This is a genomic window from Pseudoalteromonas sp. C8 (genome assembly GCF_011378685.1).
In the GTDB taxonomy this organism is placed as follows: Bacteria; Pseudomonadota; Gammaproteobacteria; order Enterobacterales; family Alteromonadaceae; genus Pseudoalteromonas; species Pseudoalteromonas arctica.
Window position 1 is genome coordinate 1 of the sequence record NZ_WTKT01000022.1, and the last position, 57671, is coordinate 57671.

Sequence of the window (57671 nt, forward strand, 5' to 3'; positions counted from 1 at the left end):
TGAAAGTAGGACATTACCAGGATCTAATTAAGAGAAACCCGTTACAGTAATGTAACGGGTTTTTTGCTTTTTGAAATTAGTAAAACTCTGCATACTAAGAGACGATACTATTAATAATAGTGTAGTATTTCACTGTGACTCTCTACCGCTGTGGGCACTACGACATCCTACTGCGTAGCGCACCGACTTCACATTGTAGAGCGCTCGAATTTAAGATTCGGGCTTTTTTATGTCTGCAGAAAAGTGAAAAACACGCAATTAACACACACTCACATCAACACCTATCACGTAGGTCGGGCGAGCGTAGCGACTCCCGACGCTAAAATCATAAAAATCTCCGCTCGACAATGAGTTCGTAGCATTTGCACTACAACTCTTCACCGCAGTGGGCATCATGACATTACCAGGATTTAATTAAGAGAAACCAGATACAGTAATGTGACGTTTTTTTCTATTTAAATTTAGTAAAATCTCACCGTTAAATTCGACAACAAAACTAGGTGCACTTAATAGCGCGTGTTAAAATCCAATTTTTATGAATGACGATATAGAGGTCTAGATTGCCTACAGCTGATTACCAAAAGGTGCTTGATGAAATAGCACATGAAGTACGTCCTTTATTATCACAAGGGAAAGTAGCTGATTATATACCGGCGCTTGCCGAGGTTGATCCGGAACAATTTTCTATCGCTATTTATACAACTGATGGTGAAACTGTGTGCGCAGGGGATTGTTCTCAACGCTTCACTATTCAATCAGTTTCTAAAGTTATGACACTTACTATGGCACTACAGCGTTATGGTGATGAACTTTGGCATAGAGTCGGAAAGGAACCCTCAGGTACAGCCTTTAACTCGCTTACACAGCTTGAGTTTGAAAAGGGGATACCTCGTAACCCATTCATCAATGCAGGCGCAATTGTAACGTGTGATGCATTATACAGCCGCTTATCTGCGCCAATGCATTCTATGCTCGAAACCTTCAGGTTATTAGCTGGTAATAGAGGCGTAGTAATTGATAAAAAAGTCGCTAATTCAGAGTATGAGTTCAGGCACCGAAATGCTGCTATGGCACATTTAATGAAGTCGTTTGGTAATTTTGAAAACGAAGTTGATGATGTTTTGTGGGCTTACTTTAACTTTTGTTCTATTGAGCTCAACTGTATTGAATTAGCAAAAGCTTATAATTTTTTAGCTAATAAAGGTGTTGATAATCGATCGGGCAATCGTGTTTTAAGTAGTCGTCAGAATAAACAGCTTAATTCGCTTTTATTCACGAGTGGTTTATATGATGCTGCGGGTGATTTTGGTTACAGAGTGGGCATGCCAGGTAAGTCGGGAGTGTCAGGAACTATTTTAGCTGTGTTACCAAATAAGTTTACTGTAGCTGTTTATTCTCCGGGGCTTAATTCGTTTGGTAACTCCGTTGCAGGAATAGCAGCGCTCGAGCTGTTATCTAAAAAGCTCGATATTTCTATTTTTTAGGAAATCGATAGGGAGCAATAATTGCTCCCACCGTTATTTATTGTTCCCAATAAACTTGTTCTAAACAATCTTCACGTTCAGGTAAACCACGAGATAAACGCGGAGAGTGCTGAACTAATACTTCATAGCTCGCTCGGTTAGCATATTTACTAATTTGCGATAGTGACGAGTAAGTAATAGCTTGTTGCTGATGTTTAGCTGAGTTTGCCACATTAAGCTTATGGTAAACATTCGCTGATAAATCATGTAGTACAGCCGCAAGTGCGCAGTCACCTGCACCATTGGTGTTTTTGATTGAATCAGGTCCCCCCATAAATGGGGCCGTATGACTATATGCTCTGATAGGTTCATCACACTCATCTTTACGCATAGCTCGTGAGAATTCGTAACGGTTAAAATCAGGTATGGCGCCTGGTAGTAACGGGTATTCGGTTTCACGCTTTAAGCTTTCGTCTACGTAGCCGGCCATAAATAAGCCTTTTTCGCCAGCGGTACAAATAACTAAGTCTACCCAATCAAGTGCTTTATCAGCAGCTAGAAGAGGATCTTCAAAACCTGTAATAGCTAAACCTTCTTCTTCGTTCATAGCAAGAATATCAACATGCTTTTCAACAAAGTTTGCCCACCAAGTAGGGTCTTGTTCAATTAAGAACTTAGTACCGAGTGTAAGCACAACTGGCACACCTGCGTCATTAGCGTATTTTACCGCTTGCATAGTGGCTTCAGTCATTGTTTCGCTACCTTGAGTACGCATAAGATAGGCACTAATCACTAACGCTGATGAATTCTCAATAAGGTCTTTATCGATAGATTCAGGACGTAAGTGATTCATTAGGCCTGCACTTATTGCAAAAGTACGCTCACCGGTTTCATCAATTAATGTAAAACAACGACCTACAGGCCCATCAACTGGTTGAAGGTAGTTTAAGTCTACACGGCTTGAGGTATTACATAAAAAACGGTAAGCGTAGCTACCTATTTTTATATTTTCGCTCATTACGCCTAATAAAACTGAGCGATCATCTGCAAGTACAGAGTAGTTGTGCATAGTGTTACCAATGGTTCCACCGGCAAACTCAAAATCAACCATATTGTTTAATTTTAAACGATCGTATAAGGCGTTTGTTGTATCGCTATCAATAACTTGCGACATCCCTCTACGTAGTTGAAATTCGTCAAGGAAAGCTTGATCAACTTTTGCCTCTATATCAACAACGATCTGATCGATACCCGTAATATAACTACGTTGTAATCGCTCTGTTGCGTTAAGTTGATTGGTAAGTGGATCTTTGGCTTCCACTGGAAAATAATGTTTATGCCTGCGGCGTCCAGGAAATTTCATTTGCTACCCGTGTTGTGAGCTAAATAAAAAAAGCGTGAGATTATAGCGTAAATCAGCACTAGTGAGCCATTACAAACGGGTAAATATTGTTTTATTTTTGCAATAAAGTAATGAATGGCGCACTTTAGAGTGCTAACTAGGTATAATTACAGCATAAAAGGTTATTTAAGTAGAAATAATGAACGAACCATTTGATGATTCCTACTGGATGGAACAAGCGCTTTTGTATGCAAAGCAAGCAGAGCTGCTTGATGAAATTCCGGTTGGAGCAATTGTAGTCAAAGATAACCAGCTAGTTTCAGTTGGGTATAACCGCTCAATAACGGATAATGACCCATCTGCCCATGCCGAAATGATTGCAGTGCGAGAAGCTGGAAAAGTACTTAACAACTATCGCTTAATTGATTGCACCCTATACGTAACGTTAGAGCCTTGTTCTATGTGTGCGGGATTGTTAGTGCATAGCAGAATAAAGCGTTTAGTATTTGGAGCAGTCGATGCTAAAACAGGGTCTGCGGGTTCAATTATGAATTTATTACAAGAGCCTAAGTTAAATCATCAAGTTGAGGTGTGCGGTGGTGTTTTGGCACAGCAGTGCGGGGATACTATTTCGAATTTTTTTAAACGTAGAAGAGCGCAAATTAAAGCAGCTAAGAAAGCTGCTCGTGATGATCAAATAAATAAGCCTAACTAAAGTTAACTAGCGATTGGCTCTATTTCTGATTCAGCCATTTGCTGCATAGCAAACATTCGGCGACGCCAGATGATTTTTTTGTGTAGTTTTCGCAACATAACACGACGACGTGTGGCCGTTGAATAAATGACATTGCGTTTTAATCTTTGTGTGCGTCTACGTTTTAGCATGTTTTCTCCTAATGCAAGAGTGAGAAAGGCACGGGTATATCTTATAAAATAATGATATACAATTAACACACATTAGTGATCATTTGGTGACAAGTAAACAGATATTTAATTTACTTAAATTTTGCTTACTGACATGTTCAATAAACGGGTACTTATATTAATCTTAGCCATTGTTTTCACTCGACTGTTCGGGTTCGATTATAGGTTGTTGTTTTTCTGTTTGAGCTTCATCTGCCTTACTTTTTACTTCACTTTTTTCGTTTAGCTTTAGCTCAGTATCAGTGCTCAACTCTGTAATTGGTTCTGGCTCAGGCTCTGCAGCAATAGCATCATTTTCATCTAGCCAAACAAGTGCATCGTAATAGCGACGAATATTATCGACATATTTAACAGCTACATCGCCTCGGGCATAACCGTAGCGAGTTTTACGGTAATAGCGCTTTTTAATTAATAGCGGTAGGCGTTTTTTTACATCAGCCCATTTGTCAGGACTTGCGCCTTGCTGTTCGGTAATTATACGTGCGTCGTTAACGTGCCCCCAACCTACATTGTATCCGGCCAAAGCAAGCCATGTGCGGTCGGGTTGCGGGATACGGTCAGGAATACGTTTAATAAGCTTGCTTAAGTATTTAGCGCCACCACGAATGTTTTGCTCTGGTTCTAACCGGTTAGTAACACCTACTTGTTTGGCTGTACTGCGAGTTAGCATCATGATGCCGCGCACACCTGTTGGTGATTTAGCGCGGGGATTCCACATAGATTCTTGATAGCTTAGTGCCGCTAATAACCGCCAGTCAAGGCTACCTGCATATTGTTCAAACCATGGCTGGTATGTTGGTAAGGTTTCTTTAATTGCTTCGATATAAGCAAGGGTATTTACATAGTTAAATTGGCGTACGTGACCAAAGTATTTTTCTTCAAGTACATAGAGCTGGTTACTTTGCTTAACGTCACCAAAAAATGGCACCAACAACGCATATAAAGAGTCGTCTTTAGATTTATTAAGTATCCATGCAATCGGGTCGTTATGGCTAACTGAAAAACCAATGCTTAAATTTGGGTGATAACGGCGAAACAGCGATAGCGTATGCGTATCAGCGAGTGTGTAATCTATCTCGCCATCAATAACTGCTTGAAGTAGTTCTTCTTCATCAAACTCTTCGCTTTCTATCCAAGTGAGATCTGGATTGTTCTTCTTCATTTTTTGTAGAGTAAGCGAGTGGCTACTTTTAGCTATAACCGTAAAGTTACCATCTAAATCGTCAAACTCTCGAGGACGAACGCGCCCTTGTTTATAAACTAACTTTTGGCTGATTGTTCTGTAAGTTGGTCCGTAACGGTATTGCTCTGCACGGGTTTTATTATAGGTAAGTCCTGACGCTATTAAGTCTAAATCACCGCTTTCAAGGCGTTCAAACATGTCAGATAAGTTAAAGAAAGGGACTATTTCAAGCTCTACACCTAAATATTCAGCGAAGGCTTGAGATAACTCATATTCAAAGCCTTGCTCACCTTGAACGGCTTGATAATAATTACTAGCACTGGCAAGGGTACCCACACGTATTTTATTGTGTTCTTTTATTTGGGCGAGTTGAGTTGGCTGCTCTTGCATATCGCATGCACATAACAGCATAACTAAAGTAATGATTATTATTAGTTTTTCTTTGAACATTGAGTGCCCCTTAAGCTCGCCAGCCACCGTTATAGCAAAACTAAGCCATCGCGTCACTTTACGTTTTATTTTATTAACCAAAAGAGGCTATAAATAAAGCTAAAAAGTTAATTTTATGAAAAGCGTAATTTTGAGTTAAATCTGAATGCTAATTGGACTATAATGCGTGCCTAAAATATCGTTCAATCCCTAACCCCGGATGAAATTACCTATGTTGATCCTTCGTGGTGCACCAGCACTGTCAGAGTTCAGAGTTAATAAAATTTTAGCGCGTTGCCAACAATCGCAACTTCCAGTCACTAACGTATACGCCGAGTATGCTCACTTTGCCGATTTAACATCGCCGTTGAGTAGCTCCGAGCAAACCAAGCTTGAAAAACTATTAACTTACGGTCCAACTATTGCTGAGCATACCCCAGCTGGCAAACTTGTACTTGTTACACCTCGCCCAGGTACCATTTCACCTTGGGCATCTAAAGCAACCGATATTGCCCATAACTGTGGTTTAAAACAGGTTCACCGTGTTGAACGCGGTATTGCTTATTATGTTGAAGGTGACTTAAACGCAGAACAACTTGCACAAGTAATTGCGTTATTACACGACCGTATGACCGAAGCCACGCATAGTGAGCTTGAAGATGCTGCACAACTGTTTCGCAGTGATGCACCGCGCCAAATGTCGTCTGTTGATATTTTAGGTGGCGGACGCGAAGCATTAGCAATAGCCAATGTTGAGCAAGGTTTTGCCCTTGCTGATGACGAAATAGATTACTTGGTAGAAAACTTTATAAAGTTAGGACGTAACCCTAACGACATCGAATTGTTTATGTTTGCACAAGCAAACTCAGAGCATTGTCGCCATAAAATATTTAATGCTGACTGGACGATCGATGGAAAAGAGCAGCCAAAATCGCTGTTTAAAATGATTAAAAATACGTTTGAGTTAAATCCTGAAAATGTATTGTCGGCGTATAAAGATAACGCGGCAGTAATGAAAGGCTCAAAAGCGGGTCGCTTCTTCCCAAATGCGCAAGGTGAATATGCGTATCATCAAGAAGACATTGAAATACTAATGAAAGTTGAAACGCATAACCACCCAACAGCTATCGCGCCATTCTCTGGTGCGGCTACAGGCTCTGGTGGTGAGATTCGCGATGAAGGCGCAACTGGTCGTGGCTCTAAGCCAAAAGCAGGTTTAGTTGGCTTTACTGTATCAAACTTACGTATTCCAGGTTACGAGCAACCATGGGAAAGCGATTTTGGTAAGCCAAGTCGTATTGTTAACGCGCTTGATATAATGACAGAAGGTCCACTAGGTGGCGCTGCATTTAATAATGAGTTTGGTCGTCCTAACTTATTAGGCTACTTTCGTACTTACGAAGAAAAAGTAACAAGCCATAATGGCGAAGAAGTACGTGGTTACCATAAACCCATTATGCTTGCCGGTGGTTTAGGTAATATTCGCTCTGATCATGTTCAAAAAGGCGATATTCCTGTTGGCGCTAAATTAATTGCGCTAGGTGGACCTGCAATGAACATTGGTTTAGGCGGTGGTGCTGCATCAAGCATGGCCTCAGGTCAATCAAACGAAGATTTAGATTTTGCTTCAGTACAACGCGAAAACCCAGAAATGGAACGTCGTTGCCAAGAAGTTATCGATAAATGTTGGCAGCTAGGTGATGAAAACCCAATTGCATTCATCCACGATGTAGGTGCCGGCGGTTTATCTAACGCGTTTCCTGAGCTTGTTAACGATGGCGGACGTGGTGGTAAGTTTCAATTACGTAGCATCCCTAACGATGAACCAGGCATGGCACCACACGAAATTTGGTGTAATGAATCACAAGAACGTTATGTACTCGCTGTTGGCGTAGAGGACTTTGATCGCTTTGAAGCAATTTGTAAGCGTGAACGTGCCCAGTACGCTGTTATTGGTGAAGCAACCGCTGAACCTCACTTAACAGTGTCAGACAGCCATTTTGAAAATAACCCTGTTGATTTACCGCTGGACGTATTATTAGGTAAAGCACCTAAAATGCACCGCGATGTAACGTCAAAGCACGTTGTTGGTAAAGCGCTTGATACTACATTAATAAATGCAGCAGATGCAGCGCAGCGCTTAATGCGTTTACCAGCCATTGCTGAAAAAACATTCCTAATAACAATCGGCGATCGCTCAGTTACGGGTTTAGTAGCGCGCGATCAAATGGTCGGTCCTTGGCAAGTACCTGTTGCTAACTGTGCAGTAACTGCGGCAACGTATGATACTTACCACGGTGAAGCTATGTCACTTGGTGAGCGTACTCCTGCAGCATTACTTAATTACGGTGCATCTGCTCGTTTAGCTGTAGCTGAGTCGTTAACTAATATTGCCTGTGCAAACATCGGTAGCCTTGAAAATATTAAGTTATCGGCAAACTGGATGGCAGCAGCGGGTCACCCAGGTGAAGATGCTGGTTTATATGAAGCTGTTAAAGCAGTAGGCGAAGAGCTTTGTCCTGCGCTTGGTTTAACGATTCCAGTAGGTAAAGATTCTATGTCAATGAAAACGACATGGAAAGATGAAGGTGACTCACAAGAGAAGTCAGTAACGTCGCCGCTTTCACTGGTTATAACTGCGTTTGGTCGTGTTGACGACGTACGTAAAACAGTAACGCCACAACTACGCACAGATAAAGGCGACACATCGCTTATATTAGTTGATTTAGGTGCTGGTAAAAACCGCATGGGTGCATCAAGCCTTGCACAAGTTTATAAGCAATTGGGTGATGTAACACCTGATGTTGATAGCCCTGAGTTATTAAAAGGCTTTTATAACGCAATGCAAGCGCTTGTAGCTGATAATAAGTTACTTGCTTATCATGACCGCTCAGACGGTGGTTTATTTACCACGGTTGCTGAAATGGCGTTTACGGGTCATACCGGTGTAACGGTTGATTTAGCTGGTTTAACAGGTTCAGATATTGAAGCACTTTATAACGAAGAGCTAGGTGCCGTAATCCAAGTAGCAAATGCTGATTTAGATGCAGTAAATGCGGTGTTTGAACAACATGGTATAGCAGCAATTAGCCACAACATTGGCACGCTTAACAGTGACGATACGATTATATTTAACCGTGGCGAAAATACGGTACTTAATCATACGCGTACTGAGCTTCGTACTATTTGGGCTGAAACAACGTATCAAATGCAAGCACGCCGTGATAACCCTGAATGTGCTAAGCAAGAGTTTGATGCTAAATTTGATGCAAAAGATCCAGGCTTAAACGTAAAACTTAACTTTAATTTAAACGAAGATATAGCTGCACCATACATTGCAACAGGTGCTAAACCGCAAATGGCTATTTTACGTGAGCAGGGTGTTAACTCTCATTTAGAAATGGCGGCAGCGTTTAATCGCGCAGGTTTTGCAGCCGTTGATGTACACATGAGCGACATTTTAGAAGGTCGTTTAACACTAGAGCAATTTAAAGGTTTAGTGGCATGTGGTGGTTTCTCATACGGTGACGTACTTGGTGCGGGTGAAGGTTGGGCTAAGTCTATTTTGTTTAACGACATGGCACGCGATCAGTTCCAAAACTTCTTCCACCGTGAAGATACCTTTAGCTTAGGTGTATGTAACGGTTGCCAAATGTTATCAACGTTAAAAGAGTTGATCCCTGGTACTGAACATTGGCCGCGCTTTGTAACTAATAAATCAGAGCGTTTTGAAGCACGCTTTAGTTTAGTAGAAATACAAGAAAACCCGTCTGTGTTCTTTAACGGAATGGCTGGCTCGCGAATGCCTATAGCGGTTTCTCATGGTGAAGGTCATGCTGAGTTTGCAAACGATGCAGCCACTAAAGCGGCGCTTAATAGCGGCACTGTAGCGGTTAAGTTTGTAGATAACTACGGTAACCCTACAACGCAGTACCCAGCTAACCCTAATGGATCTCCAGAAGGTATTACAGGTATTACGTCAACTGATGGTCGCGCCACTGTAATGATGCCGCATCCAGAACGTGTATTCAGAAGCGTTGCCAACTCTTGGCATCCTGATGAGTGGGTCGAGGATAGCCCGTGGATGCGTATGTTCCGTAACGCACGTAAAAACGTAGGTTAATTACATTTGCGTTTATACAAGTTAGATTCATAATCTTACTGTAAAATAAAAAAGGCTGCATTGTGCAGCCTTTTTTGATTAGTATAGTTTTAGCTAAAAGCTAAAAGCACAAAGCATTTAAGGATAGTATGTTTAAGCGAGTTGGTTTAATTGTTGGGGCTGTATTGCTAAGTACCTTACTGCTTGGTTATGTATTTCGCTTGCCTTTATTACAGTGGGCTATTGCGCCTGAGCTCAAAAAAGCAGGCATTACGTTAAGTTGTCTCGATTTTTCAATTACGTCTGAACTAAATATTCATGCTGATAAAGTGTGTGTAAATTATCAAAATCAACAGTTACAACTCACTGGTATTACTGCAAATACAAAGAGTGTAGATATTAAAAATGCAGTGCTAACTGTTAATTCACTCCCTAAAAGTGATAATGCTAATCAAGGTGCTAAAAATCTCGATTTAGCGCTTCCCTTAAATCGCCCATTAATCAGCATTAAACAGCTTATAGTAAAAAGTGATGAGCTCAATAAGCCACTTAAAATAAGCATATTAGAACCAGAACTAAATAAATTTAATGTCACGGGTGATATAAACGCGAGCGCAATTTTGACTGCTAATAAAGTAAGTGGTCAGTTTGAAATTAATGACACTTTTTTAAAGCAAGTTATAAACACTAAAAATACATTAATCGCAGATTTTAACTTTAATACTCAGCAAGCGTTTAGCTTTGATGGTATAGAACTTGAGTTAAATGGTGATATTAGTTCCCAGCTTGCTCACACTTATGAGCAGTGCAAAGTTAACGTATTAACCACTGGTAAATTGACGACTCATTTTAATTTAAATAGCCAAGCGTTAATGTTTAATACCGATTTGCTTAATAACAAAATTAATTTAACACCAAGCTGTACTGAGTTAATACCACCGAGTGAATATGCAGGCTTTATTAGCAAACAAGTTCCTTTAAATTGGCAACTTAAACTCCCTCAATCAATTAGCTTAGAGGCTAGTAAGTTGAGTGTACCTGTAATTAATTTGATGAGTGAAAGCGATAAGCAATTTGATATTTTAATAACAGATACAACACTAAATATTACATCTCCACTTGAGTACTTACAGACAAATTTATCAGCTCAAATAAATACACCCGATATAAATAATATTAGCGTTAATGCTCAGTTATCTGGCGCTGTGATTAAAGGCGATTACGCCGTTATACTTGAAAGTTTGCCTGAGTTTGTCCCTGCAACAGCGAATGGGCTTAGCCTCAGTGGTCACTTTAATATAAGTGAGTTTATAGACTCAAAACCAATTGGGCTTATAAATGCTAAATTAACGCTTAATAGTGTAGATGCGTTTGATATGAGTGCAGTGCAATATCAAGGTGATTTAACTGCAAAAATGGATAAACAGTTAAACGCAGAGGTAGTGTTAACGCAGCAATTAAAAAGTGCGGAATATAAAGAATTTAAAGTCACAGATATAAGTAACACATTAACAGCAAATGCTAATTTAGGCGTAGGTGAGTTATTTGCTGATCTAACAGCAAAAACGAATATAAAGGCTGTTAATAGCCCCGACATAAAACTTAATAATATAAAAGTAGAGTCTACGGGGCTACAAAGCCGTGCACTAAAAGCTACGCATCACGCATTTATAAACGATGTTGAGTTAGTTGTAAATCATCATATGTCGTCGCAAGCTCATCCGTTTGAAGTCATTATTCCTGAACAAAGTACGCTGCTGTTAAATGCGCTTATTAGGCAATTTGAGCCACTTGCACAACTAACAGAGGGCGAATTTAATGGCTATATTAGTGGCGATATAAACTTACAAAATGCACTGTTCAATATGGGGATTAGTCATACAAGTGCACTGTATAACGATTACCTTGCGAGTGATTTAAACAGTGTATTTAGCGGGGAATATAATTCAGGTAAGCTTAATGTAAAACCAACTACCTTTAATTTAAATGAGTTTAGAGCGGGTGCTGTAGTTAAAGCGATTGAAGGGCAATGGCAAGTTAATAACAATACCGCGCTTATAAATGATTTAAAAGGAAGTGTGTTTGGTGGCGAGTTCTCGCTAGATAGCTACACAGTAGGGAAGCCAAACCAAGTTGCTAATGTTAAGTTTGAAAATATTGATGCAAGTAAACTTGTTACACTCGACGATAAGTCGGGCATTGTATTAACGGGACGCTTGGCGGGGTCTTTACCTGTTCACTTTGATAGTGGAAAAATTGAGATAATTGACGGTAGCTTATTTAGCCAAGGAACAGGTAATTTAAAAATTACCAATAATGCCGCTTTTGATTCAGTAATGCAGCAACAGCAAGAGTTACAACCTGTGTTAGGGCTATTAACTAATTTAGATATTCAAAAACTTAATAGCAGTGTGGCACTAAAAAATGATGGTTGGTTAAAACTAGGGGTTAATTTGCAAGGCTATAATAAAGCAGAGCAGCAGCAGGTTAACTTTAATTATAACCACGAAGAAAACGTATTTACACTTTTACGCGCACTACGTTTAAGTGACGAAATTACACAAAAAGTTGAGCAACAATACTCACAAAAAGGAAACTAATAATGAGACAGTCGTTATTGATAAAAGTACTGCTCGCGCTGAGTGCTATTAGTGCACTAAGTGCTTGCACGCACCGTGTTGAGGTGTCTGCTAAAGAGCCCATTACTATAAATTTAAATGTGAAGGTCGATCACGAAATTCGCGTAAAAGTAGATAAAGAACTCGACAGTTTGTTTAGTGACGACAGTGAGTTATTTTAAGGAGCTAAAACATGAATACGAAGAAAAAATTAAATATTATTACCTTAGTTAGTGCAGTATGTATGTCGTTCTCTGTGTGGGCTATTAGCCTTGATGATGCTAAAAACCAAGGTTTTGTAGGTGAAGATAGCTCTGGTTATTTAGGGCTTGTTGTACAAAACGCAGAAGCAAAAGCCGTTGTTGATGACATAAATGCAAAGCGTAAAGCGCAGTACTTAAAGCTGGCTAAAAAGAATAACTTGTCACTTTCACAAGTAGAAGCGCTTGCTGCCGCTAAAACAATTGAAAAAACCCAAAGTGGTCATTACGTTGAAGTAAATGGTAACTGGGTTAAAAAATAAGCGTTAGTTATTGCCTTGTTTTGTAAAAAGTTTTGCACAAAGTTTTGCACGAACCAAAATAAAACCGAGCGTTTAAGCGCTCGGTTTTTTACAGCCTTCGAGTAACTGCTGCCAAAAATCAATACCCTTACGCCTTGCTAGGTTTATATTATGCTCAGGAATAGATTCAGGCTCGTTATAACTATCAAGTGCTTCGCTCATGCTTGCTTCGCGAATTAAATGCAGAGTAGGAAAAGGCGCTCTATTTGTGTAGTTTGCAGCATCAGTTTCATCACTGTCGGCAAATACGTAGTCAGGATGAAAATTAGCGATTTGATACTTACCTTCAAAGCCTTGCGCGACTAAAAGTGCATTAGCTAAATCGACCAAGTCTAAAAAGTCTTCAAAGTCACTAAAGCCGTTGTCAAACATGATAAGGGTTGTTTCGCGCTTTGGTTCACGGTCAAGCTCAACACATTGCTCAAGCATATCCATTACAGCATCATCCATACTTGCTGCTGGACTTACGATGTAATGAATACAGTTATTTTCTACTTCTTTGCGTGCAAACGGGCAAAAGTTATATTTAACAATAACAGATGACACCCATTCGCGGGTTTGGCTTATAGCTATGTTGGTCACGGTTTTGGCTCTAAATATTGATTAATAATGGTAAGTGTTTTTTGTATTGCACCTTGGTTTTTAGCTACGCATTGCGCAGCTTTAATACCTAAGGTTTGGCACGCTTTTGTGTTTTGGCTAAACGTTATGAGCTGCTTTGCTAGTTCGTTGTTGCTATCAACCACTACAGCGCCTTTAAGCTTTATTAGCTCGGGATAAACATGATCAAAATTGTATGTGTGTGGACCTGTTATTACACCTACTGAAAACGCAGCTGATTCTAATGGGTTATGCCCACCTCTACGTATTAAGCTGCCACCAATAAAGCTCACATTTGCAGCGCCATATAAACACTGTAATTCACCAAGCGTATCAGCAAGGAGTACTTGTTCATTGTTGTAGTTATTTTGGCTACGACGGCTAAAACTAAGTGGGCTTTGTGTTAAAAGCTCAGCTACTTTATCAAATTGCTCTGGATGGCGCGGGGCAATTATAAGTAATGCATTAGGTTGCTTTTTTAGTAACTGTTGGTGAGCTGCCAATACTAATTCATGTTCTACAGGATGTGTTGAGCCTGCCACCCATACAAAGCGTTCATCGTTATTGTCTTCATTACTGTTATAAAGCTGTTTAAGGTTGAGTGCTTCAGCTAATTGCTCGTCACTTGGTGTTATATCAAATTTTATAGAGCCTGTTACATGGCTTTTTGAAGTTTCGAGACCAAGCTCTATAAAACGCTCCGCATCTGCCTTGTTATGACTCGCAAGTACTGTAATTGAGCGCATAATAATATGCGTTAATTTAGCGACCTTTTGATAGCCTTGCTGTGACTTTTCAGAGAGTCTTGCATTGATAACAAGTACCGGTATATTTTTTTTGTGACTTATCGCCATTAAATTTGGCCATAGCTCTGTTTCTAAAATACATAATGCTTGTGGCTTTATACGCTTTAAAAATCGGGCTGTCGCAAACGGAAAATCGATTGGTAAGTAGCTACACGCCACAGTATTTTTAAACTGGTTAAGTATTTGCTCTCTGCCTGTTGGAGTATTACAGGTTATAAGTATATTTAAATTTGGATGCGCTTTTTGAAGAGCTTTAATAAGCGGCGTTGCGGCAAGTACCTCACCAACAGAAGCACAATGAAAAACTAAAGGTTTGGTTTTAGTCGTAAATAAAGACTTACTGACAAACCCAAAGCGCTCTTTAAAGTGTGCACGATAACCTTGGTTTTTTTTACCTCGTAAAATATAGAGATAAAATACAATCAGTGGGCTAATAAAAATTAATGCTAGAGAGTAAAAAATGCGTGCCATACTGATCTTTCTTAAAGGGAGGTGGCGTTAGTTTACCGTGAAATAGCCGTTTTCTAAACATACTCACAATAAAATATGGTCTGGGTTCAGTTATAACCCGATAAAATGCACACAATTAAATAAAATTATGGAATAATGGATTTAATTTTTCCCTGCTATTTCAGTTCCTAGAGGAATTTTTCATGTCAATTATCGATTCAGTGGCAACTAGCTACGTTGAAACATTAAACCGTCATCAAGCATTATTTGAAACGATGGAAGCTTATCATCAAGAATCTATGCAACTGTTAGAAGCATGCCACAGTGCATTACAAGCTGGTGGCAAGATTGTTTGGTTTGGTAACGGCGGTAGTGCAGCCGATGCGCAGCATTTAGCAGCAGAATTTGTAGTGCGTTACAAATTAGAACGTGGTCCGCTTGCCTCTATGGCATTGACTACAGATACATCAATTTTAACAGCACACAGCAACGATTATCACTTTGATACGGTGTTTGAACGCCAAGTTCAAGCGCTATGTAAGCCAGAAGATTTAGTAATAGGTTTAACCACATCAGGTACTAGTAATAATATTAACTTAGCATTAGAAGCTGCAAATAAACTAGGCGCTTTTACAGTGGCATTAACAGGGCGTGATGGCGGTAAAGTAAAAGATATTGCTAAGTTACCTATCATTATAAAAAACGACGAAACAGCACGTATCCAAGAAGCTCACATGTTTATAGGTCACTGGTTATGTGAAGCCATGGATATGGTTGTTGCGGAGCAGCAGTAATGGATTTATCGTTATTAAAAAACTTATCAGCGGCACGAATATTAGTTGTTGGCGACGTAATGCTAGACCGTTATTGGTATGGTGATACAGGTCGAATTTCGCCTGAAGCGCCAGTACCTGTTGTTAAAGTAAGTAAATTTGAAGACAAAGCGGGCGGCGCAGCTAACGTTGCAAAAAATATAGCGCGGTTAGATGCAAAAGTTGGCTTACTGGGCTTAATTGGTGAAGATGAAAGCGGGCAGATTTTAGAGACTATTCTAAAAGGCGAAAAAATAAGTTCACAATTAGTCAGTGTATGTGATTTACCGACTATTTCAAAAATGCGTGTTATTAGCCGCCACCAACAACTCGTTCGTCTTGATTTAGAAGAAACATTTACCGAGCAACACAGCCAACTTTTATTAAACCGTTTAGAGCTTGTACTTGATGAATACGATTTTATAGTGTTCTCTGATTACAGCAAAGGATCTTTAAGCTTAATTAAAGAGATGGTAAGCCTTGCTAAGGGCGCCGGAAAAACGGTTTTAATCGACCCTAAATCGCCAGATTTACATTTATATGAAGGTGCTGATTACATTACGCCTAATTTACATGAGTTTAAGTTAGCGGGTGGTCAAACCGATTCAGAAGAAGCTTTAGCTGCAAGTGCACGTGATTTAATTAGCAAAAATGGCATTAAAGCCATGTTGCTTACGCGTTCTGAGCAAGGTATGTCGTTAATTAATGCAGATGAAAAATTTGATTTTGCAGCACAAGAACTTGAAGTAAGTGATGTGACTGGGGCTGGTGATACGGTTATAGCTACATTGGCCGTTATGCTTGGTGCGGGCATGGAACCCAAAGATGCTGTCGAAATTGCTAATTTAGCGGCAGGTATAGCGGTTAGTAAATTTGGTGCAGCTACAGTTTCGCCAGAAGAGTTAAGTCGTAAGCTTGGTCAGTATTTACATACTACTGGTGAGCATTACCAAACACCATTTGATGATGTACTTCAGCATATTGAATTTGCAAAACAAAACGGTGAAACCATTGTATTTACTAATGGCTGCTTTGATATTTTACATGCTGGGCATGTGCGTTATTTAGCACAAGCTAAAGCGCGAGGCGATAGACTCGTTGTTGGATTAAATAATGACGAATCTATTACGCGTTTAAAAGGGGCAGATCGTCCTATTAACCCATTAGATGAACGTGCAATGGTACTTAGCGCACTTTCATCAGTTGATTGGGTTATTCCGTTTGGCAGTTTAGATGAAAACGATACTCCCGCTAAATTAATTGAGCAAATAAGCCCTGATATTTTAGTTAAGGGTGGCGACTACACCGTAGAGCAAATAGCGGGTGCTGAGCATGTACTTCGCCATGGCGGAAAAGTTGAAGTGCTTGAATTTTTAGATGGGTGCTCAACATCAAAAGTAATAAGTAAAATTAAACAGTAATACCAATTTTATTAAAAACATGATCATTCTAGCGTATTAAATAACTAACTAACTACGTTAAAAATTATTTATATAGAACAACTATGTATCATAATTTTAGCCTTATTATTGAGCTATTTTCTTATCGCTATAATAGAACACTAATTTAATGCAATTGGTATAATTACTGATTTAAGTTACTAAAAATACAAAAAAGGGATGAAAACAGTGTTTTCATCCCTTTTTATTTTTAATAAAGTAACTTACTAAAAATTTAATTCATACTTGGCAAATGCTGATGTATCGTTTTCAGCGCCGTCATTGTTAGATGCAAAAGCACCTAAAGTGACTCGCCCTCCCATCGAAAGCATTCTATAACGAAGCTCTAATTGCTTACTATTAAAGCCTGTTTTAGTAATAGTGTTACCTAAGTCTGGATTGTTTCCATAGCGGTCAGTATTATCACTGTTATAATCAACACTCCGTAGTTTCACTTGCCAATCATCGCCGTTAGAAAGCTGACCTAAAATCGTGAACACTAACGATTGCGTATCGTTATCAAAGGTTGAGCCAATATTGCGACCGTGGTAGCGATATCCTGATTTGTAGTCTATGTGCTCGTAGTAACAGTTTTGACGAGTTAAAAGTTCAGTGCATGTGACACCTGTGTCAATATACTCTGCGTTGATTAAAATGTTTAGATCATATAGGCGTTGGTTTGTTTGAATACCAAAAAGGTATGCTCTGTCGGAGGGCTTAAATTGAGAACTTGCGTCTTCGCCTATTGTGCTGCCGTAAATAGCATAGGGCTGGTTAAATAAAGTACCTGACCAGCGAATATCAATCCCCGCTAACTGATTACCTATTTTTGACTCAAATTGACTGTCACAGCTGTCATTTCCATTAGTGCAAGTTGTTTGGCCAGTTATAACATCAATAAAATCACCTGCAGAACCCGGTTGACCGTCACCAGCCCACTGTGCAGACCAACTAAGTGCAATTTCTAGCTGCTGAATAGGGCGAAAATTAACACGAGTACTCCAAAGTAAAGCATCAGGAATTACACGTGTAGATTCAAGTTTAGCCATTTGTGCGGTAAAGCCCCATTGACCAATCCAGCTTAACCATGGTGTTTCAAAAGCAGTACTTTTTTCTCTGGTTACACTTAGTGCAGGTAAAGGTTTCGCATTACCAGACATAATTAAGCTGTTATCAACACCAGGTCCCCAAAATTGTTCAACAGCACCGGCTCTAAAAATCCAGTTGCCTAAACGGTAAGCTAAGTAACTATCGTCAAGTGAGGTATCGTTACAATCGGTTAAAGCTTGCTCATCGGTAGCTATATCGTCAGTCGTTTTTCCATCAACTAAACATTTTTTACCATCTTTTCTATAATTTACGGCTACTTTAGCTGCAAAGTTATCGCCTAAATAAGCGTAAGCTGCTGAGAGCTCTGTTTCTTGAGTATTTGTTGCACCAAAGCTTGTTGCTATGATTGGATCTGTGGCTGCAAAAGCTGATAATTGAAGACTATGTGAGCTACTATTTTCTGATTTATATCGATGTTTAACGCGAAGTAAAGCATCTTGTAAGCTTGGAGATAATTGCTCCAGCGGCATGCTTTCCACATCGCTTATAAAACTTTTCCACATAAGCGGATAGGTAGTTACAGGAGCTAAAATAACACCGGCATCAGCTAATTGTTGAATATCAGCTCTTAGACCATAATCATCGGGTTTTACCCATGGTTCAGCATTAACTGATGCGCTCATAGCGCAAAAAAGAGTAGAAAGTAGAAAAATTCTGTTTCGCAAAGTTCAGATCCTTGTGATTAAGATTGCGGCTAAGTTTATCAATCCAAGTCTGCTATTGCAGTAAATAATCAAATTTATAGAGTTAATTTAATATATTAAAATGTAACCTAGCTATCGTAATAAGTATCTGATTGATATACTGGAGCTCAAATAGGGCATTGAGAATGCAATGAGCAACAAACGACTTTTATTTATTCCAGTATCATCACCAGAAGGCATTGGTGAATATATGCGCTCGTTGTTGTTGGCTCAAAGTTTAAAGGCAGAACTTGCAGATTCTCTCGATATTCACTTTATATTAAATAAGCATACAAGCTACGCAAAAGATTGTCCTTTTGAAGCCACACTACTCGAACACTCAGCGACTAAAGAGCTTGATTCTGTTTGCGACTTTATAGAGCAATTTAAACCTGATGTCGTTGTTTTTGATTGTGCAGGACGTGCAGGGCATATGAAGGCGGCTAAAAAGGTAGGCGCTAAAGTTATATTCATTTCTCAGCATGCAAAAAAACGTGCTAAAGGCTTAAAACTTAACAGAATTAATTTAATTGATACACATTGGGTTGTACAGCCTGATTATTGTATTGAGCCACTTACATGGTCTGAAAGTACGAAGTTAGACATGTTTCCCTTGGCACATCCTCGCAATGTAGGTCCTTTTGTTACATTTGCCTCTTGCGCGCAAAAACGTGATGTTTTAAATCGCTATAACTTAGTACCTGAAGGCTATTTTATTGTTAATGCTGGCTCAGGCGGACATGTATTAAATAACCTTAATTGCGCTGATGTTTACTTTAAAGCCGCGCTTAAAATTACTAAGCACACTGGTTTAAAAGCAGTTGTTGTGTTTGGTCCCAATTATAAGAAAGCCATTCCTGAGAGTGATGAGGTTACTTGTTTAGCAAGTCTGCAAAGTACTGATTTTTTGGCATTAATGAGCCAAGCTAAAATCGCATTACTTAGCGGTGGAGATACCTTACTGCAAGCAATTGCAGTTCAAACCCCCGTTGTGGCATGTGCTATCTCAAAAGATCAAAATACACGTTTGGATCATTGTGTTAATGCAGGTGTTGTCATAAAAGCAAATCTTGATATTGATGAAATCACTACGAAAATAGCTCAGGTTATTAGCGAGCCTTTCTATAATGAATTCGTTGCTAAATATAGCCAACTTGATAATACACATAGCTTCGATGTGATCACTAATGGCATAAAAAATATGCTTATAGGGGATCGCTAATGAATATAGTGATTGTAATTGATTCCCTAGTGGGTGGTGGTGCTGAAAAAGTAATGCTTACCCTTGCTGAGGAAATGGCCAAGTTACAGCACAGAATCACTATTCTGTCTCTTGCTAATTCTATCGAATACAGCATACCTAAAGTACTTAACGTTGAGAGCTTATTCGCACATAGAGCATCAAAAGTTGATCGGTTTTGGCAACGTAAAAATAGTGTATTGAAACTAGAAGCGTGGTTTGAAAAAAAACAGAGCGAGATAGGTGATATTGATTTAGTACTTTCTAATCTTGATAGAAGTAATAATTTACTCTCAAAAAGTAATATCAAAAATGTTCACTTTGTTATTCATAACTCCGTTAACGCAGAACTTGCACGTCAAAAAAAGTTAGGTCCATTTTCATACTTATATCTTAAAAAGAGTAAGCAAAATTTAAATGGTAAATCACTTATTTGCGTATCAAAGGGTGTTGAAAAAGAAATAACACAAGGGGATTTAATTAACCCAAGTGCAATTGCGACTATTTATAACCCGTTCGATTTTGAAAAAATAAACCAACAAGCAAATGAGCAAAATAACAATATCCCAAATGAGCCCTACTTAATTCATGTAGGAAGACTCGCCAAACAAAAACGCCACGATATATTGTTTGCAGCATTTGCAAAGCTTGATAAAAAATACAAGCTAGTCCTTTTATGTAATAAACCTGCAAAAGCGTTAAAGCTTGCACGGCAATATGGCATAGAAAAACAGTTAGTAGTGCCTGGATTTCAACAAAACCCGTACAACTGGATTAAGCAGGCTGAGGCTTTAGTGTTGAGTTCTGATTTTGAAGGGCTTCCAACGGTATTAATAGAGGCTTTAGCGGTGGGTACTCCGGTAATTAGCACTAATTGTACATTTGGTCCAAGCGAGATATTAACAGGCGAGCTGAGTAAATATTTAGTACCCGCTGGACAAAGTGTAGCATTAGCCAATGCCGTTAAGCAGGTATTAGCAGATAAACCAAATGTAGAAAACGCAGATATTCTAAAACAAGTACAGGCAGAGAAGGTTGCTCAGCAGTATTTAGCATTGGCTAACTAAGTTAATTTATATAAGTTAACTTATATTAGGTTAACTTATAATAGCGAGCGCTTTGAGGTAGTTGCTATGCAGAGTTTGCCAGTCACTCGCTTGCCAATTGAATGGCTTGTTTCGACCTTGCTCTTTTAAAAATGAGCGCTCAAGACGTGCCAGATTACTTTGTTGCCACTGCAGATTAGGTGTTTTTATTTCACCTCTATCAAAGTCGATAATATACACATCACTAATATCATTAAATAAAATGTTATTAATGTTTAAATCGGCGTGATACACACCTTTTGAATGAAATAGCGCGATTGTTTTCGCAATGCGTTCTAACTCATCTTCAGTCAATGAGCGTTCAATTAATATGTCGAGTACACTTTTAGCGCCTTTAACAGCTTCTGTAATAATATCACCACGATAAATTAATCCGCTGCGGGTTACTTTAGCTGCAATAGGGGTTGGTACGTTTAAACCAAGCTCTATAAGTTTACTCATTAAGCTAAACTCTTTATACACACGGGTTTGTTCAAGCCCAGGGTATAAATACTGATCGCTTAGCAATTTACCCACTAAGCCACCGCGCCAATAATGCCTAAGTACGGCTGTTAATTCGTCTTGCTTAAAAAACCACGCAGTTGCTCGACCTTTTTTAGCGCCCACAATTTTATTTTGTTGTTGCCAATAATTTGCATCAAACCAATCGAGGGTAATTTGGCTTGTGTATTTAGGGTGGCTTAATACAGTGTGGTTGCCTTGCACGTGTTGTTTAAACATAGCTCTGTGTAATTACTAAATAATGTGTCTATATTAGCGCGTTTTAAAGCGCAGGATAAGTGCTTGCAATAGCGTGATTATAATTTAAGATCGGCTTTTGTATTTAATGCCTAAGGGAATGCGTGACTCAAGCTCCTAATTATTCATCTATTTGTATATTAAGACTCTCAGCCATTGGTGACATATGTCATGGTGTGAGTGCTGTACAAGCTATTCAAAAAGCACACCCTAATGCAAAAATTACGTGGGTTATTGGCAAAATAGAAGCCATGCTACTTGCCGATTTACCGGGTGTTGAGCTGGTGGTATTTGATAAAAAACAAGGCAAAGCAGCGCTTAAAAGCTTAAAGCAACGCTTTAAAGGTCAAAAATTTGATGTGCTACTTAATATGCAAGTCGCATTAAGGGCCGGATTTGTTGCTCGTTGCATTCCGGCAAAAGTAAAAATAGGCTTTGATTGGGCGCGTTCAAAAGAATTGCACAGCTTATTTATTAATAAACGAATAGCCCCACAAGCTCAGGCGCATGTGCTTGAGGGCTTTAAAGGTTTTGCAAAAGCCATTGGTGTAGCTGATTATAAACCAAAGTGGAACATGCCATATACAGAGCAAGACCAAGCGGTTGCCGATGAACTACTAACACCAGAATACCTAACTAATAAACTATTAGTAATATCGCCAGCAGCAAGTAAAGCACAGCGTAATTGGCTCGCTGATCGTTATGCAGCATTGGCTGATTATGCAAGCGAGCAAGGCTTTAAAGTTGTATTGACGGGAGGTCCAACAGAACTTGAAATTAACCTAGCAAATAGCATTGTTGAGTATAGCAAAACACCTATTTTAAATTTAGTGGGCAAAACTAAGCTCAAAGAGTTGTTGTGCGTGTTAAAGCGTGGCAGTTTAGTGCTTGCGCCCGATACAGGCCCTGCACATATGGCGGTAACTGTTGGTACGCCGGTTATTGGTTTATATGCACATTCAAACCCAGCACGAACAGGCCCTTACTTATATCAAGATTACGTGGTTGAGGTTTATCACCAAAATTTGCTTAAGCAAACAGGTAAAACGGCTGATCAAGTCTCGTGGGGTACGCGTGTAAAAGGCGATGATTTAATGAGCCAAATTACAGTTGATGATGTAAAAGCGATGTTTGACCATGTTGTACAAAAAGAGTCTTTGTAATGAATGCACAACAAAAAAATAAAGCGCTTTTTTTAGACCGAGATGGCGTGGTAAACGTTGATCATGGTTATGTGTATCAAAGCGATAAATTTGAATTTATTGAAGGTGTTTTTAGTACTTGTAAAGCATTTTATGATGCGGGCTATAAAATCATAATCGTCACTAATCAATCTGGAATTGGTCGAGGTTATTACACCGAAGCTGATTTTTTAGCACTGACCGACTGGATGAAAGGCCAATTTAGTGCCCGCAGCATTGAAGTTACCGATGTGTACTTTTGCCCTCATCACCCTAAAAAAGCGCACCCTGAATATTTGAAAGAGTGCAGTTGCAGAAAGCCTGCGCCAGGTATGTTATTACAAGGCATACAAAAGCATAACATCGACCCTGCTTGCAGCATTATGGTGGGCGACAAACTCAGTGATATGCAGGCTGCGAAAAAAGCGGGCATTACGACCCGCGTTTTAGTGCGTTCGGGTCAAAGCTTTGATGAAAGTGCTAAGCAAGAGGCTGATTTAATTATCGATTCTATAAACAGTTTACCTGCACTTTTAAAGACATAAATAAACTAAACAGATTAGCCTGTAAACTGGCAGGAATTACTTCCAGTCTAGGGTGTTTACGACGAACTGCAAACCGTGCATTTTTCCCATTAAACTTTTACAATACCCCCCATAATAAACAGTCGCTTAAATGTGGTTGTTTACCCGTTCAAATAAATGGAGAACCTAGATGAGAGCATCTGCTTTTTTTAGCCAGCTACAACAGCAAATTGAAGACGTAAAAACCGAAGGTTTGTATAAAAGCGAACGTATTATTAAATCTCAGCAGCAAGCTCAAATCGAAGTTGCGTCAGGTAAAGTAATCAACTTTTGTGCTAATAACTACTTAGGTTTAGCTAATAGCCCAGAGCTAATTGAAGCTGCGCAAAACGGTTTAAATAATCATGGTTTTGGTGTTGCGTCTGTTCGTTTTATTTGTGGTACGCAAGATATTCATAAAACACTAGAGAAAAAAATCAGTGAGTTTTTAGAAACAGAAGATACGATTTTATATTCTTCATGTTTTGATGCAAACACAGGCTTGTTTGAAACCATTTTAGGCGCAGAAGACGCTATTATTTCTGATTCATTAAACCATGCATCAATTATTGATGGTGTACGTTTGTGTAAAGCTAAGCGTTTTCGTTATGCAAATAACGACATGGCTGATCTTGAAAAGCAGCTTATTGCTGCCGATGAAGCCGGCGTTAAAACGAAACTAATAGCTACTGATGGCGTGTTTTCTATGGACGGCGTTATTTGTAATTTAGAAGCTGTGTGCGACCTAGCTGATAAATACGATGCACTTGTAATGGTTGATGACTCTCATGCTGTTGGCTTTGTTGGCGAAAACGGTAAAGGTACACCTGAGTACTGTAATGTATTAGACCGTGTAGATATTATTACCGGCACATTAGGCAAAGCGCTAGGCGGCGCTTCAGGTGGTTATACTTCAGGTAAAAAAGAAATTGTTGAATGGTTACGCCAACGTTCGCGCCCATACTTGTTCTCAAACTCATTAGCGCCTTCAATTGTTACTGCATCAATTAAAGTACTTGAAATGCTAGAAAATGGCGGTGAGCTTCGCGCTAAACTTTGGTCAAATGCTAAATATTTCCGTGAGCAAATGGAAGCTGCTGGTTTTACGTGTGCAGGTAAAGATCATGCAATTATTCCAGTAATGCTGGGAGATGCAAAAGTAGCCTCGTTAATGGCTGATAAGTTACTTGTTGAAGGTATTTACGTAACCGGTTTTTCATTCCCAGTAGTACCAAAAGGGCAAGCCCGCATTCGTACACAAATTTCAGCGGCGCATAGCATTGAGCAACTCGATATTGCTATTGATGCATTTACCCGTATTGGTAAAGAAATGGGCGTTATTTAATTTTATTTTAAACCGAAGCCTTGCTTCGGTTTTTTAGTTGAGTGTGAATTATGAAAGCATTATCTAAATTAAAAGCAGAACCGGGCATTTGGATGACAGATGCACCAAAGCCAGAAGTGGGTCATAACGACTTACTAATTAAAATTCGTAAAACAGCTATTTGTGGTACCGACGTACATATTTACAAATGGGATGAATGGGCAAGTAAAACGATTCCTACTCCTATGGTTGTTGGTCACGAATATGTTGGTGAAGTCGTTGATATGGGCCAGGAAGTTCGTGGCTTTAAAGTAGGCGATCGCGTATCGGGTGAAGGTCATATTACATGTGGGCATTGTCGTAACTGTCGTGCTGGGCGTGTACATTTATGCCGAAATACAACAGGCGTAGGTGTAAACCGTGAAGGTGCATTTGCAGAGTATTTAGTTATTCCTGCATTTAATGCATTTAAAATTCCAGATAACATTTCTGACGAACTGGCTTCTATTTTTGACCCGTTTGGCAATGCAGTTCATACCGCATTATCGTTCGACTTAGTTGGCGAAGATGTGCTTATTACTGGTGCAGGCCCAATTGGTATTATGGCAGCAGCTGTAGCAAAACATGTTGGAGCTCGTCACGTTGTAATTACCGACGTAAACGAATATCGTCTAGACTTAGCCCGCAAAATGGGTGCATCTCGCGCGGTAAACGTGGCAAGCGAAAAGCTTGAAGATGTAATAAAAGACTTAGGTATGACAGAGGGCTTTGATATTGGTCTTGAGATGTCAGGTGTGCCAAGCGCTTTTAATTCAATGCTTAATAACATGAACCACGGCGGTAAAATTGCCATGCTAGGTATTCCACCATCTGATATGGCGGTTGATTGGAACCAAGTTATTTTTAAAGGTTTAGTGATTAAAGGTATTTACGGTCGCGAAATGTTCGAAACGTGGTACAAAATGGCAAGCTTGATTCAATCTGGTCTTGATTTGAACCCAATCATTACACATCAGTATTCTGTGGATGACTTCCAAGCTGGCTTTGATATGATGATTTCAGGTCAGTCAGGTAAAGTAATTTTAAACTGGGATTAGTTCCTAACTAAATTACAAGAAGGGCGGCTTTAGCCGCCTTTTTTATACTATTAATTAAAGAGACTTCAATGGCATTTAAACACATTTCTATAGCGCAAACGTTAGAACTTCTAGATAAAGAAGACGTTGTAATTGCAGATATTCGCGATCCAAATTCGTATCAAGCTGGTCGTATTCCAGGCTCAGAAGCACTTTCTAACGGTAATATTGCACAATTTATGATGGAAAAAGAATTCGATCAACCAATTATTATTGTGTGTTATCACGGTATGAGCTCTCAAGGCGCTGCTAGTTATTTAGTTGAGCAAGGTTTTGAAGATGTTTACAGCATGGATGGGGGCTTTACTGCTTGGGAAGCGGCTTACAGCGAGAAAGTAGAGCGATGATAGAGCTTGGTAGTTTAAATAACCCGCGCGCAGCACAGGGCTTTATAGACTATTTAAAAAGCCAAGGCCTAGATGCAAAGGTACACTCAGCAGATGGTAGTAATGTCGTCATTAGTGTGGCTGAGGAGGACTTTCATCAAGTTCAGCCTTTATGGGTTGAGTTTACACAAAATCCTAATCATGAAAAATACCAGCAAGCATCTTGGGATGTAGGCAGCACACAGTCGCCGCTTAAATATCAAGGGCAATCACTTAATCTTATGGCGCGATTTAAAGCGCTCAGCTGGTTAAATCAAACTGTAAGTATTGTAAGCGTTATAATTTATTTTGCTTTTTTACTAGGTGGTTTTGAGACCATTTACACCATGATGCAGTTTAAACCTACGCAGCCTTTAAGTTGGTTAACGCCCGCCCTCGTACATTTTAGCGCGATGCATATAGTGTTTAATTTAATTTGGTGGATGTCGCTTGGTGACAATATCGAAAAACAATGCGGAAAACTAAGCTTAATAGGCTTGTTTTTAGTGACTGCACTTATTAGTAATTGGGCACAATATTTAATGGTTGGCCCGAATTTTGGCGGCCTAAGCGGTGTGGTGTATGGGTTACTAGGTTTTTGTTGGATTCATAGTTTTTTAAACCCTAATAAACCTGCGCTAGTTAGTACGGCTATTGTTGGTTTTATGTTGATTTGGCTGGTGCTAGGTTTTGCAGATGTATTATTTGTTGGCATGGCTAATTGGGCGCACTTAGGTGGATTAGTTAGCGGTATGGCTTTTGCCTATACCGCCAAAATATTTAACGCAAATCGTTAACCGTTAAATACTAATGATATAAATATTTAGTGAACAAGACTTCACGGATGATCTCTTGTCCTGTTTCTTCTTTTAACAGGCTTTTTAGTTTTTCGGCGCACTTTGCACGTATTTCTTCTCGACCAGTAAGTGATTTTATTTTCTCTTCAGACTCTTTTGAAAATATTTCTACTAAGGCATCGCGCAGTAAAGGGGTGTGGTGCTCTACTATTGCAATATCTGAAGTGTCATTAAGCATTAAATCTATAGTTACGCGCACATAGCCCATTTTTTTACTTGATGGACCAATATAGTTAGTAATTATATCTGGCTCAAAACCAAAATAACCCACTGTGGATTCAGCTCGAGCTGTAAAGCTTATAACGCTTACAAAGAATGTAAAAAGACCTGCGTATACTATTTTTTTCATATTTAAAGCGTTTCTAAAAACCTGTTGTAAATAGTTTATACCCAATGGTGTGTAATAAACAGCGCCAAGCAGTTATTTATCTTAGTTATTTATGGCAGTAAATCATCACTTTTTCAAATGCATTGGCAATGTTATTATTGCTCCGGTTTTTATTTAATTGAGCAATTGTGACTACTTTCCCTATTTCTTTGTCTGCCAACTGGCAACATACTTCACAAGTAAGCGGCTTAACAGCGACTGAGCGTGATTGGCTATTTGAGCCTCATTCATTAACGGCTAAATTAAAAAGTCGATCGCAAAACTTCTCTGTAAAAGTACTTAGTGAGCAAACGTTTGATTTATCGATTGAGCAACAAAAATTACTTAGTTGCACAGCAGTATCGGCACTAAATAGAGAAGTGATTTTGTTATGTGATGATAAGCCAATGGTCTACGCACAAAGTTGGCTACCCGACAATAAACGACAAAATAAATCGCATAATCCTCTGCTTAACATGGGAAATCGACCTCTTGGTGATGTTATTTTTCAAGACTCTCAATTAGTGCGTACTGATATAGAAATAGCATGTTTTAACAGCGAGCATTCATTGCAGCAGTTGGTGTCTCAATTAAATTTATCTAAACAAAACTTACTCGGTCGTCGAAGTGTGTTTTCGCTACGAGAATATAAATTTTTAGTGTGTGAAGTGTTTTTACCAGGAGCATATTTATACTCATGAAATTAGCCGCTTTAAAGCCAAAACATATTTCTTACTATATACAGCTAATGCGTATAGATAAGCCCATTGGTACCTTGTTATTACTTTGGCCAACATACTGGGCTTTATGGCTTGCTAATAGTGGGATGCCGAGCTTACTTAACTTTATTATATTTACGCTGGGCGTTGTTGTTATGCGAAGTGCAGGGTGTGTAATTAATGATTTTGCAGATAGGAAAATAGACGGCTCTGTAAAACGCACAGCTCAGCGGCCGCTAGCTTCAGGGCGGGTTAGTAGTGGTGAGGCACTTAGCCTATTTTTACTACTCATAGTTATTGCGTTTATTTTAGTATTAATGCTTAGCGTTAATACTATTTTGCTTTCTTTTGGTGCTTTGGCTTTAGCCTTTTGCTACCCTTTTATGAAACGCTATACACAATTACCACAAGTTGTTTTAGGGGCTGCATTTGGTTGGTCTATTCCAATGGCCTATATGGCTTCAATAAATGCATTACCGCAGCAGGCATGGTTATTATTTATAGCCAACACTTGCTGGACAGTCGCTTATGACACTATGTATGCGATGGTTGATAGAGATGACGATTTAAAAATAGGGGTAAAATCAACCGCTATTTTATTTGGTAAATTCGACCGCCACATAATCTTTTTACTTAATGCTGTATTTATAGCGCTGGTTGCGTTTATTGGTATAAGTAATCATTTAAGTGTCGCGTTTGGCGTTGGTTTGAGTGTAGCAGCTGGTTTATTGGCATATCAACAAACGCTTATTCATAAACGTGAAAGAGATGCCTGCTTTAAAGCATTTTTAAATAATCATTATGTGGGCTTGGCTATCTTTATAGGGTTATTACTTTCATACCCAATAGCATTTTAAAGCCTTAATAAAGGCTGTTAAAATTCTCTATTTAGAGCTATCGGGGTGGATCAATAATGCCGCTAATAGAGGCATTTTTTCTAAACCATCCAGCAATAGAATAGCGTTCGTCAACTGCAGGAAGCACTTCATGAGCAAAACGTTCGCTTTCAAACATAACCAATGTGCCAGCAGTTGGTTTAATGGTTATTTCTACTTCTTTACTTTTAGGTTTATATATAACAAGTTCGCCACCTTGCTCTGGCGTATTTAAATAAAGCACCGTTGTAAATACACGATTAGATCGACCTTTAAATGCATCTAAGTGTTTTTTGTAAAAATCACCCTGTGTATATTTTGCATAATGGCATTCGTAATCAAATAGCCCCATAAAAAAGCTACGATTTAACGTGGTTTTTATACTTTGCATTATTGCTTGATACGTAAGCTGTGCTTGAGAGCTGCCGTCAAACCAATAGGTTTTGTCAGTGCGAATAGTTTTATCTATTTGTAAGTTATTTAATCGACCAATACCGGCAAGGCTAAAGTGGGGGTTTATACGGTGACAATCTGCAACTAAATCGTTAACTAAATCGGCAATAAGCGCGTTATGAATTACGGTGTATCCTTGACGTTCTATATCATCTAAATAGACATCAGGACCAAAAAGTGTGTTCATCCACATCAGCTGTTTAAAAAAGGTGCGACAGTGTAGCCGAAAAGCGATTTAAAGCTACTGTTTATTACGCCGCACTTTTTAAAATATTGGATTAGCTAAATGTAGCTCCCGCTTTCTTTATAAGCGATAGTAAATGCTCTACATGTTCAGTAATAGAGGTTTGCTGGCTTGTTTGTACAACGAGTTGTTCGTGGTTTAAATCTTTATTTGTTTTCAGTTGCACGAGTTCAGGGTTTTCTGCGATTGTGTTTGCATGTTCAATGCTTGCAATAGCAAAGTGATCTGATTTAACTACGCCAGCCATTACTTGATCAATACTGCCCACTTTAATACTTGATGATTTATTTAAAGAATCAATTGCTTCATTAAGCATGGTTTGCACTTGTTTCGATTGAGAGAAGCAGCCAAACATAGGATAGCTATCAAGGTTTTGCTTACTTATATCGTTTTTATGTGCAAGAGGGTGATTTTTTGAAACAAATAATACAAGCTGATCAGGTAGGTGAATATCACTGCCAATACTATTAATCGCTTGAGAGTATACACTTATGTCTATTTCTCCTTGTTGGAGTTTACGTGTTAGCTCTTGCTGATCTTGTAATTGCATTTCAATTTTTATATGTGGATATTGAGCTAAAAACTGCCCACAAGAAATAGGTACTATGCTGCTTGCCTTATTGGTATAGCCAATAACCAGCTTTTCGTTAGCATTACCGTTTACTGATTGAAAAATCCGTTTTTTCGTTAGCTCAAGTTCCGATAGAGTCGTTTTAGCATATTCAAGAAAAAGTTCGCCTTCTGGCGTTAATTTAACTGAACGTGTTGAGCGTTTTACTAACTCATATCCCATTTCATTTTCAAGTGTTTGAATGCTGCGCGTTAGCGCTGAAGTACTGATTTGGGTTTGTTCAGCTGCTTGTCTAAAGTGACGTAACACTCCAAGTGCTACAAATTGCTCTAATTGTTCAAATCTCACTTTATAGTCCCTTTTTATAAGTAAGTCGCAGATACAGCGGACATCAAATATATTAATTTTTATTCTAAAGTTTAGTAAAATTTTATATTGAAATATATTTGCAAGTTCATACATGTTTCCAGCAGGATACCCCCCTTTTAGTATTAATTAAAGAGGAAAGCGACCAAATAGTATTACTTTTTTAATTGATAACTAGTTGTTTATTGTGTTTTGTCTATATTTTTGCAATTTACTATCTAGGCAAAGTTATTTTAACTCAGTGGGTTAGTTAGGAGATTGGAATTTAATTGTTCTAATTAATAAAAAAGTACGCCCCAAAATAGGGCGCACATATAACATGATTATGACAAATAATAGGGTGTTTTATCTATAAGAGTTTATTTTACAAAATTTCTATTTATTCGGCTGCTTAATGGTTTATTTTCAATGCTTTGTAGTTCTATTTCAATCGCATCACAGGAAATATGTATTTCGAATAAAGACGTTAATAACGATAAACTTAAGCAAGCTAAGCTAATGCCAAATAAAATAATCCCTGTGGTATTAAATTCAATAAATAAAGCAAACATCGAAAATGTACACAGTAAAAAAGAGGCTACGCCGTATACCTGCATTGTTCTTATTAAGTTTATTCGTTTACGTAAGTTAGTGATTTGAGCGACTACAACAGGTCGGATAGATTCACCTTCGCGCGCATTTAACTCCCTAATTAATTGCGCTAAAACTAAAAATCGGTTTGTATAGGCTAATAATAGCAGCGATATGGCCGGAAAAAGTAAGCCCGGGGTTGTAAGTGTCATGTTTATTCCTTAAAAGTGCAGCATGCTAATAATTTAGCGTAGGATATTGTTAACACAAAATAAATGAGGTGAATATTGCAAAATATTAATAATAAAAATTCAACTGATAGCTCTTTTCAATGGGTTACAATTTATAAAGCCGAAAATACCCTTGAAGCTAATATTATTAAAGGTTTAATACAAACCAGTGGGATTGAATGCAAAATAAAAGGTGAGATGCTCCAAGGCGCATTGGGAGAAATTCCATTTGATCAAGCACAAGTTAGTGTGCAGGTTTATGCGATAAAAGAGCGCCATGCGCGCCAAATATTGTTAAACTATCAACAAGTAAAACAATCCGCTCCAGATTGGGTATGCCCTAACTGTAATGAGCATAATGGATCAACATTTGATTTTTGTTGGTCGTGTGAGACGTTAAAGAATGACTAAAGCAAATAATTTTCAGCGTATTAGAGAGCTTAACTATTTACAAAAAGCTGTTTTAGCAAGTGCTTTAATAGAGCGAATGCTGCCAAATTACGGTTTATTTAGCGAAGCAACGGGGTTTGGTGATGAAACCTTACTTCGTAATTCGCTTAATGTTTGTTGGGAAAAAATATTACTGCCTAAAAGTAAAATAGATCTCGAAAAACAAGTTGAAAAAATAGAACCGAATGTTCCTGAACTTGCTGATTTTGATATGTTTGGTACTTACCCTGCTATTGATGCTGCAACGTCTTTACTTAGCTTAATGCATGGTTTAATGGCGCAAGATGAGCAAGAGTTCATTAGTGTCAGTAAAATATCTCAAGCAACAGTGGCCCGCTTTATTGAATATCAAATGACGGTTGAAGGTGAGATTGCAGATAACACAGCAGTTAGAGAACATCCATTAATGCAATACGAAATTGAAGTATTAGGTGAGCTAATTGATTTTGTAGAAAATATGGGGCGTATTACCTCTGATAGCGTGAAGGCACTTAAAAAGTTTGCCCTAGAAGATGGCCAAACAAATATTGGCCTTACGTTATAAAAACAGCGAAGTGAAATTTTAAAGGCAGGAGAAGTACAGTGCGAATTTTAGGCATTGAATCGTCATGTGATGAAACAGGTATTGCAATATACGATGACGAAAAAGGCTTGTTAGCTCATCAATTATACAGCCAGGTAAAAGTACACGCTGATTATGGCGGTGTAGTACCGGAACTTGCATCGCGCGATCATGTTCGTAAAACGCTACCACTTATAGACGCAGCTTTTGCACAAGCGGGTTGCGGCCCAGAAGACTTAGATGGCATTGCTTATACTGCAGGCCCAGGTTTAGTTGGAGCATTATTGGTAGGTACTTCTATTGGTCGTTCATTAGCATACGGTTGGGATATTCCAGCTGTTGCTGTTCATCATATGGAAGGGCATTTACTTGCTCCGATGCTTGAAGAAAATATTCCTGAGTTTCCGTTTATTGCATTGCTTGTATCGGGCGGCCATACCATGATGGTTAAAGTAGCGGGTATTGGACAATACGAAGTACTAGGTGAGTCAGTTGATGATGCCGCAGGCGAAGCCTTTGATAAAACGGCTAAGTTACTTGGTCTTGACTACCCTGGAGGTCCGCGCTTAGCTAAAATGGCCGAACAAGGCGTTGCGAAGCGCTTTATTTTTCCTCGCCCGATGACCGACAAACCAGGTCTTGATTTTAGTTTTAGTGGTTTAAAAACTGCAGCATCAATCACTATTCGTGAAAATGACGATGACGATCAAACTAAAGCTGATATAGCGCATGCATTTCAAACAGCGGTTATTGATACGTTGGTTATTAAGTGCAAGCGAGCGCTTAAACAAACAGGTATTAAGCGTTTAGTAATCGCCGGTGGCGTAAGTGCAAATACACAGCTTCGACTGCAGCTTGAACGCGTAATGAAAGGTATGAAAGGCGAAGTTTTTTATCCGCGCACTGAATTTTGTACCGACAACGGTGCAATGATTGCTTATGCAGGAATGCAACGTTTAAAAGCAGGTCAGTTTGCAAGTCTTGATATGAAAACAAAACCTCGCTGGCCAATAGATAGCCTTGAGCCTATTTAATTATACCAATTGCATTAAATTAGTGATCTATTATAGCGATAAGAAAATAGCTCAATAAAAAGGCTAAAATTATGATACATAGTTGTTCTATATAAATAATTTTTAACGTAGTTAGTGAGTTATTTAATACGCTAGAATGATTATGTTTTTAATAAAATTGGTATTACTCTTACATTAACTGTTTTCGTTTTCATCAGTGGGTGCTTTTTTAGCGCCTACTTTTGGTTCTTCCCCACTAAATAATCGAATAATATTAGTACGGTGACGAAATATAATTAACAACGTGATAAAAGTAACGGGAAGAGTATAAAGTGGTTTTATTAGCCATGTATATAAGGGCGCTAAAGATACAGCTACAAGCGCTGCCAGTGATGAATAGCGTGTTATTGCCACTATAACTAACCAAGTGCACACAAGTAAACCAGCCAATGATAAGCCAATAGGTAATAATGAGCCAAATGCCGTTGCTACGGCTTTACCGCCTTTGAAGCTAAAAAACAGTGGGTACATATGGCCTAAACAAGCAGCTACTGCGACTAAACCAAGCTCTAAAGGTTCAACTTCTAAAAAATAAGCCCCCCATACCGGAATAGTGCCTTTTAAAATATCAAACACTAAAACCAAGCAAGCCGGAAATGCTCCGCCTAATCTATAAACATTTGTAGCCCCTGGGTTGTTAGAACCACTATTACGAGGGTCAGGGAGTTTGAACAACCGCGACACTAAAATAGCCGACGAAATCGACCCAAGTAAATAAGCTAAAACAAACATTAAAGTGGCTAACACACGCTTCCTTATTTTTTAATTGCTATACCAATTGATAGTACTTTTAAGCTATTATTGGCAGCAAAATTTATCGTGAAAATTATTAACAGGCTATTTAATAGCTAGTTTGGTTATTTTGCTATTGTAGAAGTTATTTTCACATATTTAAACACTGGCTAAACCATATACAGTATTAATTTTATTGATGCTTTGTATAGTTGCTTAGTCGTTTGTTGTTATTTGGAGTATCAATGGATAAGGTTTTTATATCTCAATTGCACGTCGACACTATTATTGGAGTGTACGACTTTGAAAAAGAAAGTAAACAGAGCCTTTATTTTGATATTGAAATGCTTAGTGATATTAAGCCTGCAGCCGAAAATGACGATATTAATTTAGCACTGGATTATTCAAAAGTAAGCGAACGCGTTATTAAGCACTGCACTGCAAAACCTGTTGAGTTGCTAGAGACTTTGGTTGAGCAGTTGGCTGAGATTATTTTAAGCGAGTTTAATACGCCACAAGTTACTATAAGAGTAAGTAAACCTGCAGCAGTAGCACAAGCACAAACTGTGGGTGTTGAAATTACACGTGTTAAGGCAACTGACTAAATGGCTCAAATTTATATCAGCCTAGGGTCAAATATAAATAAAGCGCATTATATACAATGTGCATTAATTGCACTTAAGCAGCACTTTGAGCACATTGTGCACTCGTCTGTTTTTGAAAGTGAAGCAGTTGGGTTTGCTGGCAATAATTTTTATAATTCAGTAGTTGGCGCTACAACTGATATGTCGCTTGCTGATGTATGCGCTTTATTAAAAAAAATAGAGCGTGATAATGGGCGTACAGCGAACGATAAAAAATTTAGTCCACGAACGCTCGATTTAGATTTACTGTTTTATGATGATGTAACTTGCGATTCCCCAGCGCAATTACCACGTGATGAAATAACTAAAAATGCATTTGTATTACAACCTCTGAGTGAGGTTGCCCCAGATTTTTATCATCCTGTAGCTAAGCAAACGATTGCGCAGTTATGGAATGAATATAATAACCCTCAACAAAAGCTATGGAAGGTGGAGTTTTCTAACCTATGAGTATTATCGAAATAATTATTTTAGCCCTCATACAGGGATTTACTGAGTTTTTACCAATATCGAGTTCTGCGCATTTAATTCTCCCATCGCAAATTTTAGGCTGGGAAGATCAAGGGCTTGCGTTTGACGTAGCAGTACATGTTGGTACTTTAATAGCCGTTGTTATTTATTTTCGTAAAGAAGTAGTAGATATACTAAGCGCATGGTTTAAATCTTTTGGTAAGCAAGGCACTACCGATGACAGTAAATTAGGCTGGTGGATTATACTAGGTACAGTGCCTGCCGCTATTTTAGGTTTACTTTTAAAAGACTTTATTGAGTTATATTTGCGAAGCGCTTGGGTAATTGCTACTACCACCATTGTATTTGGTTTGTTGCTTTGGTACGCAGATGCAAAAGGGAAACAAATTAAAACTATTTATCAGCTCAATTGGAAAACGGCACTTATCATTGGTTTCGCACAAGCTGTTGCAATGATCCCGGGTACTTCTCGATCAGGTATCACGATGACCGCTGGTTTAATGTTGGGTATGAATAAGCAAAGCGCAGCGCGTTTTTCGTTTTTACTAGCGATTCCGATTATTTCTATGATGGGGCTTTATTATATTGCAGAGCTTGCACTGGGTGACCATGTAGTTGATTGGAATACATTATTGCTTGGTGTGGTGCTATCGTTCTTATCGGCTTATGCATGTATATTTATGTTTTTAAAAGTAATAGAGCGAATGGGTATGTTGCCATTTGTAATATATCGTTTATTACTCGGTGTCGGTTTGATTGTATTTTTAACGCTATAAACAAACTTAATTAGTAAAACCAAAAAAAGCACCTTTAGGTGCTTTTTTGGTTTTAAACTCAGCTTATAAATTTAATAAATAAGCTTCAATAAAGCGGCGTTGGTTAGCGGCTTTTGGCGCTGTTTTAAATATAAGTGTATTACCATTTTTACGTAGTTTTAGCTCATTAGTAAATTTACATTCGATAGCATTGAACTGAGCTATGTCGTTTTTAAAACTTTGGTCTTTTTCGCACATGGATGCCATTTCGTTTGCAACTTGTGCACAAAATGAACCCACTGGATATTCTTTTAGGTTTTCATCATCAATGCTTTCCCAATCAACATGGGTATTTATTTTTAATCCGCATTGCTTATCTATTTCGCTATTAGCGGCAGCTATATTTTTTTGTTGATACCCTAAATGCTTTTCACGATTAAACTTCGCTAGTTTAGCTTGAGTACCTTTATTTAATTGTTGATCGTATTGCGCTTTTAAGTCTTCAACAATGGCAGGGTTTGACTCTTCTTTTTTTGATAAGTAAATTCCATCACGAGTGTCTGGAATATAAAGATTGTAAGAGCAACAGCGGTAGCCTTCCTCAACACTTACTAAACTTCTTTGTGTACCATCGTAAGTATATTTGTAAGCTTTATTACTACCATGAGGTTTTAAATCGGTTAAAAATACAATCCCATCAATATCATGGTTTATGCCTGTTACTTTTACTAAAGCTTGTTTTTTATCTGTTGTTGGGGCAATAACAACATTAACGCCTTCGCCCGAACTTAATTCTATTGGGTACTTAGCAAATTCCAAAGCAAAGCTTTTTTGACTAAGTAAAATACAGGCTATAAAGAATAGTTTTTTCATATTAAGTCCTTTTTAAGTTTTAAAGTTATACAGCAAGCTGGTTTATAACATTGATAATAATTGATTAAAAGCAATACAAGGTAGGTGAACGTGCCTATTTTTTGATTTTTAGCATTTAAAAAACTAATTAACGTGTTTTTGGCACGAGTGAATTGTGCAGACGTACATAGTAACTAAGCACGAATTTTGGCATTATAGCGCCATTAAACTTTGCATAGCTGTAAAGTGAGCATACGATTTAAGGAAAGTATATGCATATACATATTTTGGGCATTTGTGGCACGTTTATGGGTGGTATTGCAGCCATTGCTAAATCATTAGGTCATAAAGTAACGGGTTCTGATCAAAACGTTTACCCACCAATGAGTACGCAACTTGAAGAGCTTGGCATTGAACTGACTCAAGGCTACGACGTATCTCAATTAGAGCCAAAACCAGATATGGTAGTTATCGGTAATGCAATGAGCCGTGGTAACCCGTGTGTTGAATATGTGCTTGATAAAGGCCTGCCTTATACATCTGGCCCTGAATGGCTTAAACATAACCTATTACAAAACTCGTGGGTACTTGCTGTAGCCGGTACGCATGGTAAAACAACCACAGCAAGTATGCTTGCGTGGGTATTAGAGTACGCAGGTTTAAAACCAGGGTTTTTAATTGGCGGCATAGTCCAAAATTTTGGTGTATCGGCCAAAGTAGGTGAAACGCCATTTTTTGTTATTGAAGCCGATGAATACGACACAGCTTTTTTTGATAAGCGCAGTAAGTTTGTCCATTACCTTCCGCGTACACTTATATTAAATAATCTTGAATTCGATCACGCTGATATTTTCGAAGATTTAAACGCAATAAAAAAACAATTTCATCACTTAATGCGTACATTACCTCAAAGCGGCAAGGTAATTTGGCCTAAGCAAGACGTAGCGCTTAATGACGTAATAGCACAAGGGCTTTGGAGCGAAAGCGAAACACTCGGTGATGACTGGGGCTATGAATTAATAAAAGCCGATGGTAGTGAGTTTAATGTACTTTTAAATAACGAAAAGCAGGGTACTGTTTGCTGGCAAGCAATAGGCGAGCATAACGTTAAAAATGCAATTATGACTATCGCAGCAGCGCGCCATGTGGGTATAGCTGTTGATCATAGTATTGATGCCTTAGGAGAATTTATTAGCCCTAAAAGGCGTATGGAGCTAAAGGCTGATATTAATAATATTAAGGTGTATGACGATTTTGCGCATCACCCAACAGCAATTAAAACTACGCTTGCAGGACTGCGCGCAAAAGTAGGCGATGAAAAAATTATCGCTATTTTAGAGCCGCGCTCAAACACTATGAAAATGGGCGTGCACCAATATACATTATTAGATTCACTGCGTGATGCTGACGACGTACTACTTTTTGAACCAGAGAATCTAAATTGGTCGCTAAAAGAGCAAGCAGATAAAGCAGGCATGCAGTGCTTTAGCAGCACGCAAACAATTATTGATACGGTGCTTGAAAATATTGAGCCTAATCAGCATATTTTAATTATGAGCAATGGCGGTTTTAATGGCCTTCATCAACACCTTGTTGATGGTTTAGCTGATAAATACAGCGGAGAATAGTGTGCAATTTAAAGATAGAATTACGCTCGCTTTTAGCGGTGCATCAGGTGCGCCTTATGGTTTAAGGTTACTTGAAGTGTTGCTTGAGCAGCAATTTCAAGTTTACGTACTTATCTCAAGTGCAGCGCGAGTGGTGCTTGATACAGAATCAAATATTAAGCTCTCTGGTAATGAAGACAAAGCCACTGAGCAGTTAAGTACGCTGTTTAATGCTAAATCTGGGCAGTTAAAAGTATACGGTAAAGATAACTGGTTTAGCCCTGTGGCTTCGGGCTCTGCGGCGCCTAAAAAAATGGTGGTATGCCCGTGTAGTGCAGGATCGGTTTCTGCAATTGCAGTAGGGGCGTCAGATAACTTATTAGAGCGCGCCGCTGATGTGGTAATTAAAGAACGCGGACAGTTAATTTTAGTGCCGCGCGAAACACCGTTTAACGAAATTCATTTAGAAAACATGCTTAAGTTATCTCGTTTAGGTGTGACCATAATGCCAGCAGCGCCTGGCTTTTATCATAAGCCACAAAGTATTGAAGACTTAGTTGATTTTATGGTGGCGAGAATTTTAGATCATTTAAATATTGAACATAACCTAACAAAACGTTGGGGTTATGGTGAGGGTAAGTAATGAATAAGCAAAATATTGCTTTAAATATAGAAGGCCTTACCAAGGTTTATAAAAATGGTGTTGAGGCTATTAAAGGCGTTGATTTACAAGTTAAAGAGGGCGACTTTTTTGCTTTACTTGGTCCAAACGGAGCAGGTAAATCAACCACCATTGGTGTTATTTCGTCACTTGTTAATAAAACAAAAGGCAAAGTAGAAGTATTCGGTTGTAATATTGATACTGACTTAGAAGCTGCAAAAGCGCATTTAGGCTTAGTGCCGCAAGAGTTTAATTTTAGCCAATTTGAAACGCTTAGCCAAATACTTGTTAACCAAGCCGGTTATTATGGTGTGCCACGTGGCGAAGCCCATAAACGTGCTGATAAATACTTAGCGCAACTTGGCTTACTTGAGAAAAAAGACAAACAAGCACGTACGCTTTCAGGCGGTATGAAACGCCGATTAATGATTGCGCGTGCCCTTATGCACGAACCTAAGTTGCTTATACTTGATGAGCCAACTGCGGGTGTAGACATAGAACTTCGTCGTTCAATGTGGGATTTTTTACGCCAAATAAATGAGCAAGGCGTAACTATTATTTTAACTACGCATTACCTTGAAGAAGCAGAGTTACTGTGTAAAAACATCGCCATAATCGATAATGGCCGAATTGTTGAAAACACGACCATTAAAGCACTGCTTGCAAAGCTTGATAAAGAAACCTTTATTTTAGATTTAAAAATGCCAGCAAGCCCTGTAACGCTTGAAGGCTATAAATTTACCATGACGGACGATCATACTGTTGAAGTGGAAGTCGCTAAGTCTCAAGGCTTAAATGCGGTTTTTAGTGCATTAACAACTCAAGGTAATACTGTATTGAGTATGCGAAATAAAGCAAACAGATTAGAAGAGTTATTTGTTGGATTACTAGAGCAAGGGCGGGGCGAATAAATGTTTAAATATGGCGTAGCCTTAAAGAGTTTATGGATTAAAGAGTGCATTCGTTTTTTACGTATTTGGGTGCAAACTTTAGTACCGCCAGCAATTACGATGAGCTTATATTTTGTTATTTTTGGTAACTTAATTGGTTCACGCATTGGCGACATGGGCGGCTTTAGTTATATGGAGTTTATTGTACCTGGCCTTATAATGATGTCAGTCATTACTAATTCCTATTCCAACGTAGCCTCTAGTTTTTACTCAACAAAGTTTCAAAAAAGCATTGAAGAGCTTTTAGTTGCACCTGTACCTAACTACATCATTGTTCTAGGTTATATGGGGGGCGGTATGACGCGCGGTATTATGGTGGGCTTTATAGTTACCTGTGTGTCGTTATTATTTGTTGATATTCAAATTCATAATATTTTTGTAATTATTGCGACGGTTATTTTAACCTCAGCTGTGTTTGCTTTAGGTGGTTTAATTAATGCAATTTACGCAAACAGTTTTGACGATATAAGCATTATCCCCACCTTCATACTAACGCCATTAACTTACTTAGGCGGTGTATTTTATTCAATTACGTTGCTGCCTGAATTTTGGCAGAATGTATCACAAATCAACCCTATAATTTATATGGTTAACGCATTTCGTTATGGCTTTTTAGGTGTGTCGGATGTTGATTTGAGCGTGGCTCTTGGGGTTATTTTAGTATTTATAACAGCGTTATTTACATTAGCGCTTACATTGATCAAAAAAGGTGTGGGGCTAAGACACTAATGAGTGATGCAAATTCACGTAGTATTGTATCTAATCAAGCGGGTATTCACGAAAAGCTTGATGAAATAGTAAATAAGCACTTAGATGCTGAATTTAAAAAGCCAATTGCAGCACACACCCAAGCCGCATTTGACGAGGTTAATGCTAAAGTACAAGCCTTTAGTGGCCCGCTTATTTTAGACTCGTGTTGTGGCGTAGGTGAAAGCTCAGCTAACTTAGCTAAGCGCCACCCTGATGCACTTATAATTGGTATTGATAAATCGTCGCACCGATTAGATAAGCACGATGTTGAATATAAGCAAACCGACAGTGGTCAGTACATCTTAGTGCAAGCAGACTTAAATGACTTTTGGCGTTTAGCGGTAGCTGCTAATTGGCAACCTACGCACCATTATTTGTTGTATCCAAACCCGTGGCCTAAATCTAAGCATATTCGTAGGCGCTGGCATGGCGCAGCTATTTTTCCATTTATCGTTAAGTTAGGTGGAAAATTAGAAGTACGCAGCAATTGGGATATTTACGTTAAGGAGTTTGCTCGGGCGCTCGAATTAACAGGCAACCCTTGCGATGTAACGCTTTATGAGTCAGACGATGCCATTACGCCTTTTGAGCGTAAATACTGGGCCAGTGGCCAGCAAAGCCACCGACTCGTTATTAACTTACCTCGCTAAAGTAAGTTAAAGTGCTAATTCTTCTTCTATAACCGTACTAACATGTGACACTGGGTGTGCAAAGTAGTTGCCTTGCATTAGTGTCACATTCGCCTTTTTAAGTGCGGTTACTATGGTTGCATTTTCTACCGACTCTGCCATTAATTGCAAACCAAGTTGATTAGCAAAACTGGCTATATGTTCAATAAATAAATAGATATCTTTGTCATTCACTATTTGCTTTATTAGTGCGCCATCTAGCTTAATACCATCTACTTCCAGCTTAAGTACGTTTGATATATTTGAATAACCACTACCAAAGTCATCAATAATAACCTTAACGCCTTTCGTTTTAACCATTCCAATAAATGCTTTTACTTCAGAGAAGTTGGCAATAGCTTGGGTTTCTAAAAGCTCTAGTGTGATATTACCAGGATGCGGGTAGCGCTTAAGTTCGTCCGCAATAAACTCACTTAAATTAGGGTCGAGCATATCTTGTGCTGTTATATTTAAACTCCAGCAAATATCGGTTTTTCTAAAGCGACTAACACATTGTGAAAATATAGTACGGGTAAGTATTCCGTCCATTCTTGAGCGAGTAACAACATTTAAAAATGCATCAGGTTTTAACACTTCCCCTTGCGCCGTTACCATTCGAGCTAAACATTCGTATTGAACGACCTTGTTGGTATTTGTATCAATAATGGGTTGAAAGTAAGGCACTATACGGTTGTTATCAAACGCTTCACGCACCTCTTTAGCCATTTCAACATTGTATTGATATTGCGTTTTTACATCGTGTAGCGCTTTTGAGTAGTTAACTACGCTATGCCTGCCTTGTTTAGCTTGCAGCGCCGCTATATGAGCGTTTTCAAGTAGTAGCGATTTATTGCCACTGGCAATACCTGCACATAGAGTTATATAAATAAAAGGGTCAGTTAACACTGGGGTATTAAAGTTATATGTTTTTACGAGATCGGTAAATTCGTCATTACTCATTTCTTTAGGAGCGAGTAATACTATTTTGTTGGTTGCTAGTCTGTATATATGGCAATGCGCAGAGCTTCTGAGTTTAAAGTGAATAAGTAAGTTTTTCATTACTTTGTCACCCACTTCAGTGCCGTAGAAACTGTTTATATCTTCTATTTCATTAACCCAAATAACGGCTAACTGCATGTGATGAGCATTACTTTTTTTAATAAAGTACTCAAGAGCAATATGATTTGAAAAACCAGTACTTGAGTCAGTTGCTAAAGAGCGCTTTAGTAAATAAATATATATGGCGGCAACTAGTATCGCGATAAAAAAGAAGAAGCTCGCCATGGCAGCTGCTTTTGATACGCTTTCTTTAAGTTTCTCGTTTAAATTGTAAATAGTTATATCGGCACCCGTTAAATAGGTATTGCCGTTAATAGGGTCAACGTAAGGAATAAAAATAGTTTTAAAGTGGCCCCACTGATCGCTCGATATTTCAAATACAGGCTCGGTTGAGTAAAAAGCACTTATATTGGCATCGGTAGCTTCAGGATAGAGATCTAAAAATTGAGTGACTTTGCCATTATTCTGATCGTCTTGCGTGTAGCTTGATGAGCTAAAAAGAACCTTTCCGTCTTTTAAAATCATTGAATACACATAAGCAATATCAAGTGCTTGAGCAAACTCAGAGAGCTGTTTACTCTTATTTTGATAGTAAGAAAAACTTATGTTGTCGCCTTGATTAACCGCACTTAAGTAATTTTCACCTAAAATATGTTTTACGCTGGTGGCTGCATTAAGTAAGCGATTATCAACCGACTGCATTATTTCAGCACGCGTGGTTTGGTAAGTGTAGTAAACATAGGTAAGTAAGCTTATTAAAAACAAGCTAAAGCCTGCCACTATCCAACTAACTTTGACTCTTCCTTCTGGCATATGTGTCCCTTTTTTGTTATCAAATTTATTATACCCAAAATAAGTAAATGCCCAATAAATAATTAGGTTTGGTAGAGTTTTAATTAGGGTCTGTTTATCTTTGCGGATTATAATTTGTTCAAACTAGGGGCGATTTAATCGCGGCGCGAGATTTGTAACCTAGTGGTCTAAGTAAAAACCGAGCAACAAAGAGTAAATAGACCCTAGGCAGAACCCTTTGGGCAGCGCCTGTTTGGCATTAATGCTACGTTATCGCCTATTTATGGGGAATAACCACACTACATAGGCGCTGCCTTGCCTAAATACCAAACAGACTGCTGCAAATTTAACCTTGAAAGATAAATAGACCCTAAATTATCATTTTTTTGTCATCGCTTTGATTGCTTTTATAGGTTTAAACGAGACATTTTAGTTATATTGCAGTAAAGTTAGCGCAATTTTTAAAGAAACACGATTGCTCTAAATGTCCTAATAAGTAGGCGTTTTTGATGGGTAAGCGCGTGTTTTAGCTACACACACTAGGTATTGAGATGGATCAAAAGCGTTGTGCCGTCGCCTCTAAAGAAAGCCTTAAGCGTATATTTACTGTACCTGAAGCGCCAGACTCAACTTTAAGCAAAATCGAGCTTGAAATTTCGAGTAATTTAGCAGGTTTTCTAAACGAAAATATAGCGGCAATTGAAAAACCATTACATGAAATCGAAAAAGATTTTCAGTCGGCAGTGATCCCAGAGGATCCAACGTTTGTATCTGCTTATGCCCAAGACATAATGGAGCAACTTGTTGCGCATTCTGTGCATACAGCTGCGCCTAGCTTTATTGGTCACATGACCTCTGCCTTGCCGCATTTTTTATTACCTCTGTCAAAATTGATGGTAGGGCTAAATCAAAATCTAGTAAAAATAGAAACGTCTAAAGCGTTTACGCCTCTTGAACGTCAAGTGCTTGGAATGATGCATCATTTAGCTTATGGGCAAGAAGATTCATTTTATTCTAAATGGATGCACAGTGCTAAAACCTCATTAGGTGCATTTTGCTCTGGTGGAACGGTTGCTAATATTACTGCGCTTTGGATTGCTCGAAACCGCTTATTAAAACCCGATGGCGATTTTAGAGGTATCGGCGCACAAGGCCTAATTGCCGGTATGCTGCATTACGGCTATAAAGGTTTAGCAGTATTAATATCAGAACGCGGACATTACTCATTAGGTAAATCGGTTGATTTACTCGGTATTGGCCGCGATAACTTAATTGGTATTAAAACCTGCGAAAATAATAAAGTAGATGTAGGAGCTATGCGCGAAAAAGCACGTGAGCTTGAATCGCAAGGCATTAAAGTAATGGCGATTATTGGGGTAGCGGGTACAACCGAAACCGGTAATATTGACCCACTTGATGAAATGGCCGACTTAGCACAAGACATTAACTGCCATTTTCATGTAGATGCTGCATGGGGAGGAGCAACCCTTTTATCGAACACGCATCGCCCTTTACTAAAAGGGATTGAGCGAGCAGATTCAATTACCATCGATGCACATAAACAAATGTATGTACCAATGGGAGCGGGCTTAGTTTTATTTAAAGATCCCGCTGCAACTGATGCAATAGAGCATCACGCTGAGTACATATTACGTAAAGGTTCAAAAGACTTAGGTAGCCACACGCTTGAAGGCAGCCGACCTGGTATGGCAATGTTAGTACATGCTTGCTTACGTGTTATTGGTCGTAAAGGTTACGAAATGCTGATTGATCGAAGCATCAAAAAAGCACATTACTTTGCTGATTTAATTAAAGCTGATGAAGACTTTGAGCTTATTTCAGAACCTGAATTGTGCTTATTAACGTATCGTTATGTACCTAAGCAAATTAAACAAGCAATAGCCGATGCAGATGCTGAAACTCGGTTAGATATTTTTGCTTCACTGAACCGTTTTACTGCCAGTATGCAAAAACGTCAGCGAGAGTCTGGTCGCTCATTTGTATCACGTACTCGTTTAACGCCTTCTAAATACGACAATCAACCAACGGTTGTATTTAGAGTGGTCCTTGCTAACCCGCTTACCTCAGGCGCTATTTTAAAAGAGATATTAGCTGAGCAAAAAGAGTTGGCTGCAACAGATCCGGTATTCAAAAAATACTTAAGAAAGTATATGTAATCTAAATACAAAAAAGGGTCCATAAGGACCCTTCTTAATATCAAAAGTACTTATTAATGTAAAATACGTGCTCTAATTGTACCCTCAACAGCGCTTAGTTCTTTAAGTGCTACTTCAGATTGATCTGTATCTACATCAATAACTACATAACCAATAGATGCGTCTGTTTGTAGGTATTGCGCAGCAATGTTAATACCGTGCTGTGCAAACGCTTGGTTAATTTGCGTTAGTACACCAGGGCGGTTGTGGTGCACGTGTAATAAACGGCTACGATTAGCAAGCTCAGGCAGCGATACTTCAGGGAAGTTAACGGCAGTAATAGTTGAGCCATTATCTGAGTATTTAGCCAGTTTACCCGCTACTTCAATACCAATGTTTTCTTGCGCTTCTTGTGTAGAACCACCAATGTGCGGCGTTAAAATAACATTGTCGAATTGGCGCAGTGGCGATACAAATTCTTCATCGTTAGACTTTGGCTCAGTAGGGAACACATCGATTGCTGCTCCACTTAGTTTTTTCTCTGTTAGTGCTTCTGCAAGTGCATCAATATCAACAACAGTTCCGCGTGAAGCATTGATCAAAATAGATCCCTGCTTCATAACAGCAAGTTCTGCGCTACCAATAAGATTTTTAGTTTGCGGTGTTTCTGGTACGTGTAAACTAATAATATCAGAGCGTTGTAACAGCTGAGTTAGGTTGTGAACTTGCTTTGCATTACCGAGTGATAATTTATCTTCGATATCGTAATATTCAACGTTCATACCGATATTTTCAGCCATAATACCTAGCTGAGTACCAATGTGACCGTAGCCAATAATACCTAATGTTTTACCACGTGCTTCAAACGAACCATTTGCTGTTTTTAACCAGCCACCACGATGAGCCGCTGCATTACGCTCTGGAATACCGCGTAATAAAAGTAGGATTTCACCAAGTACAAGTTCAGCAACTGAACGAGTATTAGAAAATGGTGCGTTAAATACAGCAATACCGCGTTCGCGTGCTGCATCTAAATCAACTTGGTTTGTACCAATACAAAAACACCCAACAGCAACTAGCTTGTCAGCTGAGTCTAATACGGCTTGGTTAATATGAGTACGAGAACGAAGTCCTACAAAGTGAACATCTTTAATGCGCTCTTTTAATTCGTCCTCAGGTAAGGATGTTTTAACGTAGTCGATATTGCTGTAACCGTTACGTTTTAGCGTTTCAACAGCGCTTTGGTGAACACCTTCAAGCAAGAGAATTTTAATTTTGTCTTTTGCTAACGATACCTTACTCATAACCTCATCCTATTTAATTTGTGGCCCATTTTTAGTACCGATAATCACTTTATCAGCACCACGCATTGCAAATAGGCCGTTGGTAACTACGCCAACAATTGAATTTATTTGTGCTTCAAGTTGTTTAGCATTGGTAATTTTTAAGTTAAATACATCTAATATAACGTTACCGTTATCGGTAACTACGCCTTGGCGATAAACAGGGTCACCACCAAGCTTTAATAATTCTCGTGCAACGTAGCTGCGAGCCATTGGAATAACTTCTACCGGAAGCGGGAAGTCGCCTAATGTTTTTACTAATTTGGTGTCATCTACAATGCACACAAATTGTTTAGCTACAGCGGCTACTATTTTTTCGCGAGTAAGGGCTGCGCCGCCACCTTTAATCATTTCGTTTTGATCGTTTATTTCGTCAGCGCCGTCAACGTATACATCTAAAGCAGCAACGTTATTAAGCTCAAATACTTCAATACCTAACGCTTGTAAGCGCGCGGTTGAGGCTTCTGAGCTTGATACAGCGCCTACAATAGTGTCCTTTACTGAACCAAGGGCATCAATAAAGTGATTAACAGTAGAGCCTGTACCCACACCTACAATAGTGTTTTCTTTTACAAACTCGAGTGCTGCCCAAGCAGCTGCTTTTTTTAATTCGTCTTGTGTCATTGCTTTGTGCTCATGTATGTCAGAAATATGCGGTTAGTAATCAAATTTAATTGTTACCAACAGTATGTTTTATCTGGGGTGATAATGGTTTTAAGTGGTACATCCCACGACTCGATTGGTAGGGCCTCAACTTTTTGGCATTCATGTGCAAGGCCAATTAGTTGTGGTTTTTGCCAATTTTGTTCGTGCAAACGCGCCAATGTCCGGTCGTAAAACCCACCTCCCATTCCTAGGCGATTACCTTGTTTATCAAATGCAACTAATGGCATAAGGAGGTAATCAAGCACTGGTAATGGGCATATTTGAGAGCAGTTCAGCTCAGGCTCCAAGATACCATAGCGATTTGCTCTCATGGGTGAGTTTTTCTCATAGCGCTGAAATAGTAAATTAGCGCCATTGAATGGGTGTATTATAGGTAGGTAAACGGTATGGTTTAAACTCCATAATTCTTTAATTAACAATGAAGTGTCTAGCTCCCCATCGTTACTTAAGTAAATGGCAATATGCTTTGAATTCGTTGTTTTTTCGCTTTTTAAATGTTGAATAAAATTCATTTTTAGCGATTGCGCAGCAATTATTTGCTGATTATTTGACAAGTTTTTACGGGTGTTACGAATTTCCGCTCTTATTTTTGCGCGTTTATTGCTCATTAAATTAATTAGCCATTCTTAAAAAGAGAATAAATCGGGAAAAATTAAAAAAACAGCCAGTACGACTAGCAAAATGGTGGCAGTTGCAATCAATGAATATAAAAGTAAGTTACTGCGTTTTTTAGGAGGCGCTAAATCATCACCTAGCATTAGATCGTCACCTTGCCATTCGTCAATACTTTCGTCTGGTGCTTTTAACTGAGCTTCAGGAAGGCGTTGCTCTAACTCGTCTAACTTTTCTTCAAGGCGAATTAAGCTGCTAGTGATGTAATCGAGTGCATCAAAAATACGTTCATCACGTTGATTGTTATTTGCAGCAGGGTTTGAGCCATTTTGAATGATGTTTGAAACAGCTTGAAGCTTACTTTTAATGCCTAAGCCTGCTAGTAACTTAGCCTGTTTTAACGCTTTGTCTTTATCGCTTGGTGCAAACAGTGGCTTACCTTTAAAAAAAAGAGCTACTTTTTCATCTGACGTTTTTAATTTTGCAGCTAAATTTGTACATGCTGTTTTTGCATCAACGTTATCGGCAAGTCCTGCAAATATAACGCGAAAGTTATCGGCCATTTAACTGTCCCTAAAGCTTTTATAATGAAATGAGTATATACCTAAAGTACAAAAGAATTCGAGGTCGATTTAATAGTTATTTTGTAGACGCTCTACAAACAATATAGCGAATAAGTTTTAGATGTAAAAACGGCCCTTAAAAGGGCCGTTTTTAATTTACTACAACAATTTTGGCTTAAAGGCCGGCAGCTGCGCGAAGTGCGTCTGCTTTATCTGTACGTTCCCAAGGGAATTCGTCACGACCAAAGTGGCCGTAAGCCGCTGTAGGAAGGTAGATAGGGCGCTCTAAATCAAGCATTTGAATTAAGCCGTAAGGGCGCAGGTCAAAATGTTCACGAATAAGCTCGATTAAACGGCTTTCTTCTAGCTTGCTTGTACCAAACGTTTCAACGCTGATAGAAGTAGGCTCTGCAACACCAATTGCGTAAGAGACTTGTAGCTCACACTTGTCAGCAAGACCAGCAGCAACAATGTTTTTAGCAACGTAACGTGCAGCGTATGCCGCAGAACGGTCAACTTTTGATGGATCTTTACCAGAGAAAGCACCACCACCGTGACGAGCCATACCACCGTATGTATCTACAATGATTTTACGACCAGTTAAACCACAGTCACCCATTGGTCCGCCAATAACAAAGCGACCTGTTGGGTTAATGAAAAACTTAGTTGCACTTGTAATAAGTTCTGCAGGAAGTACCGGCTTGATGATTGTTTCCATCACAGCTTCTACTAAATCTTTTTGCGAAATGTCTTCGCTGTGCTGAGTAGAAAGTACTACAGCATCAATACCTACTGGCTTGCCGTTTTCGTATGCAAAAGTAACTTGAGATTTTGCATCTGGACGTAACCAATTAAGCTCGCCGCTTTTGCGTACTTGCGCTTGGCGCTGTACTAAACGGTGTGAGTAAGTAATTGGAGCAGGCATTAGTACTTCTGTTTCGTTACATGCGTAACCAAACATTAAGCCTTGGTCGCCAGCGCCTTGCTCTTCTGGGCTAGTACGGTCAACACCTTGGTTAATGTCAGGAGACTGTTTACCAATAGTGTTCAAAATTGCACATGAATCGGCATCAAAGCCCATGTCTGAATTTGTGTAGCCAATGTCACGAATTGTTTTACGTGTAATTTCTTCGATATCAACCCATGCGCTAGTAGTGATTTCACCACCAACCATAACCATACCGGTTTTAACGTAAGTTTCACACGCTACGCGAGCCTGAGAGTCTTGCTCTAGGATTGCATCAAGTACCGCATCAGAGATTTGATCGGCGATTTTATCCGGATGACCTTCAGAAACAGATTCAGAAGTAAATAAATGTTTTGCCATTGTATTTCTGCTCACAAATATTGCGCTTCACAAATGTCGGTATTAGCGCTAAAAAATTAAGGGGCGTATTTTATCGAAAACAAAACGCATTGCATAGTGTTTTTACGCCTAGACGTCTAAATAAAATTACGAATGTCGTTCTAGTCTCAAAAAAAATTCATAATGCCTCACTTTTATAGGGTTTTTAATTGCACACCGCCCCCACAATAAGTAAGAATGGATATATAACAGTATCCAAGTTATTTGGTTACATAAACAAACACATAAATACCCGCGCAAATACACATATAAGGTAGGAGAATTCATGCCATCTCGCAAAGAACTTGCAAATGCTATTCGCGTCTTGTCAATGGACGCAGTACAAAAGGCCAAATCTGGTCACCCTGGAGCCCCTATGGGCATGGCTGATATCGCAGAAGTATTATGGCGCGATTATCTAAAACATAACCCAACGAATCCAGAGTGGGCTGACCGTGACAGATTTATTCTTTCAAACGGCCACGGTTCAATGCTTATCTATTCTCTATTGCACCTAAGTGGTTACGACTTACCACTGGACGAAATTAAAAACTTCCGTCAAATGCACTCTAAAACTCCAGGTCACCCTGAGTATGGCTATGCACCAGGAATCGAAACTACTACGGGTCCATTAGGTCAAGGGATCACAAATGCAGTAGGTATGGCAATTGCTGAAAAAGCGCTAGCTGCACAGTTTAACCGTGAAGGTCACGATATTGTTGATCACTTTACCTATGCATTTATGGGCGATGGCTGCCTTATGGAAGGTATTTCTCATGAAGCCGGTTCACTTGCAGGCACATTAGGTCTGGGTAAACTTGTTGCATTTTGGGATGACAACGGCATTTCAATCGATGGCGAAGTAGAAGGTTGGTTTACAGATGATACACCAGCTCGCTTTAAAGCATACGGTTGGCATGTAATTAGTGGTGTTGATGGCCACGATAGCGATGCTGTAAGTGCTGCAATTGCAGAGGCAAAAAGCGTTACCGACAAGCCATCACTAATTTGTTGTAAAACAATTATTGGTTACGGCTCACCTAATAAATCAGGTAGCCACGATTGTCACGGTGCACCACTAGGTGATGACGAAATTAAAGCGTCTCGCGAATTTTTAGGTTGGACTGGCGATGCTTTCGAAATTCCTGATGATATTTACGCACAGTGGGATGGCAAAGAAAAAGGTCAACAGCTTGAATCAAGCTGGGACGAAAAATTTGCAGCATACGCAAAAGCATACCCAGAGCTTGCAGCTGAATATAAGCGTCGTATTAATAACGAACTGCCTGGCGATTGGGCTGAAAAATCTCAAGCGTACATTGAGCAATTACAAGCAAACCCTGCAAACCCAGCGTCTCGTAAAGCATCGCAAAATGCATTAAATGCGTTTGGTCCGTTATTACCAGAATTTATGGGTGGCTCAGCCGATTTAGCTGGCTCAAACTTAACAATTTGGGATGGCTCTAAGGGTTTAACACGCGATGATGCAAGCGGTAACTACATTTACTACGGTGTACGTGAGTTTGGTATGTCGGCAATTATGAATGGTATTGCGCTTCATAAAGGCTTTATTCCTTACGGTGCTACGTTCTTAATGTTTGTTGAATATGCAAAAAATGCCGTTCGTATGGCTGCATTAATGAAGCAACCAAGCATTTTTGTATACACGCACGATTCAATTGGTTTAGGTGAAGATGGTCCAACTCACCAACCAGTAGAGCAAATTGCAAGCATGCGTTTAACGCCTAACTTATACAACTGGCGTCCATGTGACCAAGTTGAGTCGGCAATTGCATGGCAACAAGCTATTGAGCGTAAAGACGGTCCTACATCGTTAATCTTTACTCGCCAAGGTCTTGAGCAACAAGCGCGTGACGCACAGCAATTAAGTGACGTTAAAAAGGGTGGTTACATCCTTAGCTGTGACGGCAACCCAGAGATTATCTTTATTGCGACGGGTTCTGAAGTGCAACTAGCACAAGATTCAGCAAGCGAACTACGCAGCCAAGGTAAAAAGGTACGTGTTGTGTCTATGCCATGTACTGATGCCTTTGAAGATCAAAGCGCAGCATACAAAGAAAGCGTATTACCGGCATCTGTTTCACGCCGCGTAGCAGTAGAAGCAGGTATTGCTGACTACTGGTACAAGTACGTAGGTCTAAATGGCGCAGTAGTAGGTATGACCACCTTTGGTGAGTCAGCACCAGCTAATGAGTTGTTTGAGCACTTTGGTTTTACAGTGGCAAACATTGTAAGCAAAGCAAACGAGCTTTTTTAATCGCTTTGATTAAAGAAAGTAAGTAATTGAAAAACCCGCACATGTTGCGGGTTTTTTTATGCCCTTACATGAAGCAACTTCACCTTGATCAATGCTGCTTTCCTTGCAAGAAAGTAAGCTATCAGGCAAGGTAGTGCGATAAAATTTATAAATAAAAATCTTAAATTAATAGCAGGAGCTAAAAATGCCAAAGTTCGATAACGTAAGTGTAGTAAAAAAAGCCAATGTATATTTTGACGGAAAAGTGTCGAGTCGTACCGTTATTTTAGGTGATGGCGAAGCGAAAACATTAGGTTTTATGCAACCTGGTGAGTTTGTTTTTGATACAAACCAAAAAGAATGCATGGAGCTTTTAGCTGGCCAATGGGATATTTTATTGCCAGACGCAAGCGAGTGGAAAACATTTAACGCAGGTGAGTCGTTTAATGTGGACGCAAATGTAAGCTTTAAAGTAAAAGTATCTGATTTTGCTGACTACTGTTGTTCGTACACAGATTAACCAGTACAGCTAGACGTCTGAAAGCCCATGCACTATGGGCTTTGCATAAACTTTGCACAACGCATGATTTAAATCACCAAAAACCGCAAATAAACCTCAAATATCTCTATTTTTTCCTTGTGTTAATCTAAATAGCCCCCAATACTATTTATGAGGTAACAAATAAAAGGATACCCTATGAAAATTAATCTTTCTGGTCACCATGTTGAAGTTACTGACTCTATTAGAGAGCACATCAACGAAAAATTTTCAAAAATCGAGAGCCATTTCCCATCGCTTATTGCACTCGAAATTATTTTGTCTAAAGAACATCATAAAATCCAAGCTGAAATTAGCACTAATTATGAAGGCACGCGCATATCGGTAAAAGGGGAAAACGAAGTTATGTACCCTGCCATTGCAAGTGCAGCTAAAAAACTCGATGCAGCACTAAAACATCGAAAAGGGCAGATAAAAGCAAACTTACACGAAAAGCCTGTTAGCACTACACCTGAAATCGCACACGAGATCATCCAAGAGATGGATCTTAAATAAAATTTAGTCACAAAGTATTGTAAAAAAGAGCCGTATGGCTCTTTTTTATTGCCTGTAATTTAGGTAAGTTATGCGTTCTTGCAGTTTATTAATTATAAAAATTGATAAAAATAACACACAACACACATATTTTGAGAAATTAATGCACACAACAAAAGCAGTATGGAAGTCTCGACTAGGTGCGCTTGGGCCTGGAATACTCATGGCAACAGCCGCTATTGGCGGATCTCACCTAGTTGCCTCTACGCAAGCTGGGGCAATATTTGGCTGGCAATTATTTTGGCTTATCCTCGTTGTTAATGTTTTAAAGTACCCATTTTTTCGCTTTGGTATGGAATACACACTCGCCACTAAAAATAGCCTAGTGGAGGGCTATAAAAGCAAAGGTCCGTTTTACTTCTACAGTTTTATTGGCTTAAACATTGTTGCCGCTGTTGTTAATACCGCCGGCGTATTACTGCTTACCGCAAGCTTACTGCATTACTCCTTACCCGTGGTTATTGAAGTAACCTTGCTTTGCTGGATGCTGCTGGGTGTATGTTTAGTTATATTGCTACTTGGACACTTTAAAGCGCTAGATAACGTTGCCAAAGGTATTATGGGGCTGCTTACGCTCGCTACTTTGATTGCCCTTGCCATTGCATTTAGTAACGGCCCAATGGCACCTGCTGATTATGTGGGACCTTCACCGTATGAACTTGCTATGCTTAGCTTTATGGTGGCTTTAATGGGCTGGATGCCAGCCCCTATCGAAATATCTGCATTAAGTTCTTTATGGCTAAAAGAAAAACAAGCGCAGCAAACAGTTTCTAAAAGCCAAGGCTTGTTCGATTTTAACGTAGGTTACTGGCTTACAGCTGGCTTAGCCTTGGTATTTTTTAGCTTAGGTGTATTAGTGCAGTACGGGCAAACCAGTAGTATAGAACTCGGCGGTGTCGCGTTTGCCAAGCAGCTTATTGATATGTATGCACTCACAATAGGCGAGTGGGCAAGGCCGCTTGTATCAGCAATCGCTTTTTTATGTATGTTTGGTACGACACTCACCGTGCTTGATGGCTACGCCCGTACGCTTAACGAATCTCATAAACTACTTGGCTTTAAACAATCAAAAAACAGTCTAAATATTTGGTTAATACTACAAGCACTTGCCGGTATGGCCGTTATTTTATTTTTTAAATCAGCCCTTGGCCCCATGCTTACGTTTGCTATGACACTTTCATTTGTTACAACGCCTGTATTTGCATGGCTCAACTTTAGCCTCGTGCGATCAGAGCCTGCTATAAAGCATAGCGTTTTACTACGTAGTTTAACGTGGTTAGGTTTGGTGTACTTAGTTGGGTTTGCTGTCGCTTTTGTAGTGTGGAAACTAGCATTCTAAATATAGCTACTTGCTTTGGGGTTTTAATTAAAGCCCTAAAGCCCTCAAGCATTAAGTTCTAGGATTAAACGAGGTATAAATGGATATTAGAATAGGTGATCTTTCAAACCCACACGTTATAAAGCTACTACAAGCACACCATAACGATATGCTAAAACACTCACCCGTTGAGAGCGTGCATGCACTTGATGTGAGCAAACTCACTCAGCCCGACATAACTTTTTATAGCTTATGGATTGATAATAATTTAGCGGGTGTTGGCGCTTTAAAAGCGCTCAATGCCACTCATGGCGAAATTAAATCAATGCGCACATCAAGCCGCTATTTACGCCAAGGCATAGCCGCTAAGTTACTCACGCATATTATTGAGCAAGCAACACTGCGTGGTTATAAAACACTAAGTTTAGAGACCGGCACCGCAGAAGCATTTTTACCCGCACAAAAGCTTTATACTCAGTTTGGTTTTAAAGAGTGCGAACCATTTGGGTGTTATGAGCTAGATCCGTATAGTTTGTTTATGAGTAAAGTGCTTTAAGTTGTATGCGCTCATTATTTATAGCGAAACGAAAAGTCATGTTCAAAAGCAGATCATAAAAAGCAATTAAAAGAGTTTTTAGAGGTATGGCGCAATGAGCAAACGTGATTTATTTTCAGAATTAACGATAGCACTTGTGGACGCAAAAGCGCATTCACAAGGAAAGCTAACGTTAGGTACTCATTCAGTAAATGATATTAACGATCTTGTTATCTCCCCTGATGAAATAGTAAATATTCGAGAAATATTCAGCATACATCAGCAAGAACGCTCGAAAATTGGGAACAAGGACGCAGCGCACCAAATGGGCAAGCGATAACATTGTTAAAGCTTGTGCAGCGTCAACCTGAGACGCTAAATCATATAGCGGAGTTATAGAGATTATGGATCTCATTCAAGTAAATACGACACTTAGGCAAGTTTGATTTATTATGAATCATAAAAAGAGACGCGACCCCATCATATTAAATGTTTGAAACTTGAATAGCGTAAATATTTTGATTCCAACTTTTCTGATTGTGCTGTATGGGAGGGATGAAATAAGCTTCCATTCTCACCGCTAAAAACTGAGCAAAAATATAATGAGTTTAATATATTAATCAATCTAAAAAAATTACTTTCTGTACCGTAGTTACTTTCAGGTTTTAGGGCATGCAGTATTGAATGCCTATTTAGGCTATGAGATTCATTAAATGTATTAGTATGTTGGTATAAAGATTTTTCTAAAAACCACTTTAAAGATTCAATTACTTGGATGCTTTCATCATAAGTGTCATGCAACTTTATATCTAGGAAATCTTGAGGGACATAATCACAAGAATTAAAGATATAGTGCTTAATATAGTAGCGCTGGAGCTTGATGAGATTTTCCATTAACTCTTTGGAAGAAACAGATGAAGCCTTTACGCCAAGATCCCTAATTATACCCTCTATACATGGTAATAATGAAATTACTGCAACTTTAAATAATCCTAAGTGGTAAGCTTTTAGCGACTCTCCTAATATTTCAATGTACTTAGAAATATGTTTGTTGGTTGAGTATGTGCTTGTTAAAAGTTCAGGTAACCCTAAAGTACTTTTGAAAAAATCGGCAATTATTTTTTCATTTATATTGTTATCTTGGTTTTCAGATAATGTCTTTAAAAGCATTTCTTGATCACCATTAGAGATTAAAGTTGGCAGAACCATACCAATTTTATAAAATTCATTTCTAAGAAATATCAACCCATTAAGTTTATTATTTTTAAGAGCTCTTGATTTACTAACAGGGAAAAAAGCTGTTCTTTTTCCTATAGTAACTTTATATCCTTTAATACCTAAAAACCTTCCTACTGTAATTTTTTCCAATTTAGCATGAGAGTAAATTGACTTAATTATCGAAGATGTCTTTTCAAAGTCATTTAGTGAGTTCTTCTTTAATAAATCTTTATAGAGCTTTCGAAATTTAAGATCGCAAATGGTAGGTTCTATCATGTCAAATCACTTTATTATTAACGCGGTAAGTCGGGTTGTTTCTAGTAAATTCATCATTTTTGTCGGATGGCGTGGCTTTGCCACTTATCCGACCTACGTCAAAAGGTAGGTTGGTTAAGCCGAAGGCGCCACCCAACAGAGTTTCAGATAAACGCCTTGAGGGTTCGCTACTGGAACTGAACTGTCGTTAATTTGCATCTAACTCAGCTCTTTTATCGCTCTACTTATCCCATCTAAACTCAGCGCATACATGCGGTTGTTCATTAACTCTTTTATAAAGCCAATTGATTGATAGTACGGCCAGTGTTCAACAGGCTGTGGGTTGAGCCAGGCAACTTTATCAAAGTGGCTTGTGACACGTTGTAACCAGGCACTGCCGGGCTCTTCGTTGTAATGCTCTACTGAGCCGCCAGGGTAGGCTATTTCGTAAGGGCCCATAGTGGCATCGCCAACAAATATTACTTTATAGTCGCTGGTAAATTTATTAATCAGCGTCATGGTGTCTATTACGTTTGAATGGCGGCGCGCGTTGTCTTGCCAAACGTGCTCGTATAAACAGTTATGAAAGTAGTAAAACTCTAAATGTTTAAATTCGCTGTGGGCGGCGCTAAATAATTCTTCGCAGGTATGAATGTAGTCATCCATTGAGCCGCCAATATCAAACAGCATGAGTACTTTTACGGCATTGTGGCGTTCGGGTGCCATTTTTACATCAAGCATGCCGCCTTGTTTTGCAGTAGCGCGAATAGTCTCGTTTAAATCAAGCGTGTCGCTTGCGCCAGTGCGGGCAAATTTACGTAGTTTTTTAAGGGCGAGTTTAACTGTGCGCGAACTA

The 57671-nt window shown here is 39.0% G+C and carries 56 protein-coding genes and 1 pseudogene (1 of these 57 running past the window's edge); 36 read left to right on the forward strand and 21 right to left on the reverse strand.

Going from position 1 to position 57671, the window contains the following annotated elements; all coding sequences use genetic code 11:
- The first annotated feature begins 560 nt into the window (after positions 1-560).
- Complete coding sequence (glsB, locus tag GQR39_RS17475; protein WP_165736215.1) at positions 561-1484, forward strand: glutaminase B; 924 nt, start codon at positions 561-563, stop codon at positions 1482-1484.
- 37 nt (positions 1485-1521) lie between these two features.
- Here glsB and GQR39_RS17480 read toward each other — a convergent pair whose 3' ends face one another.
- On the reverse strand, positions 1522-2826 hold the full coding sequence (locus GQR39_RS17480; RefSeq protein ID WP_010554383.1) for an inosine/guanosine kinase: 1305 nt from the start codon (positions 2824-2826) through the stop codon (positions 1522-1524).
- A 178-nt stretch (positions 2827-3004) separates the two neighbouring features.
- Here GQR39_RS17480 and tadA point away from each other — a divergent pair, with 178 nt between their 5' ends.
- Positions 3005-3520, forward strand: a complete 516-nt coding sequence (tadA, locus tag GQR39_RS17485; protein ID WP_010554384.1) for a tRNA adenosine(34) deaminase TadA — start codon at positions 3005-3007, stop codon at positions 3518-3520.
- Positions 3521-3522: 2 nt separating this feature from the next.
- Here the strand turns inward: tadA and GQR39_RS17490 are convergent, their stop codons facing one another.
- A complete protein-coding gene (locus GQR39_RS17490; RefSeq protein ID WP_007584688.1) occupies positions 3523-3690 on the reverse strand; it encodes a hypothetical protein in 168 nt (55 codons plus the stop codon).
- A 163-nt stretch (positions 3691-3853) separates the two neighbouring features.
- On the reverse strand, positions 3854-5362 hold the full coding sequence (mltF, locus tag GQR39_RS17495) for a membrane-bound lytic murein transglycosylase MltF (protein WP_165736216.1): 1509 nt from the start codon (positions 5360-5362) through the stop codon (positions 3854-3856).
- A 211-nt stretch (positions 5363-5573) separates the two neighbouring features.
- On the opposite strand from mltF, the gene purL reads away from it, so the two are divergent.
- The 4 genes from purL to GQR39_RS17515 all read left to right on the forward strand — a co-directional run bounded on the left by purL (position 5574) and on the right by GQR39_RS17515 (position 12584).
- Positions 5574-9464, forward strand: a complete 3891-nt coding sequence (gene purL / locus GQR39_RS17500; protein ID WP_165736217.1) for a phosphoribosylformylglycinamidine synthase — start codon at positions 5574-5576, stop codon at positions 9462-9464.
- A 128-nt stretch (positions 9465-9592) separates the two neighbouring features.
- Positions 9593-12043, forward strand: coding sequence for a YdbH domain-containing protein (locus GQR39_RS17505; protein WP_165736218.1), 2451 nt, complete (start codon positions 9593-9595; stop codon positions 12041-12043).
- A gap of 2 nt (positions 12044-12045) precedes the next feature.
- Positions 12046-12243, forward strand: a complete 198-nt coding sequence (locus tag GQR39_RS17510) for a YnbE family lipoprotein (protein WP_138584429.1) — start codon at positions 12046-12048, stop codon at positions 12241-12243.
- 11 nt (positions 12244-12254) lie between these two features.
- A complete protein-coding gene (locus tag GQR39_RS17515) occupies positions 12255-12584 on the forward strand; it encodes a YdbL family protein (RefSeq protein WP_165736219.1) in 330 nt (109 codons plus the stop codon).
- Positions 12585-12656: 72 nt separating this feature from the next.
- Here GQR39_RS17515 and GQR39_RS17520 read toward each other — a convergent pair whose 3' ends face one another.
- Both GQR39_RS17520 and waaA read right to left on the reverse strand, forming a co-directional pair.
- Complete coding sequence (locus GQR39_RS17520; protein WP_010554388.1) at positions 12657-13205, reverse strand: DUF1415 domain-containing protein; 549 nt, start codon at positions 13203-13205, stop codon at positions 12657-12659.
- A complete protein-coding gene (waaA, locus tag GQR39_RS17525) occupies positions 13202-14500 on the reverse strand; it encodes a lipid IV(A) 3-deoxy-D-manno-octulosonic acid transferase (RefSeq protein ID WP_165736220.1) in 1299 nt (432 codons plus the stop codon). Before waaA ends, GQR39_RS17520 begins: the two co-directional genes overlap by 4 nt.
- 182 nt (positions 14501-14682) lie before the next feature.
- Here waaA and GQR39_RS17530 point away from each other — a divergent pair, with 182 nt between their 5' ends.
- Both GQR39_RS17530 and hldE read left to right on the forward strand, forming a co-directional pair.
- The gene (locus GQR39_RS17530) at positions 14683-15273 is read left to right on the forward strand and encodes an SIS domain-containing protein (RefSeq protein ID WP_002961065.1); all 591 of its coding nucleotides are present in this window, start codon (positions 14683-14685) and stop codon (positions 15271-15273) included.
- Positions 15273-16712 (forward strand): bifunctional D-glycero-beta-D-manno-heptose-7-phosphate kinase/D-glycero-beta-D-manno-heptose 1-phosphate adenylyltransferase HldE, encoded by a 1440-nt coding sequence (gene hldE, locus GQR39_RS17535; protein ID WP_165729385.1) that lies wholly within the window; start codon positions 15273-15275, stop codon positions 16710-16712. Before GQR39_RS17530 ends, hldE begins: the two co-directional genes overlap by 1 nt.
- A 245-nt stretch (positions 16713-16957) precedes the next feature.
- Here the strand turns inward: hldE and GQR39_RS17540 are convergent, their stop codons facing one another.
- Positions 16958-18463, reverse strand: coding sequence for a capsule assembly Wzi family protein (locus tag GQR39_RS17540; RefSeq protein WP_165736247.1), 1506 nt, complete (start codon positions 18461-18463; stop codon positions 16958-16960).
- Positions 18464-18674: 211 nt separating this feature from the next.
- Between GQR39_RS17540 and GQR39_RS17545 the strand changes: the two genes are divergently transcribed.
- Entirely contained in the window at positions 18675-19745 is a 1071-nt protein-coding gene (locus tag GQR39_RS17545; RefSeq protein ID WP_165736221.1) for a glycosyltransferase family 1 protein, read from the forward strand.
- Positions 19745-20830: a glycosyltransferase gene (locus GQR39_RS17550; RefSeq protein WP_165736222.1), complete on the forward strand. Its 1086-nt coding sequence runs from the start codon at positions 19745-19747 to the stop codon at positions 20828-20830. The genes GQR39_RS17545 and GQR39_RS17550 overlap by 1 nt, the downstream gene beginning before the upstream one ends.
- Before the next feature lie 30 nt (positions 20831-20860).
- On the opposite strand, the gene GQR39_RS17555 is transcribed toward GQR39_RS17550, so the two are convergent.
- Positions 20861-21589: a 3-deoxy-D-manno-octulosonic acid kinase gene (locus GQR39_RS17555; protein WP_165736223.1), complete on the reverse strand. Its 729-nt coding sequence runs from the start codon at positions 21587-21589 to the stop codon at positions 20861-20863.
- A gap of 122 nt (positions 21590-21711) precedes the next feature.
- Here GQR39_RS17555 and GQR39_RS17560 point away from each other — a divergent pair, with 122 nt between their 5' ends.
- From GQR39_RS17560 to glpG, 6 genes are all read left to right on the forward strand, one after another.
- A complete protein-coding gene (locus tag GQR39_RS17560) occupies positions 21712-22770 on the forward strand; it encodes a glycosyltransferase family 9 protein (RefSeq protein ID WP_165736224.1) in 1059 nt (352 codons plus the stop codon).
- Positions 22770-23333 carry a D-glycero-beta-D-manno-heptose 1,7-bisphosphate 7-phosphatase gene (gene gmhB / locus GQR39_RS17565; RefSeq protein ID WP_165736225.1) on the forward strand — a complete coding sequence of 188 codons (564 nt, stop codon included), beginning with the start codon at positions 22770-22772 and terminating at the stop codon, positions 23331-23333. Before GQR39_RS17560 ends, gmhB begins: the two co-directional genes overlap by 1 nt.
- A gap of 169 nt (positions 23334-23502) precedes the next feature.
- A complete protein-coding gene (locus GQR39_RS17570; protein ID WP_007584715.1) occupies positions 23503-24696 on the forward strand; it encodes a glycine C-acetyltransferase in 1194 nt (397 codons plus the stop codon).
- Positions 24697-24746: 50 nt separating this feature from the next.
- A complete protein-coding gene (gene tdh, locus GQR39_RS17575) occupies positions 24747-25772 on the forward strand; it encodes an L-threonine 3-dehydrogenase (protein WP_007584716.1) in 1026 nt (341 codons plus the stop codon).
- 68 nt (positions 25773-25840) lie between these two features.
- Positions 25841-26158: a thiosulfate sulfurtransferase GlpE gene (gene glpE / locus GQR39_RS17580; protein ID WP_010554397.1), complete on the forward strand. Its 318-nt coding sequence runs from the start codon at positions 25841-25843 to the stop codon at positions 26156-26158.
- On the forward strand, positions 26155-26973 hold the full coding sequence (gene glpG / locus GQR39_RS17585) for a rhomboid family intramembrane serine protease GlpG (protein WP_010554398.1): 819 nt from the start codon (positions 26155-26157) through the stop codon (positions 26971-26973). Before glpE ends, glpG begins: the two co-directional genes overlap by 4 nt.
- 10 nt (positions 26974-26983) lie before the next feature.
- Here glpG and GQR39_RS17590 read toward each other — a convergent pair whose 3' ends face one another.
- The gene (locus GQR39_RS17590; RefSeq protein ID WP_149594114.1) at positions 26984-27382 is read right to left on the reverse strand and encodes a flagellar basal body-associated protein FliL; all 399 of its coding nucleotides are present in this window, start codon (positions 27380-27382) and stop codon (positions 26984-26986) included.
- A gap of 167 nt (positions 27383-27549) precedes the next feature.
- Here GQR39_RS17590 and GQR39_RS17595 point away from each other — a divergent pair, with 167 nt between their 5' ends.
- Positions 27550-28101 carry a chorismate lyase gene (locus tag GQR39_RS17595; protein WP_165736226.1) on the forward strand — a complete coding sequence of 184 codons (552 nt, stop codon included), beginning with the start codon at positions 27550-27552 and terminating at the stop codon, positions 28099-28101.
- Positions 28098-28976: a 4-hydroxybenzoate octaprenyltransferase gene (gene ubiA / locus GQR39_RS17600; protein WP_165736227.1), complete on the forward strand. Its 879-nt coding sequence runs from the start codon at positions 28098-28100 to the stop codon at positions 28974-28976. Before GQR39_RS17595 ends, ubiA begins: the two co-directional genes overlap by 4 nt.
- Before the next feature lie 37 nt (positions 28977-29013).
- Here the strand turns inward: ubiA and GQR39_RS17605 are convergent, their stop codons facing one another.
- The 3 genes from GQR39_RS17605 to GQR39_RS17615 all read right to left on the reverse strand — a co-directional run bounded on the left by GQR39_RS17605 (position 29014) and on the right by GQR39_RS17615 (position 31410).
- Positions 29014-29634, reverse strand: a complete 621-nt coding sequence (locus tag GQR39_RS17605; RefSeq protein WP_007584723.1) for a 2OG-Fe(II) oxygenase — start codon at positions 29632-29634, stop codon at positions 29014-29016.
- Positions 29635-29725: 91 nt separating this feature from the next.
- A complete protein-coding gene (locus tag GQR39_RS17610; protein WP_165736228.1) occupies positions 29726-30610 on the reverse strand; it encodes a LysR family transcriptional regulator in 885 nt (294 codons plus the stop codon).
- A 377-nt stretch (positions 30611-30987) separates the two neighbouring features.
- On the reverse strand, positions 30988-31410 hold the full coding sequence (locus GQR39_RS17615) for a DUF2721 domain-containing protein (RefSeq protein ID WP_007584730.1): 423 nt from the start codon (positions 31408-31410) through the stop codon (positions 30988-30990).
- Positions 31411-31485: 75 nt separating this feature from the next.
- Between GQR39_RS17615 and GQR39_RS17620 the strand changes: the two genes are divergently transcribed.
- From GQR39_RS17620 to tsaD, 3 genes are read left to right on the forward strand one after another with little or no spacing between them, the layout of a single operon-like run.
- Complete coding sequence (locus GQR39_RS17620) at positions 31486-31839, forward strand: DUF2007 domain-containing protein (protein ID WP_007584731.1); 354 nt, start codon at positions 31486-31488, stop codon at positions 31837-31839.
- Positions 31832-32422, forward strand: a complete 591-nt coding sequence (locus tag GQR39_RS17625; RefSeq protein ID WP_007377861.1) for a YjaG family protein — start codon at positions 31832-31834, stop codon at positions 32420-32422. Before GQR39_RS17620 ends, GQR39_RS17625 begins: the two co-directional genes overlap by 8 nt.
- Positions 32423-32460: 38 nt before the next feature.
- Positions 32461-33474, forward strand: a complete 1014-nt coding sequence (gene tsaD, locus GQR39_RS17630) for a tRNA (adenosine(37)-N6)-threonylcarbamoyltransferase complex transferase subunit TsaD (RefSeq protein WP_010554406.1) — start codon at positions 32461-32463, stop codon at positions 33472-33474.
- 174 nt (positions 33475-33648) lie between these two features.
- Here the strand turns inward: tsaD and plsY are convergent, their stop codons facing one another.
- Positions 33649-34260: a glycerol-3-phosphate 1-O-acyltransferase PlsY gene (plsY, locus tag GQR39_RS17635; RefSeq protein ID WP_165736229.1), complete on the reverse strand. Its 612-nt coding sequence runs from the start codon at positions 34258-34260 to the stop codon at positions 33649-33651.
- Between the two features lie 230 nt (positions 34261-34490).
- Between plsY and folB the strand changes: the two genes are divergently transcribed.
- Genes folB through GQR39_RS17650 form a run of 3 tightly spaced genes read left to right on the forward strand, consistent with a single transcriptional unit; the run spans position 34491 to position 36136 of the window.
- The gene (gene folB, locus GQR39_RS17640) at positions 34491-34850 is read left to right on the forward strand and encodes a dihydroneopterin aldolase (RefSeq protein ID WP_007584738.1); all 360 of its coding nucleotides are present in this window, start codon (positions 34491-34493) and stop codon (positions 34848-34850) included.
- A complete protein-coding gene (folK, locus tag GQR39_RS17645; protein WP_101217705.1) occupies positions 34851-35339 on the forward strand; it encodes a 2-amino-4-hydroxy-6-hydroxymethyldihydropteridine diphosphokinase in 489 nt (162 codons plus the stop codon).
- Positions 35336-36136: an undecaprenyl-diphosphate phosphatase gene (locus GQR39_RS17650; protein WP_007584742.1), complete on the forward strand. Its 801-nt coding sequence runs from the start codon at positions 35336-35338 to the stop codon at positions 36134-36136. Before folK ends, GQR39_RS17650 begins: the two co-directional genes overlap by 4 nt.
- Before the next feature lie 63 nt (positions 36137-36199).
- Here the strand turns inward: GQR39_RS17650 and GQR39_RS17655 are convergent, their stop codons facing one another.
- Positions 36200-36988 (reverse strand): hypothetical protein, encoded by a 789-nt coding sequence (locus GQR39_RS17655; protein WP_165736230.1) that lies wholly within the window; start codon positions 36986-36988, stop codon positions 36200-36202.
- Positions 36989-37239: 251 nt separating this feature from the next.
- On the opposite strand from GQR39_RS17655, the gene mpl reads away from it, so the two are divergent.
- The 5 genes from mpl to GQR39_RS17680 are packed head-to-tail and all read left to right on the forward strand — an operon-like array spanning position 37240 to position 41585.
- Positions 37240-38595: a UDP-N-acetylmuramate:L-alanyl-gamma-D-glutamyl-meso-diaminopimelate ligase gene (mpl, locus tag GQR39_RS17660; RefSeq protein WP_165722913.1), complete on the forward strand. Its 1356-nt coding sequence runs from the start codon at positions 37240-37242 to the stop codon at positions 38593-38595.
- A 1-nt stretch (position 38596) separates the two neighbouring features.
- Positions 38597-39217, forward strand: coding sequence for a flavin prenyltransferase UbiX (locus tag GQR39_RS17665; RefSeq protein WP_007584746.1), 621 nt, complete (start codon positions 38597-38599; stop codon positions 39215-39217).
- The gene (locus GQR39_RS17670) at positions 39217-40146 is read left to right on the forward strand and encodes an ABC transporter ATP-binding protein (protein ID WP_165736231.1); all 930 of its coding nucleotides are present in this window, start codon (positions 39217-39219) and stop codon (positions 40144-40146) included. The genes GQR39_RS17665 and GQR39_RS17670 overlap by 1 nt, the downstream gene beginning before the upstream one ends.
- A complete protein-coding gene (locus GQR39_RS17675) occupies positions 40147-40914 on the forward strand; it encodes an ABC transporter permease (RefSeq protein WP_010554413.1) in 768 nt (255 codons plus the stop codon). It begins immediately after the preceding gene.
- Complete coding sequence (locus tag GQR39_RS17680; RefSeq protein ID WP_007584750.1) at positions 40914-41585, forward strand: SAM-dependent methyltransferase; 672 nt, start codon at positions 40914-40916, stop codon at positions 41583-41585. The genes GQR39_RS17675 and GQR39_RS17680 overlap by 1 nt, the downstream gene beginning before the upstream one ends.
- 6 nt (positions 41586-41591) lie before the next feature.
- Here GQR39_RS17680 and GQR39_RS17685 read toward each other — a convergent pair whose 3' ends face one another.
- Positions 41592-43475 (reverse strand): GGDEF domain-containing protein, encoded by a 1884-nt coding sequence (locus GQR39_RS17685; RefSeq protein WP_010554415.1) that lies wholly within the window; start codon positions 43473-43475, stop codon positions 41592-41594.
- A gap of 530 nt (positions 43476-44005) precedes the next feature.
- Here GQR39_RS17685 and panP point away from each other — a divergent pair.
- Positions 44006-45631 carry a pyridoxal-dependent aspartate 1-decarboxylase PanP gene (gene panP / locus GQR39_RS17690; RefSeq protein WP_165736232.1) on the forward strand — a complete coding sequence of 542 codons (1626 nt, stop codon included), beginning with the start codon at positions 44006-44008 and terminating at the stop codon, positions 45629-45631.
- Positions 45632-45684: 53 nt separating this feature from the next.
- Here panP and serA read toward each other — a convergent pair whose 3' ends face one another.
- From serA to metK, 5 genes are all read right to left on the reverse strand, one after another.
- Positions 45685-46914 carry a phosphoglycerate dehydrogenase gene (serA, locus tag GQR39_RS17695; protein ID WP_024594074.1) on the reverse strand — a complete coding sequence of 410 codons (1230 nt, stop codon included), beginning with the start codon at positions 46912-46914 and terminating at the stop codon, positions 45685-45687.
- A 9-nt stretch (positions 46915-46923) separates the two neighbouring features.
- Positions 46924-47577: a ribose-5-phosphate isomerase RpiA gene (rpiA, locus tag GQR39_RS17700; protein WP_024591469.1), complete on the reverse strand. Its 654-nt coding sequence runs from the start codon at positions 47575-47577 to the stop codon at positions 46924-46926.
- A gap of 53 nt (positions 47578-47630) precedes the next feature.
- Positions 47631-48227, reverse strand: coding sequence for a 5-formyltetrahydrofolate cyclo-ligase (locus GQR39_RS17705; RefSeq protein WP_165736233.1), 597 nt, complete (start codon positions 48225-48227; stop codon positions 47631-47633).
- 18 nt (positions 48228-48245) lie between these two features.
- A complete protein-coding gene (locus GQR39_RS17710; protein WP_165736234.1) occupies positions 48246-48794 on the reverse strand; it encodes a hypothetical protein in 549 nt (182 codons plus the stop codon).
- Between the two features lie 175 nt (positions 48795-48969).
- Positions 48970-50121: a methionine adenosyltransferase gene (gene metK, locus GQR39_RS17715; protein ID WP_024600601.1), complete on the reverse strand. Its 1152-nt coding sequence runs from the start codon at positions 50119-50121 to the stop codon at positions 48970-48972.
- 304 nt (positions 50122-50425) lie between these two features.
- Here metK and tkt point away from each other — a divergent pair, with 304 nt between their 5' ends.
- The 6 genes and pseudogenes from tkt to GQR39_RS17745 all read left to right on the forward strand — a co-directional run bounded on the left by tkt (position 50426) and on the right by GQR39_RS17745 (position 55741).
- Positions 50426-52417: a transketolase gene (gene tkt / locus GQR39_RS17720; RefSeq protein WP_165736235.1), complete on the forward strand. Its 1992-nt coding sequence runs from the start codon at positions 50426-50428 to the stop codon at positions 52415-52417.
- A gap of 184 nt (positions 52418-52601) precedes the next feature.
- Complete coding sequence (locus GQR39_RS17725; protein ID WP_165736236.1) at positions 52602-52916, forward strand: pyrimidine/purine nucleoside phosphorylase; 315 nt, start codon at positions 52602-52604, stop codon at positions 52914-52916.
- Positions 52917-53093: 177 nt separating this feature from the next.
- On the forward strand, positions 53094-53450 hold the full coding sequence (gene raiA / locus GQR39_RS17730) for a ribosome-associated translation inhibitor RaiA (protein ID WP_007584763.1): 357 nt from the start codon (positions 53094-53096) through the stop codon (positions 53448-53450).
- 202 nt (positions 53451-53652) lie between these two features.
- Entirely contained in the window at positions 53653-54828 is a 1176-nt protein-coding gene (locus GQR39_RS17735) for a divalent metal cation transporter (RefSeq protein ID WP_165736248.1), read from the forward strand.
- Positions 54829-54907: 79 nt separating this feature from the next.
- Positions 54908-55363: a GNAT family N-acetyltransferase gene (locus tag GQR39_RS17740; RefSeq protein WP_165736237.1), complete on the forward strand. Its 456-nt coding sequence runs from the start codon at positions 54908-54910 to the stop codon at positions 55361-55363.
- Between the two features lie 94 nt (positions 55364-55457).
- Positions 55458-55741, forward strand: a pseudogene (locus GQR39_RS17745) (transcriptional regulator).
- 81 nt (positions 55742-55822) lie between these two features.
- Here GQR39_RS17745 and GQR39_RS17750 read toward each other — a convergent pair.
- Positions 55823-56836 carry a hypothetical protein gene (locus GQR39_RS17750; RefSeq protein WP_165736238.1) on the reverse strand — a complete coding sequence of 338 codons (1014 nt, stop codon included), beginning with the start codon at positions 56834-56836 and terminating at the stop codon, positions 55823-55825.
- Between the two features lie 198 nt (positions 56837-57034).
- Positions 57035-57671, reverse strand: the 3' portion of a protein-coding gene (locus GQR39_RS17755; protein WP_165736239.1) for a VWA domain-containing protein. Its footprint extends 551 nt past the window's final position; 637 of the gene's 1188 nt are visible here — the last part of the coding sequence; its start codon lies off the right edge, out of view — the gene reads right to left on this strand; the stop codon is at positions 57035-57037.

Coding starts and splice junctions, on each gene's coding strand:
- GQR39_RS17480 (WP_010554383.1), bottom strand. CDS start 2,826: ATGAAATTTCCTGGACGCCGCAGGCATAAACATTATTTTCCAGTGGAA.
- tadA (WP_010554384.1), top strand. CDS start 3,005: ATGAACGAACCATTTGATGATTCCTACTGGATGGAACAAGCGCTTTTG.
- GQR39_RS17490 (WP_007584688.1), bottom strand. CDS start 3,690: ATGCTAAAACGTAGACGCACACAAAGATTAAAACGCAATGTCATTTAT.
- mltF (WP_165736216.1), bottom strand. CDS start 5,362: ATGTTCAAAGAAAAACTAATAATAATCATTACTTTAGTTATGCTGTTA.
- purL (WP_165736217.1), top strand. CDS start 5,574: ATGTTGATCCTTCGTGGTGCACCAGCACTGTCAGAGTTCAGAGTTAAT.
- GQR39_RS17505 (WP_165736218.1), top strand. CDS start 9,593: ATGTTTAAGCGAGTTGGTTTAATTGTTGGGGCTGTATTGCTAAGTACC.
- GQR39_RS17510 (WP_138584429.1), top strand. CDS start 12,046: ATGAGACAGTCGTTATTGATAAAAGTACTGCTCGCGCTGAGTGCTATT.
- GQR39_RS17515 (WP_165736219.1), top strand. CDS start 12,255: ATGAATACGAAGAAAAAATTAAATATTATTACCTTAGTTAGTGCAGTA.
- waaA (WP_165736220.1), bottom strand. CDS start 14,500: ATGGCACGCATTTTTTACTCTCTAGCATTAATTTTTATTAGCCCACTG.
- GQR39_RS17530 (WP_002961065.1), top strand. CDS start 14,683: ATGTCAATTATCGATTCAGTGGCAACTAGCTACGTTGAAACATTAAAC.
- hldE (WP_165729385.1), top strand. CDS start 15,273: ATGGATTTATCGTTATTAAAAAACTTATCAGCGGCACGAATATTAGTT.
- GQR39_RS17540 (WP_165736247.1), bottom strand. CDS start 18,463: ATGAGCGCATCAGTTAATGCTGAACCATGGGTAAAACCCGATGATTAT.
- GQR39_RS17545 (WP_165736221.1), top strand. CDS start 18,675: ATGAGCAACAAACGACTTTTATTTATTCCAGTATCATCACCAGAAGGC.
- GQR39_RS17550 (WP_165736222.1), top strand. CDS start 19,745: ATGAATATAGTGATTGTAATTGATTCCCTAGTGGGTGGTGGTGCTGAA.
- GQR39_RS17555 (WP_165736223.1), bottom strand. CDS start 21,589: ATGTTTAAACAACACGTGCAAGGCAACCACACTGTATTAAGCCACCCT.
- gmhB (WP_165736225.1), top strand. CDS start 22,770: ATGAATGCACAACAAAAAAATAAAGCGCTTTTTTTAGACCGAGATGGC.
- GQR39_RS17570 (WP_007584715.1), top strand. CDS start 23,503: ATGAGAGCATCTGCTTTTTTTAGCCAGCTACAACAGCAAATTGAAGAC.
- tdh (WP_007584716.1), top strand. CDS start 24,747: ATGAAAGCATTATCTAAATTAAAAGCAGAACCGGGCATTTGGATGACA.
- glpE (WP_010554397.1), top strand. CDS start 25,841: ATGGCATTTAAACACATTTCTATAGCGCAAACGTTAGAACTTCTAGAT.
- glpG (WP_010554398.1), top strand. CDS start 26,155: ATGATAGAGCTTGGTAGTTTAAATAACCCGCGCGCAGCACAGGGCTTT.
- GQR39_RS17590 (WP_149594114.1), bottom strand. CDS start 27,382: ATGAAAAAAATAGTATACGCAGGTCTTTTTACATTCTTTGTAAGCGTT.
- ubiA (WP_165736227.1), top strand. CDS start 28,098: ATGAAATTAGCCGCTTTAAAGCCAAAACATATTTCTTACTATATACAG.
- GQR39_RS17605 (WP_007584723.1), bottom strand. CDS start 29,634: ATGAACACACTTTTTGGTCCTGATGTCTATTTAGATGATATAGAACGT.
- GQR39_RS17615 (WP_007584730.1), bottom strand. CDS start 31,410: ATGACACTTACAACCCCGGGCTTACTTTTTCCGGCCATATCGCTGCTA.
- GQR39_RS17625 (WP_007377861.1), top strand. CDS start 31,832: ATGACTAAAGCAAATAATTTTCAGCGTATTAGAGAGCTTAACTATTTA.
- folB (WP_007584738.1), top strand. CDS start 34,491: ATGGATAAGGTTTTTATATCTCAATTGCACGTCGACACTATTATTGGA.
- folK (WP_101217705.1), top strand. CDS start 34,851: ATGGCTCAAATTTATATCAGCCTAGGGTCAAATATAAATAAAGCGCAT.
- GQR39_RS17650 (WP_007584742.1), top strand. CDS start 35,336: ATGAGTATTATCGAAATAATTATTTTAGCCCTCATACAGGGATTTACT.
- GQR39_RS17655 (WP_165736230.1), bottom strand. CDS start 36,988: ATGAAAAAACTATTCTTTATAGCCTGTATTTTACTTAGTCAAAAAAGC.
- mpl (WP_165722913.1), top strand. CDS start 37,240: ATGCATATACATATTTTGGGCATTTGTGGCACGTTTATGGGTGGTATT.
- GQR39_RS17670 (WP_165736231.1), top strand. CDS start 39,217: ATGAATAAGCAAAATATTGCTTTAAATATAGAAGGCCTTACCAAGGTT.
- GQR39_RS17675 (WP_010554413.1), top strand. CDS start 40,147: ATGTTTAAATATGGCGTAGCCTTAAAGAGTTTATGGATTAAAGAGTGC.
- GQR39_RS17680 (WP_007584750.1), top strand. CDS start 40,914: ATGAGTGATGCAAATTCACGTAGTATTGTATCTAATCAAGCGGGTATT.
- GQR39_RS17685 (WP_010554415.1), bottom strand. CDS start 43,475: ATGCCAGAAGGAAGAGTCAAAGTTAGTTGGATAGTGGCAGGCTTTAGC.
- panP (WP_165736232.1), top strand. CDS start 44,006: ATGGATCAAAAGCGTTGTGCCGTCGCCTCTAAAGAAAGCCTTAAGCGT.
- serA (WP_024594074.1), bottom strand. CDS start 46,914: ATGAGTAAGGTATCGTTAGCAAAAGACAAAATTAAAATTCTCTTGCTT.
- rpiA (WP_024591469.1), bottom strand. CDS start 47,577: ATGACACAAGACGAATTAAAAAAAGCAGCTGCTTGGGCAGCACTCGAG.
- GQR39_RS17705 (WP_165736233.1), bottom strand. CDS start 48,227: ATGAGCAATAAACGCGCAAAAATAAGAGCGGAAATTCGTAACACCCGT.
- GQR39_RS17710 (WP_165736234.1), bottom strand. CDS start 48,794: ATGGCCGATAACTTTCGCGTTATATTTGCAGGACTTGCCGATAACGTT.
- metK (WP_024600601.1), bottom strand. CDS start 50,121: ATGGCAAAACATTTATTTACTTCTGAATCTGTTTCTGAAGGTCATCCG.
- tkt (WP_165736235.1), top strand. CDS start 50,426: ATGCCATCTCGCAAAGAACTTGCAAATGCTATTCGCGTCTTGTCAATG.
- GQR39_RS17725 (WP_165736236.1), top strand. CDS start 52,602: ATGCCAAAGTTCGATAACGTAAGTGTAGTAAAAAAAGCCAATGTATAT.
- raiA (WP_007584763.1), top strand. CDS start 53,094: ATGAAAATTAATCTTTCTGGTCACCATGTTGAAGTTACTGACTCTATT.
- GQR39_RS17735 (WP_165736248.1), top strand. CDS start 53,653: ATGGCAACAGCCGCTATTGGCGGATCTCACCTAGTTGCCTCTACGCAA.
- GQR39_RS17740 (WP_165736237.1), top strand. CDS start 54,908: ATGGATATTAGAATAGGTGATCTTTCAAACCCACACGTTATAAAGCTA.
- GQR39_RS17750 (WP_165736238.1), bottom strand. CDS start 56,836: ATGATAGAACCTACCATTTGCGATCTTAAATTTCGAAAGCTCTATAAA.